This is a genomic window from Gynuella sp. (genome assembly GCF_050297175.1).
In the GTDB taxonomy this organism is placed as follows: Bacteria; Pseudomonadota; Gammaproteobacteria; order Pseudomonadales; family Natronospirillaceae; genus Gynuella.
Genome location: NZ_JBNKSF010000062.1, coordinates 57,672 through 115,342, shown reverse-complemented (window position 1 = coordinate 115,342; position 57,671 = coordinate 57,672). Strand labels below are relative to the sequence as shown.

At 46.9% G+C, this 57,671-nt stretch carries 47 protein-coding genes and 2 tRNA genes (2 of these 49 cut by a window edge); 36 read left to right on the top strand and 13 right to left on the bottom strand.

Annotated features, from left to right (window positions below):
* Nucleotides 1–864: the 3' portion of a class I SAM-dependent methyltransferase gene (locus tag ACQY6I_RS24665; RefSeq protein ID WP_428244343.1), read on the top strand. It extends 78 nt beyond the left edge of the window; only the last 864 of its 942 coding nucleotides appear in the window; its start codon lies off the left edge, out of view; it ends in the stop codon at nucleotides 862–864.
* 447 nt (nucleotides 865–1,311) lie between these two features.
* On the opposite strand, the gene ACQY6I_RS24660 is transcribed toward ACQY6I_RS24665, so the two are convergent.
* Together ACQY6I_RS24660 and ACQY6I_RS24655 are read right to left on the bottom strand one after the other, a co-directional pair.
* Complete coding sequence (locus ACQY6I_RS24660) at nucleotides 1,312–1,719, bottom strand: hypothetical protein (RefSeq protein ID WP_428244342.1); 408 nt, start codon at nucleotides 1,717–1,719, stop codon at nucleotides 1,312–1,314.
* Nucleotides 1,720–1,729: 10 nt separating this feature from the next.
* Nucleotides 1,730–2,944: a pyridoxal phosphate-dependent aminotransferase gene (locus tag ACQY6I_RS24655; RefSeq protein ID WP_428244340.1), complete on the bottom strand. Its 1,215-nt coding sequence runs from the start codon at nucleotides 2,942–2,944 to the stop codon at nucleotides 1,730–1,732.
* Between the two features lie 214 nt (nucleotides 2,945–3,158).
* Between ACQY6I_RS24655 and msrB the strand changes: the two genes are divergently transcribed.
* Nucleotides 3,159–3,554 (top strand): peptide-methionine (R)-S-oxide reductase MsrB, encoded by a 396-nt coding sequence (msrB, locus tag ACQY6I_RS24650; RefSeq protein ID WP_428244339.1) that lies wholly within the window; start codon nucleotides 3,159–3,161, stop codon nucleotides 3,552–3,554.
* Nucleotides 3,555–3,657: 103 nt separating this feature from the next.
* Here msrB and ACQY6I_RS24645 read toward each other — a convergent pair whose 3' ends face one another.
* On the bottom strand, nucleotides 3,658–4,371 hold the full coding sequence (locus tag ACQY6I_RS24645) for a hypothetical protein (protein ID WP_428244337.1): 714 nt from the start codon (nucleotides 4,369–4,371) through the stop codon (nucleotides 3,658–3,660).
* 326 nt (nucleotides 4,372–4,697) lie between these two features.
* On the opposite strand from ACQY6I_RS24645, the gene ACQY6I_RS24640 reads away from it, so the two are divergent.
* From ACQY6I_RS24640 to ACQY6I_RS24615, 6 genes are all read left to right on the top strand, one after another.
* On the top strand, nucleotides 4,698–5,540 hold the full coding sequence (locus ACQY6I_RS24640; RefSeq protein WP_428244336.1) for an HAD-IIB family hydrolase: 843 nt from the start codon (nucleotides 4,698–4,700) through the stop codon (nucleotides 5,538–5,540).
* A gap of 10 nt (nucleotides 5,541–5,550) precedes the next feature.
* Entirely contained in the window at nucleotides 5,551–6,774 is a 1,224-nt protein-coding gene (locus ACQY6I_RS24635) for a glycosyl transferase (RefSeq protein ID WP_428244335.1), read from the top strand.
* 63 nt (nucleotides 6,775–6,837) lie between these two features.
* Nucleotides 6,838–7,680 (top strand): UTP--glucose-1-phosphate uridylyltransferase GalU, encoded by an 843-nt coding sequence (galU, locus tag ACQY6I_RS24630; protein ID WP_428244333.1) that lies wholly within the window; start codon nucleotides 6,838–6,840, stop codon nucleotides 7,678–7,680.
* Nucleotides 7,681–7,807: 127 nt separating this feature from the next.
* A tRNA-Glu gene (locus tag ACQY6I_RS24625) sits at nucleotides 7,808–7,883 on the top strand.
* A 39-nt stretch (nucleotides 7,884–7,922) separates the two neighbouring features.
* Nucleotides 7,923–7,998: transfer RNA gene (locus ACQY6I_RS24620), tRNA-Gly, on the top strand.
* A 312-nt stretch (nucleotides 7,999–8,310) separates the two neighbouring features.
* The gene (locus tag ACQY6I_RS24615; protein WP_428244332.1) at nucleotides 8,311–8,775 is read left to right on the top strand and encodes a YbaN family protein; all 465 of its coding nucleotides are present in this window, start codon (nucleotides 8,311–8,313) and stop codon (nucleotides 8,773–8,775) included.
* 151 nt (nucleotides 8,776–8,926) lie between these two features.
* On the opposite strand, the gene aceF is transcribed toward ACQY6I_RS24615, so the two are convergent.
* The 5 genes from aceF to hexR form a co-directional block, all read right to left on the bottom strand.
* A complete protein-coding gene (gene aceF, locus ACQY6I_RS24610) occupies nucleotides 8,927–10,789 on the bottom strand; it encodes a pyruvate dehydrogenase complex dihydrolipoyllysine-residue acetyltransferase (RefSeq protein WP_428244331.1) in 1,863 nt (620 codons plus the stop codon).
* Nucleotides 10,790–10,799: 10 nt separating this feature from the next.
* Nucleotides 10,800–13,457 carry a pyruvate dehydrogenase (acetyl-transferring), homodimeric type gene (aceE, locus tag ACQY6I_RS24605; RefSeq protein WP_428244330.1) on the bottom strand — a complete coding sequence of 886 codons (2,658 nt, stop codon included), beginning with the start codon at nucleotides 13,455–13,457 and terminating at the stop codon, nucleotides 10,800–10,802.
* Between the two features lie 121 nt (nucleotides 13,458–13,578).
* Nucleotides 13,579–15,024 (bottom strand): pyruvate kinase, encoded by a 1,446-nt coding sequence (pyk, locus tag ACQY6I_RS24600; protein WP_428244328.1) that lies wholly within the window; start codon nucleotides 15,022–15,024, stop codon nucleotides 13,579–13,581.
* 291 nt (nucleotides 15,025–15,315) lie between these two features.
* Nucleotides 15,316–16,332 carry a type I glyceraldehyde-3-phosphate dehydrogenase gene (gap, locus tag ACQY6I_RS24595; protein WP_428244327.1) on the bottom strand — a complete coding sequence of 339 codons (1,017 nt, stop codon included), beginning with the start codon at nucleotides 16,330–16,332 and terminating at the stop codon, nucleotides 15,316–15,318.
* Nucleotides 16,333–16,564: 232 nt separating this feature from the next.
* Entirely contained in the window at nucleotides 16,565–17,437 is an 873-nt protein-coding gene (gene hexR, locus ACQY6I_RS24590; RefSeq protein WP_428244326.1) for a transcriptional regulator HexR, read from the bottom strand.
* A 262-nt stretch (nucleotides 17,438–17,699) separates the two neighbouring features.
* Here hexR and zwf point away from each other — a divergent pair, with 262 nt between their 5' ends.
* From zwf to ACQY6I_RS24545, 9 genes are all read left to right on the top strand, one after another.
* Entirely contained in the window at nucleotides 17,700–19,175 is a 1,476-nt protein-coding gene (zwf, locus tag ACQY6I_RS24585; protein WP_428244325.1) for a glucose-6-phosphate dehydrogenase, read from the top strand.
* Between the two features lie 112 nt (nucleotides 19,176–19,287).
* The gene (gene pgl, locus ACQY6I_RS24580) at nucleotides 19,288–19,983 is read left to right on the top strand and encodes a 6-phosphogluconolactonase (RefSeq protein WP_428244324.1); all 696 of its coding nucleotides are present in this window, start codon (nucleotides 19,288–19,290) and stop codon (nucleotides 19,981–19,983) included.
* Between the two features lie 20 nt (nucleotides 19,984–20,003).
* A complete protein-coding gene (gene edd / locus ACQY6I_RS24575) occupies nucleotides 20,004–21,824 on the top strand; it encodes a phosphogluconate dehydratase (RefSeq protein WP_428244323.1) in 1,821 nt (606 codons plus the stop codon).
* Nucleotides 21,825–21,839: 15 nt separating this feature from the next.
* Complete coding sequence (glk, locus tag ACQY6I_RS24570) at nucleotides 21,840–22,850, top strand: glucokinase (protein WP_428244321.1); 1,011 nt, start codon at nucleotides 21,840–21,842, stop codon at nucleotides 22,848–22,850.
* 21 nt (nucleotides 22,851–22,871) lie between these two features.
* Nucleotides 22,872–23,510, top strand: a complete 639-nt coding sequence (locus ACQY6I_RS24565) for a bifunctional 4-hydroxy-2-oxoglutarate aldolase/2-dehydro-3-deoxy-phosphogluconate aldolase (RefSeq protein ID WP_428244320.1) — start codon at nucleotides 22,872–22,874, stop codon at nucleotides 23,508–23,510.
* A 321-nt stretch (nucleotides 23,511–23,831) separates the two neighbouring features.
* Complete coding sequence (locus tag ACQY6I_RS24560; protein WP_428244319.1) at nucleotides 23,832–27,068, top strand: glycoside hydrolase family 15 protein; 3,237 nt, start codon at nucleotides 23,832–23,834, stop codon at nucleotides 27,066–27,068.
* A 113-nt stretch (nucleotides 27,069–27,181) separates the two neighbouring features.
* Nucleotides 27,182–29,386 (top strand): 4-alpha-glucanotransferase, encoded by a 2,205-nt coding sequence (malQ, locus tag ACQY6I_RS24555; protein ID WP_428244318.1) that lies wholly within the window; start codon nucleotides 27,182–27,184, stop codon nucleotides 29,384–29,386.
* Nucleotides 29,387–29,560: 174 nt separating this feature from the next.
* The gene (locus ACQY6I_RS24550; protein WP_428244316.1) at nucleotides 29,561–30,655 is read left to right on the top strand and encodes an ABC transporter ATP-binding protein; all 1,095 of its coding nucleotides are present in this window, start codon (nucleotides 29,561–29,563) and stop codon (nucleotides 30,653–30,655) included.
* Between the two features lie 262 nt (nucleotides 30,656–30,917).
* Entirely contained in the window at nucleotides 30,918–32,156 is a 1,239-nt protein-coding gene (locus tag ACQY6I_RS24545; protein ID WP_428244315.1) for a DUF4032 domain-containing protein, read from the top strand.
* Here ACQY6I_RS24545 and ACQY6I_RS24540 read toward each other — a convergent pair.
* Entirely contained in the window at nucleotides 32,139–33,023 is an 885-nt protein-coding gene (locus ACQY6I_RS24540; RefSeq protein ID WP_428244314.1) for a TIGR01777 family oxidoreductase, read from the bottom strand. The genes ACQY6I_RS24545 and ACQY6I_RS24540 overlap by 18 nt on opposite strands.
* Before the next feature lie 71 nt (nucleotides 33,024–33,094).
* Here ACQY6I_RS24540 and ACQY6I_RS24535 point away from each other — a divergent pair, with 71 nt between their 5' ends.
* Genes ACQY6I_RS24535 through queF form a run of 3 tightly spaced genes read left to right on the top strand, consistent with a single transcriptional unit; the run spans nucleotide 33,095 to nucleotide 35,635 of the window.
* On the top strand, nucleotides 33,095–34,027 hold the full coding sequence (locus tag ACQY6I_RS24535) for an ABC transporter ATP-binding protein (RefSeq protein WP_428244313.1): 933 nt from the start codon (nucleotides 33,095–33,097) through the stop codon (nucleotides 34,025–34,027).
* Nucleotides 34,024–34,791: an ABC transporter permease gene (locus ACQY6I_RS24530; protein ID WP_428244311.1), complete on the top strand. Its 768-nt coding sequence runs from the start codon at nucleotides 34,024–34,026 to the stop codon at nucleotides 34,789–34,791. The genes ACQY6I_RS24535 and ACQY6I_RS24530 overlap by 4 nt, the downstream gene beginning before the upstream one ends.
* A gap of 10 nt (nucleotides 34,792–34,801) precedes the next feature.
* A complete protein-coding gene (gene queF / locus ACQY6I_RS24525; protein ID WP_428244310.1) occupies nucleotides 34,802–35,635 on the top strand; it encodes an NADPH-dependent 7-cyano-7-deazaguanine reductase QueF in 834 nt (277 codons plus the stop codon).
* Between the two features lie 41 nt (nucleotides 35,636–35,676).
* Here the strand turns inward: queF and ACQY6I_RS24520 are convergent, their stop codons facing one another.
* Nucleotides 35,677–37,095: an adenylate/guanylate cyclase domain-containing protein gene (locus ACQY6I_RS24520; protein WP_428244308.1), complete on the bottom strand. Its 1,419-nt coding sequence runs from the start codon at nucleotides 37,093–37,095 to the stop codon at nucleotides 35,677–35,679.
* A gap of 235 nt (nucleotides 37,096–37,330) precedes the next feature.
* Nucleotides 37,331–38,608, bottom strand: a complete 1,278-nt coding sequence (locus ACQY6I_RS24515) for an Hsp70 family protein (RefSeq protein ID WP_428244307.1) — start codon at nucleotides 38,606–38,608, stop codon at nucleotides 37,331–37,333.
* A 313-nt stretch (nucleotides 38,609–38,921) separates the two neighbouring features.
* On the opposite strand from ACQY6I_RS24515, the gene ACQY6I_RS24510 reads away from it, so the two are divergent.
* The gene (locus ACQY6I_RS24510) at nucleotides 38,922–39,383 is read left to right on the top strand and encodes an Lrp/AsnC family transcriptional regulator (protein WP_428244305.1); all 462 of its coding nucleotides are present in this window, start codon (nucleotides 38,922–38,924) and stop codon (nucleotides 39,381–39,383) included.
* On the opposite strand, the gene ACQY6I_RS24505 is transcribed toward ACQY6I_RS24510, so the two are convergent.
* Entirely contained in the window at nucleotides 39,380–39,856 is a 477-nt protein-coding gene (locus ACQY6I_RS24505; RefSeq protein WP_428244304.1) for a hypothetical protein, read from the bottom strand. The two genes, ACQY6I_RS24510 and ACQY6I_RS24505, sit on opposite strands and share 4 nt — an antisense overlap.
* Nucleotides 39,857–40,148: 292 nt before the next feature.
* On the opposite strand from ACQY6I_RS24505, the gene ACQY6I_RS24500 reads away from it, so the two are divergent.
* On the top strand, nucleotides 40,149–41,528 hold the full coding sequence (locus tag ACQY6I_RS24500) for a M6 family metalloprotease domain-containing protein (protein WP_428244303.1): 1,380 nt from the start codon (nucleotides 40,149–40,151) through the stop codon (nucleotides 41,526–41,528).
* Between the two features lie 90 nt (nucleotides 41,529–41,618).
* Nucleotides 41,619–42,227 carry a rhombosortase gene (gene rrtA, locus ACQY6I_RS24495; RefSeq protein ID WP_428244302.1) on the top strand — a complete coding sequence of 203 codons (609 nt, stop codon included), beginning with the start codon at nucleotides 41,619–41,621 and terminating at the stop codon, nucleotides 42,225–42,227.
* On the opposite strand, the gene ACQY6I_RS24490 is transcribed toward rrtA, so the two are convergent.
* Nucleotides 42,182–43,060, bottom strand: coding sequence for a LysR family transcriptional regulator (locus ACQY6I_RS24490; RefSeq protein ID WP_428244300.1), 879 nt, complete (start codon nucleotides 43,058–43,060; stop codon nucleotides 42,182–42,184). The two genes, rrtA and ACQY6I_RS24490, sit on opposite strands and share 46 nt — an antisense overlap.
* A gap of 123 nt (nucleotides 43,061–43,183) precedes the next feature.
* On the opposite strand from ACQY6I_RS24490, the gene leuC reads away from it, so the two are divergent.
* The 13 genes from leuC to ACQY6I_RS24425 all read left to right on the top strand — a co-directional run.
* Nucleotides 43,184–44,614, top strand: coding sequence for a 3-isopropylmalate dehydratase large subunit (gene leuC, locus ACQY6I_RS24485; protein ID WP_428244299.1), 1,431 nt, complete (start codon nucleotides 43,184–43,186; stop codon nucleotides 44,612–44,614).
* A complete protein-coding gene (gene leuD, locus ACQY6I_RS24480) occupies nucleotides 44,607–45,257 on the top strand; it encodes a 3-isopropylmalate dehydratase small subunit (protein WP_428244298.1) in 651 nt (216 codons plus the stop codon). The genes leuC and leuD overlap by 8 nt, the downstream gene beginning before the upstream one ends.
* Nucleotides 45,258–45,264: 7 nt before the next feature.
* Nucleotides 45,265–46,341 (top strand): 3-isopropylmalate dehydrogenase, encoded by a 1,077-nt coding sequence (gene leuB / locus ACQY6I_RS24475; RefSeq protein ID WP_428244296.1) that lies wholly within the window; start codon nucleotides 45,265–45,267, stop codon nucleotides 46,339–46,341.
* A 27-nt stretch (nucleotides 46,342–46,368) separates the two neighbouring features.
* Entirely contained in the window at nucleotides 46,369–47,481 is a 1,113-nt protein-coding gene (gene asd, locus ACQY6I_RS24470) for an aspartate-semialdehyde dehydrogenase (protein ID WP_428244295.1), read from the top strand.
* Nucleotides 47,482–47,872: 391 nt separating this feature from the next.
* Nucleotides 47,873–50,728 carry a FimV/HubP family polar landmark protein gene (locus ACQY6I_RS24465; protein ID WP_428244294.1) on the top strand — a complete coding sequence of 952 codons (2,856 nt, stop codon included), beginning with the start codon at nucleotides 47,873–47,875 and terminating at the stop codon, nucleotides 50,726–50,728.
* A gap of 79 nt (nucleotides 50,729–50,807) precedes the next feature.
* On the top strand, nucleotides 50,808–51,650 hold the full coding sequence (gene truA, locus ACQY6I_RS24460) for a tRNA pseudouridine(38-40) synthase TruA (protein WP_428244293.1): 843 nt from the start codon (nucleotides 50,808–50,810) through the stop codon (nucleotides 51,648–51,650).
* Nucleotides 51,651–51,654: 4 nt separating this feature from the next.
* Entirely contained in the window at nucleotides 51,655–52,269 is a 615-nt protein-coding gene (locus ACQY6I_RS24455) for a phosphoribosylanthranilate isomerase (RefSeq protein WP_428244292.1), read from the top strand.
* Between the two features lie 36 nt (nucleotides 52,270–52,305).
* Entirely contained in the window at nucleotides 52,306–53,523 is a 1,218-nt protein-coding gene (trpB, locus tag ACQY6I_RS24450; protein ID WP_428244291.1) for a tryptophan synthase subunit beta, read from the top strand.
* An 11-nt stretch (nucleotides 53,524–53,534) separates the two neighbouring features.
* Nucleotides 53,535–54,344, top strand: a complete 810-nt coding sequence (gene trpA / locus ACQY6I_RS24445) for a tryptophan synthase subunit alpha (RefSeq protein WP_428244290.1) — start codon at nucleotides 53,535–53,537, stop codon at nucleotides 54,342–54,344.
* A 45-nt stretch (nucleotides 54,345–54,389) separates the two neighbouring features.
* Nucleotides 54,390–55,250 (top strand): acetyl-CoA carboxylase, carboxyltransferase subunit beta, encoded by an 861-nt coding sequence (accD, locus tag ACQY6I_RS24440; RefSeq protein ID WP_428244289.1) that lies wholly within the window; start codon nucleotides 54,390–54,392, stop codon nucleotides 55,248–55,250.
* Nucleotides 55,250–56,506, top strand: a complete 1,257-nt coding sequence (gene folC, locus ACQY6I_RS24435) for a bifunctional tetrahydrofolate synthase/dihydrofolate synthase (protein WP_428244288.1) — start codon at nucleotides 55,250–55,252, stop codon at nucleotides 56,504–56,506. The genes accD and folC overlap by 1 nt, the downstream gene beginning before the upstream one ends.
* A 38-nt stretch (nucleotides 56,507–56,544) precedes the next feature.
* The gene (locus ACQY6I_RS24430) at nucleotides 56,545–57,123 is read left to right on the top strand and encodes an SPOR domain-containing protein (RefSeq protein WP_428244287.1); all 579 of its coding nucleotides are present in this window, start codon (nucleotides 56,545–56,547) and stop codon (nucleotides 57,121–57,123) included.
* A 126-nt stretch (nucleotides 57,124–57,249) separates the two neighbouring features.
* On the top strand, nucleotides 57,250–57,671 hold the 5' portion of the coding sequence (locus ACQY6I_RS24425) for a CvpA family protein (protein WP_044617402.1). Its footprint extends 67 nt past the window's final position; 422 of the gene's 489 nt are visible here — the first part of the coding sequence; it begins with the start codon at nucleotides 57,250–57,252; its stop codon lies beyond the right edge, outside the window.

Below are 57,671 nucleotides of genomic sequence, written 5' to 3'. Positions count from 1 at the left end.
GTCCGTATATTCCATGGTCGCGGCGGTTGTTATGACGGGCTGGAAACGGTCACTGTGGACAAGTTTGGCCCTGTGCTGGTGGTGGTTTTGTACCGGAAGCTTGACGATATGGCCTTGCTTGAGCAGGAAATGACAGCACTGCTGTCGCTATCTGATCGTTTGACGAACGTGGCCTTTCAGTTTCGTTTTGTACGCCCCGCTCAATGGTATTGGCCAGGTACACCCTTGGATGGTTGCGTTGGTTATGAAGATGGAGTCGCTTATCGTCTGCGTTTTGATCATCAAAACCCGGGGTTGTTTCTGGATATGCAGGAAGGGCGTCGTTGGGTTCGTTCTTATGCTGCCGGTAAACGAATTGCAAATCTGTTTTCCTATACATGTGCTTTCTCTGTGGTTGCAGAAACGGCCGGTTGTCACGAAACAGTTAATTTTGATATGAGTCGTTCCGCTTTGAATACCGGTCGTGAAAATATTCGCCTCAATCAAGGTGATGTTTCTCGTCATCGTATGTTCGATCACGATATTTTGAAGTCTCTCGGTAAGATTACCCGGCTTAGTCCATTTGATCTGGTGATCATTGATCCTCCGGTCAGACAGGACAGTTTTGATCCTGTCAAAGGCTATCAGCGTATTCTTTTGAGGGTTAGGGATTGGATTGTGGAGCGTGGTTATTTGCTGGTGACTATGAATGAGCCGACTATCAGTGTTGGCGAATTTCGAACTATGCTGGAGTCACGGCTTGGCGATGATTTTGGTTTCGTTTGCCGGTTATCTTCTGCTCGTTTTGTCGAAGAGCTCAGGCCTGACTATGGTCTGAAAGTGTTGATCTATCAAAAAAATCCCGCCAGTTCTGCTGACGGGTAACACCTTAAAGGGACCATGGTGAGGGAAACTGTGTGATGACCATGTGGTCATATATCCTCCATAAAGAGCGAAATTGTCCGGGTTCTCGTAAGTGAGAATCCTATCCGCTCTTGATTTGGACTACAGTGCCAATCACTCTACCTTCAGAAAAGCAGGCCAACAATTGGCGTTATGTCAATACTGCACATGGGTCACATATCTAATCATAAATGTTTTTTGAAAAAATAAATCATTCCAATTGATGAGCTTAAAATATTTACCTGCTATGGTTAATTTGCTAGGCAATAAATAATGTCTCTCATGTTTGGTGTTAGTTATGCCTTTTGGGGTTTTTATCCGGTGGGGCTGAACAATAGGATTCAGGATAGTGGTTAAAAGGTAGGGGCATTAGGCAGGCACTCAAATTAAGTGCCTGGGTCTATTCGTAGAGGTTAGCGCCAAGTTGAATTAGGTCGTTTTACGGTGTGATGTCAGGATATATGCGACGACCACTTCCATTTGATTGGAAGACTGGGATTTCAATGCCAGGCGGATCAGGTCAATTGGACGTTCATTTTCCTGCGCCAACTCAGCAATACCACTCAGCAATCTAAAACCCTCCAGTGTTAGACAACAGTGATTAAAAGCATCATGTTTGTCTATATCATCAAACCGGATTAAGCCCTCCTGCTGTAACCACAAAATAGTCGCATAAGTCGCCATATAGCGATCACTGTGCATGCCATATTCGTCTGGTTGATCCGGTCCACTGATTTCGTCTACCCAGAGGGTAATCTGGCGAGGGAATTGGCTGTACAGTCGGTTAAAAATACGTCCCGTATCGTTGTAGAACTCAGTGATATGAATATCCAGCATGTTTTGCCTTTTATTGACGGTAATGATTGAAGAACCGTGCCATGCGATCAATGGCTTCGACCAGAATCTCTTTCTGCGGTAGACAGACAATACGGAAATGGTCGGGCTCTGGCCAGTGAAATGCCCTGCCATGTACCAGCAGTATTTTTTCCTGCCTTAACAGATCCAGAACCATCCGCTCGTCATCGTGAATGGAAAATTTGCTCTGGTCCATTCTGGCAAACAAGTACAGCGCTCCCTTGGGGCGAACCGCACTTAATCCGGGAATGTCATTGATTTTTTGATGGGCGATATCCATTTGATCGTAAAAACGGCCACCCGGACATACCAGGTCATTAATGCTCTGATATCCACCCAATGCTGTCTGAATAGCATGTTGGGCCGGAACATTGGCACATAGGCGCATTGAGGACAGCATATTGAGCCCTTCGATTAAGTCTTTGGCTTGCTGTTTTGGCCCTGACAGAATCATCCATCCTGCCCGAAAACCGGCCAGCCGGTAGTTTTTCGACAAGCCGTTGAACGTCAGGCACAAAACGTCTTCAGTCAGAGAGGCCAGTGCTGTGTGGGTTGCTCCATCGTAGAGAATTTTGTCATAAATCTCGTCACACAGAACGATGAGACCATGCTCCCGGGCAATTTGCAGAATGCCTTTGAGGACCTCTTCAGGATATACGGCCCCGGTAGGGTTGTTTGGGTTAATCACCACGATTGCTTTGGTTCGTTCAGTAATTAACGAACGCATGTGCTGAAGGTCAGGGGTCCAGTCAGATTGTTCATCGCAGATGTAATGCCGCGCAATTCCACCTGATAATGTAACCGCACCAGTCCAGAGCGGATAGTCTGGTGCTGGAATCAATACTTCATCGCCATCATTTAAAATGGCCTGAGTGGCCAGAACGATCAGTTCACTGACACCGTTTCCAAGGTAGATATCCTCAAGTTCGACACCTCGGATACGCTTTTGCTGGGAATAGTGCATGATGGCTTTGCGGGCGGAAAAGATCCCTTTCGAGTCACTGTATCCTTCAGCTTCTGGAAGATTATAGATGACATCCTGAATGATTTCGTCTGGTGCTTTAAAGTTGAAGGGAGCTGGATTTCCAATATTCAACTTTAGGATGCGGTGACCTTCTTCCTCGAGTCGTTTGGCTTCTGTCAGTACAGGTCCGCGAATGTCATAGAAGACGTTTTTAAGCTTGTCTGATTTTTGATATGAATTCATTCAGGTCCCCGGGCGCGGAAAAAACTGGAATCATACCGAAGCCGGAAAACTAGGAGTAGGGTGTATGGATCGAATATCTCACAAACAGATTAGAAAAAAGCAATACCCGCCTATATATATGCCCTTGGTAATGGTCTTGTAACAACCGGAAAGCGTTTGGTGTGCTATCGACTTATATGTGATGAGCACAATAGTGATTGAATAAGGTGGAACAATGTCAAAAATAGTTAAATCAGATCAGGAATGGCAGCAACAACTCTCGCCGGAATCGTATCGGGTCACACGCCAGCAGGGAACAGAGCGACCGTTTACTGGAGAATACTGGGACCTGAATAAGGATGGCACTTACCACTGTATTTGTTGTGACCAGGAGTTATTCAGCTCTTCGACCAAGTTTGATGCCGGATGCGGGTGGCCCAGTTTTAATGATGTCATGAATGAAGAGCGGGTGATAAAACGGGAAGACTTCAGCCATGGCATGCATCGCATCGAAGTAATCTGCAGCCATTGTGAGGCTCACCTGGGCCATGTATTTCCCGATGGTCCTGAACCTACCGGTCTGCGCTATTGCATCAATTCCGTATCGTTAACATTCAAACCGAAACCCTGACTTAAAAAGTGGCAGTGCCTGTTTACTTGATGCGGTTTAGAAATATGGTTGCAGAGCTCGTTAGTCAGCAGGTTCCTTTAGGGACTGAATAGCAATTTGATGGTCATTCATATAGGTTGGTCTTTTGCCAACCCTCGTTAAAATCGGCAAATTGATCGGTTGCGTCCTGCGGTTCTTTTGTCCGGGCCTGTTTTTGTTCCGTACTGTGCTTGATCCATTCGTCATGAATGTTTTTACGAAGCTGACGGGTTTCAATGATTTCCTGCTGATATTCCGCCCTACGCTTGTTTTTGGTCAGAAAGTCGAGCAGCTTCTGACAATACGCGAGGGCTTCTTTATAGCTTTTGACGGATCGGGCGCCGTTAATTCGATTGTGATGAAACGTAATGGTCAAACTGATCATGCTTTGATCAATCTGTCCGGCAAGCTTTTCCGCTTCCTGTGCAGTGATGTGCTTTTCTTCCAGTGAGTCTTTGACACAGCCGTACAAAGATCTCAGTTGATTCATAACCAGTTTGATTTGGTCAGGGTCTTTAATCGCAGCATTGCCGGGGCGGGCATTTGGGGATGCTTTACTGTCCCGGACTAAGACTTCCAGATCACTTTTAACATAGGCGGGGTTATCAGGCTTTAGTGTCAGAATCTTTTTGGTGTTACGGATAAGTGCCGAATAGATAAAGTGACTCATATCTGAAGTCAGTAAGCGTAAGGCGTCCAGTCTCAAGGCATTTTTCAGTCGTTTGTTCTGCGTGCTCAAAGCCTGTATGGCTTTTAGTCTTTCCATATTGCGCTTATGCTGGTTTTGAATAACAAGCATAGTGAGTAGTAGTCCTGCCAATAAGACACATATTACGACAGTGATTAGAGCATTCATAAAAATCGGTTAATCCGTTCGTAAGAAAATATCTATAGTGTAGACCCTGATTGATATCTTAGGTTATCAATCACTTCAAAGTCGGGTCGTTTTGGGATCATCATCCAATTAATTGGATAACATTTGTTATTTTGCACAAAAAGTGAGGAAATATCATATAGGACTTTTATTTGTGCACCAAAAATGTGCAAATATTGGTCGAATTTCCATTAAACATAGGTGGCAGGGACTTTGCACCTGAGCTAATGACTATAGCGAATAAGATGATTATGGAATTCAGCAAATCAATTATCGTATTTACCGACCTGGATGGGACGTTACTGGATCACGATACATACAGTTGTGAGGCCGCTGCCCCTGCAATTCAGGATCTTCTACAACGCCAGATTCCTATAATTCCCTGTACTTCCAAAACGTTTGACGAAGGTCGCCTGTTTATGCAGGAACGAGACTGGTCGAATCCTTTTATTTTCGAAAATGGAGGGGGGGTTGCTGTACCGGAAAATCTGATAATGGAATTATGGCCAGGATTTAACGGTGATCTATTATCGGGTTATGGTGTCCGTCTGCTCGGCGTTCCCCGAACCAGGTTGATTGAGGAGGCCCAGCGGCTTAAAAAAATGCTGGCGCTGAATATTGAACTTGCCAGCGATATGGGGGCGGATCACTTTTCGCAATTGACTGGGTTATCGGTCGATGCAGCGGCTCTCGCGCTTAAACGTAAAGTCAGTGAACCCGTCAATTGGTTGGACAGTGATGAAAGTCTCCAGGAATTTAACCGACAATTGCAGAGTGTCAGCCTTCAGGCTGTTAAAGGAGGGCGGCTGGTGTCGGTGCAGGGAAACAACAATAAAGCCAACGCCGCTAGATTTGTAACTGATTTATACCGTACTACTGTCGCAGTCAATTGTCGCACGGTGGCTCTTGGTGATGCAGCTAATGACAGGGAAATGCTCGAATGGGCTGATTTTGCGATTGTGATTCCAAAACCTTCAGGAGAGCACCTGTCTATAAGCAAACCCGACACGGATCTGATATTGGCTTCTGCAGCCGGACCGGCGGGATGGAATGCTGCAATAAAACAATTATTAAAGTTATGGGCGCTACACTAGCGGAGGAACCATGGGAGATTTCTTTCAAAATGGCATTATTGCCAATTTTCATAATTTGGTTGACCGACCTGTTGAAGACCTTGAGGAAGAGCTCAGGCGATTTCGGAAAACCAATCCAATTGGCCTGATTCTGCCTTCATTGTTTTCAGAACTGGAGATGCCTGCATTGGAAGGCATTATTCAGGAGTTGTCACAAGTTGATTATGTCGACGAAATTGTTGTCGGTCTGGACAGGGCTGATGAAGACGAATTTCGATATGCATTGAAATATTTTGGCCGCTTGCCGCAGCGGCTGAGAATATTGTGGAACGACGGTCCGCGTTTGATGGAGATTGATCAGAAGCTGAAGGAGATAGGATTGGCGCCAGCGGAGTTGGGTAAAGGACGCAATGTCTGGTATTGCATTGGTTATGCTCAGGCTTCCAATCGCACCAAAGCAATTGCCTTACACGATTGTGATGTGGTGACTTATTCCCGCTCAATGCTTGCAAGACTCATTTATCCGGTTGCCAATCCGGCGTTCGGTTATCAGTTTTGTAAGGGTTACTATGCGCGTGTCGCTGATCAAAAACTCAATGGCAGAGTGTGTCGTTTGTTGGTTGGTCCGTTGTTGCACAGCCTAAAAAAGGTTTTTGGTGCAGATGATTTTCTGGATTACCTCAGCTCGTTTCGTTATGTCTTGTCTGGTGAGTTTTCACTGCGTTCCGATATTTTAAGAAATATTCGTATCCCAAGTGATTGGGGACTGGAAATCGGGGTGTTGGCAGAGTTGCATCGTAATTACAGTGTTAAAAGTATCTGTCAGGTGGATATCGCAGATGTGTATGATCATAAGCATCAGGATTTGTCCCCGGATGATGCCACTGCCGGCTTATCTAAAATGAGTCGCGATATCACCAAAGCTATCTACCGTAAACTGGCCATTAATGGGCAGCTGATCACGGAAGAGCATTTTCGAACTATTAAGGCAGCTTACTATAGAACAGCGTTGGATTATGTCGAAGTATATTACAACGATGGCGCTATCAATGGTTTGAAGGTGGATCGGCATAAAGAAGAAGAGGCTGTGGAGTTATTTGCGAAAAACATCATGGATGCTGGAGAAGATTATCTGGCTAACCCGATGGCAACACCTTTCATGCCAAGTTGGAGTCGGGTAATCTCTGCGGTACCGCACATTTTTGAACAACTGGAGATTGCGGTTGAGGAAGATGCCAAGCAATATTCCAGTTAGTTAAGTTTGTTACTGAATAAATTAAATGAAACTAAACAAAGAAACCTATGAGAAGGAGTGATCATGATAACTAAGTGTTTGTTTCCAGTGGGAGGATATGGGACAAGATTCTTGCCAGCCACGAAGGTGATGGCAAAAGAGATTTTACCCATCGTTAATAAACCCCTGGTGCAATACGGTGTTGAGGAAGCGCTAGAAGCGGATTTGAATGAAATAGGTTTTGTGACCGGTCGGGGAAAACGGGTCATTGCCGATCATTTCGATATTTCCTATGAGCTCGAACACCAGATTGCCGGTACCAGTAAGGAAAAATACCTTCGGTCTATCCGGGATGTGATGGCAAAAGGGATTTTCTCTTTTACCCGGCAGCCAGAAATGAAAGGTCTTGGGCATGCTATCCTGACCGGTAAGACCCTGATCGGTAACGAGCCTTTTGGCGTGGTTCTGGCAGATGACCTCTGTGTCCCGGATGAAGGTTACGATAACGTTCTGGCACAGATGGTTCAGATATATAAACAGTTTCGTTGCAGTATTGTGGCGGTTATGGAAGTACCCATGGATGAAATCGAAAAATATGGCGTGATTGCCGGTGAAGAAATGAAAAGTGGTTTGTACCGGATCACAGATATGGTGGAGAAGCCAGCTCCAGATGATGCACCTTCCAATCTGGCCATTATTGGTCGTTATATTCTGACCCCTGATATTTTTGATATTATTGCCGACACGCCACCGGGGAAAAATGGTGAAGTCCAGCTGACTGATGCGCTGTTGACCCAGGCTCAGCAGGGTTGTGTTCTGGCCTATAAGTTCAAAGGCACGCGGTTTGATTGCGGAAGTGTCGATGGGTACGTACAGGCAACCAACTATGTATATGAGAATCTCTACAAGAAAGGATTGCTTGAGTAAGGCCTGATTTTCTGAGAATTTGGGTATGCGGTTGATTTTTATGGATTTTTTTAAAAAAAAGTATTGCATTCCCAAAATCCGTTGGTAATATACGCGCCACTTCCAACGGCAACGTGGAAAACGAAGTGTCCCCTTCGTCTAGTGGCCTAGGACACCGCCCTTTCACGGCGGTAACAGGGGTTCGAGTCCCCTAGGGGACGCCACCTTTTTTTAGTAGAAGGTCGCGTTTAGTTTGGAAATATGCGGGAATAGCTCAGTTGGTAGAGCACAACCTTGCCAAGGTTGGGGTCGCGAGTTCGAGTCTCGTTTCCCGCTCCAAATTTTTAAAAAAACCAGTCCTCTGTGACTGGTTTTTTTATGTCTTAAGGTTTTTCTGTAGAGTTGTGCAGCATTGCCTGTCGCTTGAGCCTCATTTCCTGCTCCAGTGTTCTTAAATTCAGTTCGTTAAAGCTGTATCTCTGTTTTTCATCACAGGTCTTGTGATGATCGTTAAAATGCATTTGGGGAGATAATGTGCATAAAACGTTCTGGAAAAGCAGGCAAGGGTAATCGCTTTTATGGATCGAAATGGTCAGTTATTTCATATTTACCTACTTACTCATGCGGTCCATGCTTGTTTCAAGTTTCAAAATGAATTTATGCTGTGGAGTTGGTAGGTATTGCCCGAAAAAAGGCTATGTTTATGGTGGTCTCGAAAAACAGAGTGATGGTGTTGGTATGGCTTTGCGATGGTTTCTGATTGTTATTGGCTGGTTGGCGGTATTGCTGGGTTTTATCGGTATATTTTTACCTGTGCTGCCAACAACCCCTTTTCTGTTATTGGCTGCTTCGTGTTTTGCTAAGAGTTCTCCTCGGTTTCATCGGTGGGTGATTTCGAGTCCTTTATTTGGGCCGATTATCAAAGATTGGCAGGAACATCGATTTATTGAGAAGAAGGTCAAAATATGGGCAATAGGGGTCACCATAATGACATTTGCAGTGTCTATTTATGTGGTGCCGGTGATAGCCGTAAAGTATTTTCTGGTAGGCATGCTGCTGATATGTCTGTTTTTTATGGTGCGTTTACCAACACAGCCATTGTTAAAGCGCGAATGAATATTAGCAGGTCGGTATGATGAGATAAGGTTTGGTCGGCTTGTGAACGCCGTGCTGTCGGTCTGGCTTGCCGGAAAACAACACTGAGTTACAAATGAAATGAGCCTCATAATGAGGCTCATTTTGTGACTGGATGTGGAAAATCAGGTGTTCAGAGAACCAGTCTTCTGATATCGCCTAACACCGCTCCCAGGTAGTTGGTAAATTTAGCGGCATCCGCACCATTCACTGCTTTGTGGTCATATGACAAGGAAAGCGGAGTGAAGGTTCTCGGTACAAACTGTTTACCGTCCCAATGTGGTTTCACCATGTTTTTGGAGACGCCTAGAATGGCAACTTCGGGTGCATTCACAATAGGCGTAAATGCGGTACCACCAATGCCTCCGAGGCTGGAGATAGTAAAGCAGCCGCCCTGCATTTCATTGGGCTTAACCTGTCCTTTACGTCCACGCTGGGCAAAATCAATGATTTCCTCGGCCAGTTGCCAGATTGATTTTTTGTCAGCATCTTTGATAACGGGAACAATCAAGCCATTAGGAGTATCGACAGCGATACCAATATTGACGTAATGCTTCTGTACGTAGCGTTTGCCGTCAGACATCAGTGACACGTTGAACTTGGGAAACTCCTGCAGCGCTGATGCACATGCCTTAACCAGGAACGCCAATGGTGAAATCTTCACACCACGTTTTTCCATTTCCCCTTTCAGGGATTGACGGAAGGTTTCCAGATCGGTCACGTCGGCTTCATCAAACTGAGTGACCATAGGAATGTTCAGCCAGTTGCGATGCATGTTTTGAGCTGTCAGTTGTTGTATCCGGTTGAGCTCCAGAATTTCCACCTGACCAAACTTAGAGAAATCCTGATCGGGTATTGCAGGAATACCTGCGCCAGAAGTGGCTTTTTCAGGTTCTTTCAGTTTGTTTTTAACCCAGTTGGCTACATCTTCTTTAACAATCCGGGCTTTCGGTCCAGTGCCTCGAACCAGAGCAAGATCAACTCCAAACTCTCTCGCCAGTCGACGTACTGCCGGGCCGGCATGAACCGTTTTTGACGGTTTTACAATGTCATCGTTTTGAGTGCTTGGTGTGGTAGTGCTGGCTGGTACGGGTGCTTGCGGTGCTGCAGTTGCTGCCGTCTGAGCAGGTGCTGGTGCTGGTGCCTGGGCAGAAGTGCTTTTCAGTTCGATCAGCGCTGTACCCTGAGACACTTTGTCTCCGGTTTTGACCAGGACATTAACAACTTCGCCGTCTTGTGGGCAGGGGACTTCCATGGAGGCTTTGTCAGATTCCAGGACCACGATAGGATCATCGGCCTTAAGTGTCTGCCCGACCTGGACATTCACTTCGATGATCTCAACGTCTTCAGCCCCGCCGATATCGGGCACATTGATTGTTTCAATTGCAGATGTTCCAGCTGAAGGGGCTGGAGTGCTGCCGGTCTCTGCTGTTACACCGCTGGATGATTTTACTTCAATCAGCAGGTCACCTTCAGACACCTTATCGCCCGTATTGACTTTCAGGCCGACCACTTCACCTTCGATGGGTGAGGGGACTTCCATGGAAGCTTTATCGGATTCCAAAACGACAATGGGATCATCGATTGCAATGGTGTCACCAACTTTAATGTTGATTTCAATAATCTCAACGCCTTCTGCGCCGCCGATATCTGGTACGTGCACTGGCGTGATGGCTGAGCTCGCTGCTGAAGCGGAAGTCTCTGCCGGTTTTTCGGTAGGTGTTGATGGACTTTCGGTGGAGGCACTGGAGGAATCTCCAGCGATTTCCAGGTAAACGATCTCATCGCCTTCGCCGATTTTGTCACCGACATTGACTTTGATGTGCGACACTTTTCCGGCTTTTGGAGATGGAACTTCCATTGATGCTTTGTCTGACTCCAGAACCAATAAGGTATCGTCTTCAGAAACACTGTCACCCACTTTTACGGTGATTTCGATGACTTCAGCTGCCTCGATATCACCAATGTCCGGGACCTTAATTATTTCGGTTGCCATTAGTGACTCCTTAAACCGTCATTGGATTTGGTTTGTTTGGATCCAAACCAAATTTCTGCATAGCATCATTCACGTCTTTTGCCTCTACCAACCCTTCTTCGCTTAGAGCAAATAGAGAGGCGATGACAATCCAGTGACGATCCACTTCAAAGAAATGTCTGAGTTGCTTGCGAGAGTCGCTGCGTCCAAAGCCGTCGGCGCCCAGGACATGATAAGCAGCCGGTACCCACTTGCGGATCTGGTTGGCGTAGTTCTTGGCATAATCAGCAGCAGAGATAACCGGACCTTTGCGATCTTTCAGTAAGTCGGTGACATAAGCTGTCTGTCTCTCTTCGCCTGGATGCAGCATGTTGTGACGATCAACTGCCAAACCATCGCGGGTCAGTTCGTTATAGCTGGTGACTGCCCAGATATCTGACTGAACTCCAAAATCCTGGGCCAGAATTTCTGCGGCAGCGCGAACTTCGTTGAGGATGGAGCCACTGCCCAGTAACTGTACCGCTTTTTTGCCTTTTTTGACGCCAGACTCAAACAGGTACATGCCCTTTTTGATGCCTTCTGCTGCGCCTTCCGGCATTGCTGGATGAGCGTAGTTTTCGTTCAGAGTCGTAATGTAATAGAACACATTTTCCTGATTGCCAACCATGCGCTGCAAGCCGTTCTGGATAATAACAGCGAGCTCATAAGAGTAGGTGCAGTCATACGTGACACAGTTTGGAATTGTGCCAGCCAGTATATGGCTGTGTCCGTCCTGGTGTTGCAGGCCTTCGCCATTAAGGGTTGTGCGGCCAGATGTTCCGCCAATCAAGAAGCCTCTAGCCTGGAGGTCGCCAGCTGCCCAGCTCAGATCTCCGACTCGCTGGAATCCAAACATGGAGTAGAAAATGTAGAAGGGGATCATCTGCTTGTTATAAGTACTATAAGCCGTTCCTGCAGATAGCCATGATGACATGGAGCCTGCTTCGTTGATCCCTTCTTGTAGTATCTGACCCTGCTGATCTTCTTTGTACCACATGACCTGATTACGGTCATTTGGGGTATAAAGCTGGCCTTCAGGGGCATAGATACCAACCTGACGGAACATACCTTCCATACCAAATGTACGCGCTTCGTCAGCGACGATGGGCACGATCCGATCTCCGAGGGACTTGTCTTTGGCCAGTTGTGAAATCATTCTGACAAAAGCCATTGTGGTTGAGATCTCACGATCACCTGTATCCTTCAGCAATGATTCAAATGAATCCAGGCTGGGGACTTCAAGGTTTTCCAGGGCTTTTGGTCTGCGCTGAGGCAGGTATCCGCCCAGATGGTTGCGGTGATTTCGGATGTATTGCATTTCTGCGCTGTTTTCATCCGGACGATAGAACGGTATTTCACCTTTTTCCAGCTGTTCATCGGTCACCGGAATCCGGCAGCGATCACGGAATTTCTTCAGATCATCCAGGCTGAGTTTTTTCAGTGAGTGGGTGGCATTCTGAGCTTCGCCAGCGCCGATACCAAAGCCTTTTACCGTGTGCGCCAGAATAACGGTTGGTTGTCCGTTATTATTTTCGATGGCCTGTTTATAGGCTGCGAAAACCTTATACGGATCATGACCTCCGCGTTGCAGTTTGTAGATTTCATCGTCGGTCATATCTTTGACCAGCTCTGCACTCTCAGGGTACTTGCCAAAGAAGTGTTCACGGGTATAGGCGCCGCCATTGGATTTATAGGCTTGCAGTTCACCGTCGACCACTTCGTCCATGCGTTTGGCGAGCATGCCTTTGTGATCTTTGGCGAGCAGTTTATCCCAGCCGCTGCCCCAGACAACTTTAAGGACGTTCCAGCCTGCGCCACGGAATACGCCTTCGAGTTCCTGCAGAATTTTACCGTTACCACGTACAGGACCATCCAGGCGCTGCAGGTTGCAGTTGATCACAAATACCAGGTTGTCCAGGCGTTCACGTCCGGCCAGGCTGATAGATCCGAGTGATTCTGGTTCATCGGTTTCGCCATCGCCAAGGAAAGCCCAAACCCGGCCACCTTTCTCGATCTGACCACGATTCTCCATATAGCGCATGACATGGGCTTGATAAATGGCCTGTAAAGGACCAAGCCCCATGGATACGGTTGGGAACTGCCAGTATTCTGGCATTAACCAGGGGTGGGGGTAAGAAGACAGGCCTTTGCCATCAACTTCCCTGCGGAAATTTTCCAGATGCTCTTCTTTTAAGCGGCCTTCCACAAATGAACGGGCATAGATTCCCGGGGCGATATGTCCCTGAAAATATACCAGGTCGCCAGGGTTTGATTCAGTCGGGGCACGCCAGAAATGATTAAATCCAACATCATACAATGCTGCTGAAGATTGAAAGCTGGAAATATGGCCACCAAGGTCATCACCGGTTTTGTTTGCCCTGACCACCATTGCAACGGCATTCCAGTTTATCCAGTCACGAATTTTCTGTTCTATTTCGGGATCACCAGGAAATTTAGGCTCTTCATTAACCGAAATGGTATTTCTGAATGGTGTATTCAGTGCGAATGGTACATCTGGGCCCGTAGAGGTGATTTGATCGGATAATCGCTTCAATAAATATTGAGCTCGATCCGCACCCTCTTCACGAATGACCGATGCCAGCGCATCTTGCCATTCCAGGGTTTCAATTGGATCTATATCGTGTTCCATATTTCAGGTTCCTCTCTCCTACTCGTAATGATGGAGCAATATTGTTTTCAGGTTAGGTTAGTTCATATGTAAAAAAGCCAGCCGAAAAGACAGACTGGCTTGTTTGGTAATGCAGTTCGAATCAGGTGATATTACCGACGCTCAATATTTGCATGGTGTTGGTTCCGCCATGAACACCATGGTGGTCGCCTTTGGAGATAATCACAAGGTCGCCATCGGATACCAGATTTTGTTTTTTGAGTGTTTCAACTGCATTGCGATTTACCCACACAGGATCCTGTGTGGTCACGTCAAAACTGGTTGCGGTGACACCGCGATAGAGGGCAACGCGGCACAGTGTGGCCATGTGGCGTGAAAGTGCGTAAATGGGAATACCTGAGCTGATCCGTGACATCCACAACGGAGTCGATCCGGATTCTGTGAGGCAGATAATCGCTTTAACCCCTTTGAGGTGGTTGGCTGTGTACATAACAGACATTGCAATGGCTTCGTCTGTACGCTTGAACTGTTCGTCCAGACGATGTTTGGAGCGTTGGGCTCTTCTGACTTTTTCTGCACCCAGGCAGACATCGTGCATCACCCGGACAGTTTCCACAGGGTATTTACCAGCAGCGGTTTCAGCAGAACACATGACTGCGTCCGTGCCATCCAAAACTGCATTTGCGACATCAAATACTTCGGCGCGGGTTGGAAAGGGGTTGTTGATCATGGATTCCATCATCTGCGTGGCAGTGATGACAGTACGATCCAGTATTCTGGAGCGTTCGATAATATGTTTTTGAACGCCAATCAATTGTGGATCACCGATCTCTACGCCCAGATCTCCACGGGCAACCATTACTCCGTCTGAAGCGAGGATAATTTCATCCAGAAGGTCGTGATCGAGTACTGTTTCAGCACGTTCAATCTTAGCAATGATTTCTGCACTGGATCCTGCGGTAGCCAGTAATTCTCTGGCCTGGTTAATATCCGCAGCATTTCTTGGGAAAGATACCGCAACATAATCGACGCCGATTTCAGATGCCGTCACAATATCGGCTTTGTCTTTTTCGGTCAGTGCCGGGGCCGAAAGACCACCGCCCAGCTTGTTGATGCCTTTGTTATTTGACAATGGACCGGCCAGGACAACTTTGGTCAGAATCTTGTTACCTTCCACGGATTTCACTTCCAGCCGAACACGCCCATCATCCAGCAGCAGGATGTCTCCCGGAGCACAGTCTTTTGCCAGAGCTTGGTAATCAACACCTACTTTTTCGTTGTCACCACTATCTTTGTCCAGATCGATATCCAGTAAAAAATCCTGTCCTTCAAGTAGCTCGACATTTTTATCCTTGAAGCGGGATATACGGATTTTGGGTCCCTGTAAGTCGCCCAGTATGGCAACATACTTGCTGTGTTTTTCAGAAATTTCTCTGACCCAGTCGGCTCGACGTTTGTGATCTTCGGGAGAGCCGTGAGAAAAGTTCAGTCGAACAACGTTAGCTCCTGCCAGAATCAGTTGTTCGAGTGTTTCGTAATTATCAGTTGCTGGACCCAGAGTAGTGACGATTTTTGTGCGTCTAGTCATTTCCTAATTCTCACTTGAAGATCATTTGTTGATGAGAGCCCGCTGTTTTAAGGCTCTCATTACGTAATTTAACGTGTACTGTCATAAAGTCCCCATAGCCACTATCAAAATATATTCCCAAAGGAAAAGCCTGCTGAAGGGTTATTTATTCTTTTATGCGATAAGCGGAAATTCGCTTAGTGCAACAGTTCGCATTATTACAAAGTTAGCGGCTATCGAAATTTTGCTAGCCCCTTAAACGAAAAAAGTCCAATGGCATTACCATTAGACTTTTTTTCCACCTGAACCTAATCAGGCATTCATTAACGCAATTGTGTTATCGAGCATTCTATTCGAGAAGCCCCATTCATTGTCATACCATGACATGACTTTTACAAGCTTGCCTTGTACTTTTGTTTGGGTCGCATCGAAATTGGAAGTGAAAGTGCTGTGATTGAAGTCAGTAGAAACCAATGGTTCTTTGTTGACACACAGTACTTTTGCCAATACTGGGTCCGCAGCAATAGCGTCCTCAATAATTTGGTTGACTTCTTCAGCAGTGGTTTCGCGAGGTGCCAGGAATGACAGGTCAACCAATGAAACGTTGATGGTTGGAACGCGTACCGCCATACCATCGAACTTGCCAGCCAACTCAGGCACAACCAAGCCAACGGCTGCTGCTGCACCAGTTTTGGTAGGAATCATGTTCATAGCTGCAGCGCGGGCACGGTAGAGGTCTGAGTGATATACGTCAGAAAGGCGCTGATCGTTGGTATAGGCGTGAATCGTGGTCATCAGGCCGCTTTCGATACCCAGCTTGTCGTTAAGAGGTTTAGCGATAGGAGCCAGACAGTTGGTGGTACAGGAAGCATTTGAAATAACGGTCATGTCAGAAGTCAGAACTGACTGGTTCACACCGTATACAACAGTAGCGTCAACGCCACCAGCAGGTGCAGAGATGATTACTTTTTTGGCACCAGCATCAAGGTGAGCACTGGCTTTTTCTTTACTGGCGAAGAAACCGGTACATTCGTAAACCACATCTACACTGAGTTCTTTCCAGGGCAACTCAGAAGGGTTGCGCTCAGACAGAATTGCTATTTTGTCGCCATTTACAACCAGAGCATCGTTGTCTTGCTCAACAGTCCCGACGAATTTGCCATGCACTGTGTCGTATTTGGTCAAATGGGCATTGATTTTGGCATCGCCCAAATCGTTGATGGCAACAATTTGAATTTTTTCCAGATGTTCAGGAGATTCATATAATGCACGTAGAACGTTACGGCCAATACGGCCATAGCCATTAATCGCGACACGGATTTTAGACATGTTGTGCTCCTTTATAGAAGTTTTGAGGGCCATCAGTCAGAAGTTCATTGACTGGTTTGGCCGCCACGTAAAAGATGGCTTAAATATGTAGGTTTATTACGTATTTAACCATGATATAGCGCAACAATTCTACAGTAAGTGATCTTGCCCGCTAAAAAATTGTAATAAAACTACATTTCAAACTTTCGATAAAACAATGTTCAATTGTAGCAGAGGAAAAATGACGACCCTGTTACTTGTCTTTGTTGGAAATGCGGGTTTCCGCCAGGCTTTCTTTGATAATTCTCAAATGATCCTGAAAATCAGGGCCCCTCAATAATGATACCCCAGTAGCCAGTACATCAATGATAGCCAGATGAATGAGTCTGGAGCTCATCGGTGTATAGATTTCGGTATTTTCGGAGTTTTCTGCACCCAGGTAAAGATCGCATACTTCCGTCAATGGTGAACTGGGGGTGGTTAGTCCGATAACTGTTGCGCCTGCCTGACGGGCAATGGTGGCTGCCTCGATGAGAGGTATGGTGCGACCAGTGTTGGAAATTATCATGATGACATCGCCAGGACTGGCCCCGGCAGCAGCCATACGCTGCATGAGTGAGTCGGTATGTGCGGCAACAGGAGTGCCCAGACGAAAAAACTTATGTTGTGCGTCCAGCGCAACCGGACCAGAGCCGCCGGAACCGAAAAAGTCGATTTTTTTGGCATCTGCCAGTGTCTGAACCACTTTGGCAACGGCATTGTAATCCAATGACCGCTGAGCATCACTAATGGCGCTCAGGTTCGCTTCGAAAATTTTCCGGGTGTACTGTTCAACCGTATCGTCAGATTCCACATCTCTGTTGATATAAGGTGTACCTGTGGCCAGACATTGAGCCAGTCTCAACTTGAAATCCGGAAATCCGCTGCATCCCAATGAGCGACAGAAACGATTTACCGTTGGTTCACTGACATTGGCGGCTTTTGCAAGAGAGGCAATACTGGAACGAATGGCTGAGTCAGGGTTGCTCAGAATAACCTGAGCCACTTTTTTTTCAGATTTACTCAGGCAGTCCGGGTTGGACTTCAAGCGTTCAAGAAGATTGCTGCTATGGTCTGTCTCAGTCACTATATTTATACCACTATTATTGTTGTGCGCTATCGTACATGAATAATGTCATGTAATTCTGTAATTATATTCAGAATCAATTTTAGTGCATCCTGCAGATCTGGATGTCAACTCAAGCGAATGTCTGGTTGCTGTTTCAGGTTGTTATTAGATACTGAATTCGGGCAAAATGTAAGAAAATTACAAAAATTACCTTTTCGCCGATGTGATTCGGGGTCGTACAACATTAATGTGACATTATTTTTGGAGAGCATTTAAAGGCATGAAACTACATAATGACGCTTGTAATTTCGTGATATTTGGCGGTAATGGGGACCTTTCGATTCGTAAATTGATGCCAGCGCTTTATTTTCTGGATAAAGACGATCAGCTTGCGCCTGCAGCCAAAATTATCGGAGCATCGAGGACTGCACTGGAGAGAGTTGAGTTCCAGAGCATGGTTCGTAAGGGGCTGGAAGAGTTCGTGGCCGAAAAGTACATGGATGAAACTGTATGGGATCGTTTTTCTGAGCGCCTTTCGTATGTTTCCGTCGATGCCAGTAAAAATGAAACTTTCCAACATTTATCCGAAGTTCTCGGTAACGATGCATGTCTTGGAAATACCATATTCTACCTGTCCACCGCGCCGGGGCTGTTCGGCCCGATTTGCAGAGGACTTAAGGCAAATAATCTGGTTTCGGAACACAGCAGAGTGGTCCTTGAGAAGCCATTAGGGAAGGATCTTGCTTCTTCTATTGTCATCAATGACGCAGTGGCGGAAGTGTTTGATGAAGACAATATCTACCGTATCGACCACTATTTGGGAAAAGAGACAGTACAGAATCTGCTTGCGGTCCGTTTTGCCAATGCGTTGTTTGAGCCTGTATGGACCAATAGCCATATCGATAATGTACAGATTACTGTGGCTGAGACGGTCGGTGTTGAGGGGCGCTGGGGGTATTATGATGACTCAGGTGCTCTTCGTGATATGGTTCAAAACCACATGCTGCAATTGTTATGTCTGGTGGCAATGGGGGTTCCGGTCAGTCTTGATCAGGATGCTGTACGCGCCGAAAAAATCAAGGTACTGAAGTCTCTTAAAATCATGAGTGCTTCTGAGGTCAGGGAGCATGCCGTCCGGGCACAGTATGGTTCAGGCGTTGCAAATGGGGCATCTGTTCCAGGATATACCCAGGAAGAAGGTGGAAAGCCTGACAGCACGACAGAAACCTTCGTTGCAATCCGGGCTGATATTCATAACTGGCGTTGGCGTGGGGTTCCTTTTTATCTTCGTACCGGTAAACGTCTGCCGGCGAGATTCAGCGAAATTGTCATCGAGTTCAAAGACGTTCCACACAGCATTTTCCCAGAATCTTCCAACATTATGGCTAACAAGCTGGTGATTAGGTTGCAGCCGGAAGAAAGTCTGCAGCTATATATGATGAACAAGGTTCCAGGTCTTGGAAAAGGAATGGAGGTTCATCCCGTTACCCTGAATCTGACTCAGCCTGACAAGTATGCTGATAAACGAATTCCCGAGGCTTATGAGCGTTTGTTGTTTGATGTCATGAGGGGTAACTCAACGTTATTTGTTCACCGGGCGGAAGTTGAGGCAGCCTGGAAGTGGTGTGATGCCATTCTGACTGGCTGGGCTGAGCATGCCGGGTTGCCCAGTACTTATATGTCCGGGACCTGGGGGCCGCAGACAGCCTTTGAACTGGTGGCCAAAGATGGTCGTAGCTGGCATGAAAGCAAGTAGCCGGGCCACTGGAATGGTCGGAAATTCTGCGAGTGATGTGTCAGCAGCAGTTCTATGTTTGTGCTGGTAAATGTCGCGTACTGATTAAAGCTTACTGACTCTAAGGAAGCATATGAATTTACATGAATACTCTTCGACTGACGCATTGGATCAGGCATTGGCGATCGCTGTTGCAGAGCAATTACAGCGGGATATCGATAATAACGCTGTTGCCTCACTGGCTGTTTCTGGAGGCAGTACTCCAAAGGGGCTGTTCGCCCATTTGAGCAACATGGAGCTGGCCTGGGAAAAAGTAATCGTCACCCTGGTGGATGAGCGTTGGGTTGGTCCTGAACATGCTGACAGCAATGAGAAGCTGGTGCGTGATTGTTTGTTGCAGAACTTTGCAGCTGCGGCGCAATTTATCGGGCTTAAGAATGAGCATTCAAGTGCTGAGCAAGGGGTTGCTGCACTCCATTCGGTGTTACAACAGTTACCAGCAAAATTTTCAGTGGTTGTGCTGGGTATGGGAGGGGATGGTCATACCGCATCCTTTTTCCCGCAATCGCCTCAATTGGCAGCAGCTGTTGATATGAATACAGAGTATAGCTGTTGTGCTGCAGATCCAGTGACGGCTCCCCATGAGCGAATGACTTTGACGCTGGCGAGGATTCTGGCAACTGAGTCGTTGTTTCTGCACATAACCGGTGCTCAGAAAAAACAGATTTTTGAAGCGGCCTGTCAGGCAGGTCCGTTGACTGAATATCCGGTTAGGTCTGTTATCGATCAGTCTATTGTCGATTTAGATGTCTATTGGACACATGCTTAAACCTTATCAGAGACCCTACTATGAACCCTACCGTCCAGGCTGTCACCGACAGAATTATTGAACGCAGTCAAAACAGCCGTACTCGTTATTTGGCTTTGATCGATAAAGCCGGTGAAAATTTTCCTGTACGCCAATCGCTTGGTTGTACCAATCTGGCTCACGGTTTTGCGGCCTGTGGCGTTCAGGAGAAAGAAACCATTAAGCTTATGAATGCTGCTAATGTGGGTATCGTAACCGCTTACAATGATATGTTGAGCGCGCATCAACCTTATGAGCATTTTCCGCAGCAGATCAAAAAAGCGGTCATGGAAATGGGCTGTACTGCACAGGTGGCAGGTGGGGTGCCGGCAATGTGTGATGGTGTCACTCAGGGGCAGACCGGGATGGAGCTCAGTCTGTTCAGTCGTGATCAGATTGCCATGTCGGCGGCTATTGCGCTTTCTCATAACATGTTTGATGCAGCGCTGTATTTGGGAGTCTGTGACAAAATTGTGCCTGGTTTGCTGATCGGAGCATTGAGGTTCGGGCATCTGCCAACCATCTTTGTGCCCGCGGGGCCTATGCCGACCGGGATTTCCAACTCGGAGAAGTCCAGAGTCAGACAATTGTTTGCTGAAGGTAAGGTGTCCCGGCAGGAGTTGCTTGAAACAGAAAGTCGTTCTTATCACTCGGCGGGTACCTGTACTTTTTATGGAACTGCCAACAGCAACCAGATGTTGATGGAAATTATGGGCTTGCATTTGCCTGGATCATCATTCGTCAATCCTAACGATCCTTTGCGCGAGAAGTTAACCATAAGCGCAGCGCAACAGGTGCTAAGGCTGACATCGACCAACGGTTCTTATATGCCGGTTGGCAGGATGATTGATGAAAAATCGTTTGTGAATGGGATGGTAGGGTTGTTGACTACAGGTGGTTCTACCAACCTGACCATGCATATTGTGGCTGCGGCTGCAGCGGCGGGAATCAAAATTACCTGGGATGACTTCTCTGAATTATCATCCGTTGTACCAATGTTGGCGCGTGTCTACCCAAATGGTAAGGCGGATGTAAACCATTTTCATGCCGCAGGCGGATTGCCATTCGTGATACGTGAGCTGCTGGCGGGTTCTATGCTGCATGAAGACGTTAATACTGTGGCGGGTTATGGGTTGGAGCGTTATACCCGGGAACCGTTTTTAGGTCATAACGGCAGTATTGAATGGAAGGGGTGCAGTGCCGATAGTCTGGATGAAGAAGTAGTACGCCCTGTTACCCGGCCGTTCAGCCCCGAAGGTGGACTTCAGGTTGTGCGTGGCAATATTGGGGTTGGGGTGATCAAAGTGTCTGCAGTTGCTCCGGAAAACCGGATCATTGAGGCTCCTGCAGTTGTGTTTGAAAGCCAGCAGCAATTGCAGGAAGCATTTGCGGCAGGGGAATTGAACAAAGATTTTGTCGCAGTGGTTCGGTTTCAGGGGCCTCGTGCGAATGGCATGCCGGAGCTACATAAGTTAACTCCACCGTTGGGTGTTTTGCAGGATCGCGGATATCGCGTGGCACTGGTGACAGATGGCAGGATGTCCGGAGCATCCGGTAAGGTACCTGCGGCGATTCATGTGTCCCCAGAGGCCAGTCAGGGGGGCATTCTGGCAAAAATCAGAGAGGGCGATTTAATTCGGCTGGATGCGGAAGCTGGTTCTTTGCAGGTAATCGTTGACCCGGTTGAATTTAACGAGCGCAAGGTGGTTGCTTTTGAGCCGGGACCCGATGAGTTCGGTTTTGGGCGGGAATTATTCGCCAATATGCGTGCATCAGTGAATAACCCGGAGCAGGGTGCCACTGTTTTCAGATTTGAAGACTAATTGAGGACAAAAACTGTGACCCAGGAATTTGGAATTATTGCTGATATTGGTGGAACTAATGCGAGGTTTGCGCTGGCCCCACTGAAACAGCTCGCCGCGGATGAAAAACTGCAGCTGAATGAGCAGGAGCTGTGTTACGCCAAAACCTTGAATGGTGCAGAATACGAAGGGATTGTAGATGCTGTACGGGCATACCTCGAGCATCTTCCTGAGCAGATAAAGCCTATAAAACAAGGGGTCATGGCTATCGCCTGTCCAACTGATTCCGACTATATCAAAATGACTAATCATACCTGGGCATTTTATGTTTCTGAGTTGAAACAGCAATTGGGGTTTGATTCATTGAAGTTCATCAATGACTACAATGCCCTTGCCAACTCGGTTCCCCATCTCGATGCCAGTGGTGCGATCAAGATTGGTCGTGGTACAGCAATCGAAAATATGCCTATGGTTGTCACTGGGCCTGGAACCGGGCTTGGGTTGGGGACTCTGGTATTTGATAAGCATGGTGTGCCTATTACGGTAGAAACGGAAGGAGGGCATGCTCAATTTGCGCCAACAGATGAAGTCGAGATAGAAATACTGCGCTATCTGTTGACCAAATATGAACGGGTTTCAGCCGAGCGGCTGCTATCTGGCATGGGACTGGAAAATATCTACCAGGCATTGCACCTCTATCGTAGAGGCGAAGTGGCTGTTTTGAAAGCAGCTGAAATCAGTGCAGCTGCCATTAATAAGACTGATGCTGTTTGTGAAGAAGCGCTGGCCCGATTGTGTTCCGTTCTGGGTCACTTTGCTGGAGATGCCGCATTGACATGTGGTGCCAAAGGTGGGGTCTATATTGCTGGTGGTATTCTGCCGCGATTTGTTGAGTTTTTTAAAAACAGTGCGTTCAGACAGTGTTTTGAAGCGAAAGGACGCTTGAGTGGTTTTGTCGTTGATATTCCTACTTATCTGATTGTATCGACTCAGCCGGGCTTGCTCGGCTCAGCAGCAGTGTTGAATCACATCTACAATGGTCATTAAATTTTGTCAGGAGAATAGTTTATGAGTCGCTATGATGTCGAACAGATTTTGAACTTAGCAAATCCTGTTATGCCGGTTTTGGCCATTTCAGAACTGGACCACGCAGTACCGTTAGCCAAAGCACTGGCTGAGGGGGGAGTGAACGTTCTGGAAATTACCTTAAGAACCGCCGTGGCTATGGATGTCATTGCATTATTGAAACAGCAATTGCCTGAGATGATTGTCGGGGCCGGTACCGTAACGAGTGTTGCACAGCTTGAAGCGCTTGACCGTATTGGCTGTGATTTTGCCATCAGCCCAGGTATGACAGAAGCATTGTTGTGTGCTGGTAAAGAGGTTTCCATGCCTTATTTGCCTGCTATCGCCACACCATCAGAACTAATGTTGGGGCTTCAGCATGGTTACCGTCATTTCAAGTTTTTTCCGGCAGAAAGCTATGGTGGGGTGAAAGCTCTCAACGCAATGGCGGGTCCTTTTGCGGATATCCGATTTTGTTCAACCGGAGGTATCAGCGAAAGTAATTTTGAAGACTATTTGAAGTTGCCTAATGTTATGTGTGTTGGTGGCTCATGGGTTGCCCCGGCGGCAATGGTTGAGGCTCACAAGTGGTCCGAGATTACCCAGCTGGCTCAACAGGCTGTTGCGAAAAAGAAAAGCTGACCAGTTGCTGGCCAACGTGCAGTTATTGGCAGGCCCATTGCAAACCTGTTCAGTTTGTGAGATTTCCTGGCAAATGTAATGTATGGGCGGTGTTGTGAATGGCATCAATAACGGGTCTCGTTCTGACGCATTCTGACTGACGGGCTATATGCTGCATAGTAGATGATGGCTCGGGCATTAGTCTGATGTGATTGATGTTCGGCCCAGTTGGGTTATATTTTTTATATGTGTCAGCGGCCAGATGTTTGCAGGGATTGGGATGTTATAAACTTCCGGTAATAAGGTGTCCGGGTGACAGTGAAACGGTTCAGTGGTAACAACATGTATGATCATATTCTGCAAAGGCTGGATTATTATTTTGACATGGTCGACCGCACTATTCTGTGTCGTCAGAACCCGAATACCGGTTTGTTTCCAGCGAGTACGGACATCAATGATCACGGTGACTATACCGATGCATGGGTTCGGGATAACGTATATTCCATTCAGGCCGTGTGGGGAATGTTGCTGGCCTACCAAAAAACTTCTGGCTATCAGGAACGTGTCGATCAACTGGAAAATGCCACTGTACGGTTAATGCGGGGGCTGCTGTCTTCAATGATGCGGCAGGCAGCCAAGGTTGAACGATTCAAATATACCCAAAATCCCATGGATGCACTGCATGCCAAGTATTCCACGCATTCGGGTGATGTTGTGGTGGATGACGACAAGTGGGGACATCTACAACTGGATGCCACTTCTATATATGTTTTGATGCTGGCACAGATGACGTTGTCAGGTGTCAGAATTGTCCAGACAGAACAGGAAGTACACTTTGTTCAAAACCTGGTCTGGTATATTGGCCGGGCCTATCGTACTCCTGATTTTGGAATATGGGAGCGCGGCAACAAAATCAATAATGGCCGGGTGGAAATCAACGCCAGCTCAGTGGGGATGGCCAAGGCTGCGCTGCAGGCGATTCGTGGTGTTAATCTGTTGGGAGAAGCATGTGGCCAGAAGGGGGTCATTCATGTCCTGGCTGATGAAATTGCCCGTTGTCGGACAGTTTTAGAGCATTTGTTGCCGCGTGAATCATGGTCTAAGGAGGTCGATGCTGCCTGCCTTTCCATCATCGGTTATCCTGCCTTTGCGGTAGAGAAAAAATCTCTGGTTAAAAAAACACGGTCTGAGATTCTCGCTAAACTGGCAGGTTTTTATGGTTGTAAACGCTTCCTGCGCGATGGTCATCAAACGGCTATTGAAGATCATAACCGATTGCATTATGAACTTCATGAACTGAAAAGTTTCGAGCATATCGAATCCGAATGGCCATTGTTTTTCACCTATTTGTATCTCGATGCTCTGTTTCGTGAAGATGCCGAGCAGATCCGTTTTTACCGTGACCGGCTTGATCGCCTACGAGTGGAAAAAGACGGTCAATTGCTGTTACCTGAACTATATATCGTGCCTCATGATCGAATTGAGGAGGAAAAAGAAGATCCAGGTTCTCAAGCCAGAATTGCCAATCAGAACGTTCCTTTGGTCTGGACTCAGAGTCTGTACGTGCTGGGCTGCCTGATTCATGAACATTTGTTAGACAAACACGATATCGACCCGCTCAGGACTCATAAGCGCATTGGCCGACGTATGCAAAACCCCATACAGGTAGCGTTTATTGCAGAAGATGAACACGTCAAAGAAACTCTGGCAGGTCACGGAATTTATTCCGAAACGCAGTCCGATGTCGAACCTGTGAGGATTCTGAGCGCGATGGAGTTTCCGCGTCTGTTTGCCATTCTTGGGCAGGACAGGGAAATGGGGTTGACTGGTAGGCCTCCCAGACGTGCTCGTTCTCTTGCTTCGGCACAGTTTTACCAATTACAGGGTGAGACCTGTTTGTTTTTATCTCATATCCAAAATCAGTCTCGCTTTTATCTGAGCGCCGACAACCGTTTTACCTTTGCCAAAATTAAAAGCGAGCTCAGTTATATATCCCGGCATTGGTGCCAGCCACAGAAGCCAATCCAGGTGATTCTGGTGACGCGGGATATGCTGGAAGCACCAGATGCAGATGCCATTTATGAGTTTGCCCGGCAGTGCAGTGGCAATAAGGTTGAGTCTGTAGAGATCATTACTGGACCGTTGTTGGAACTGATTGATAGTGGTTCGATAGAGCGTATTGATGAGTTGCATGACTATCAGTTGCCGGACAATTACTCTCTGTCGCCGAGAAGGGCCAAAAAGTGGTTAAAGTTTACGCTGGAAAAGTGCAAGCCGATTGCCCATGACATGTTGTCGTTGTTACAACCGGATCGCTCAGATGAGCAGTTGATCGACAGCTTGATCCAATCGGTCAATTTATATGAACAGCAGGATATTCTTCTGGAGTTGGTGGCCAGAAAAGGATTACAAGCGGAGATTGGTATTGCACCTAAAGTGACGCTTAAAGTCTTGCTGGACGAAGTGTACGACACTGCGTGTCACCAGCAGGTGTGGAACGTGGTTCGAAAAGCAGCAGGTGCACTTGGTCGCTATTGGCATGGGTTGGAAGACGCCGTTGCCGAGATTGTCGCACGGCAGAAATCGTTGGTGGTTGGACGTACTTATTCTGATAAAGGAATGTTGCGCAGAGTGCCGGATAATCGCGAGTTATTGAGGTTGATTCAGGAAAATACCGGTTACGATGATCGTGAGGTCATACTGAATCAGGAGCTCATTGTGTTTATGGCCGCACTGTTGAAAGATCAGCCTGCGCTGTTTCAAGGAATGAAGACCTTTATTCCGGGTCAGTTTATGCATCTCATAATGTCGCAATTGCAATCGGAACAAGCGTTGGCGCCGTCTGATGCATTTGAGTTGCTGTGCTCCTTAAGCCCCTATGATTTATACGACAGGGTACGCAAGGTGCTGGAAAACTATGAAATGTCGGTTCAGCGTTTGATCGCCCAGGAATCCTTACCGGCGATGCATCATGGCCCTATTTGTGAAGTCCATTTTGACAGTAAAGATGACCCTCTGTTGGGCGAGGAAAAGGACTGGAAAAAGTGGCGTGAAGTCCAGGGGCTGATTCCACGTTTTCAGGATAACTTTTTTTCAGACCTCTGGAGTCTGCTGAATCACTGTCATGGGATTGTGCTGGGGGATCGGTTTGATTCCCGTACCCGTATGGATTCTGATATTGCGCTCAATTCCATGACGGGTGGAGAGGCTCAGTTTGCCAACCTGATCGAAAAAATGCTGATACGCATCAGTACCAATTCCTACCGGCAAATGACCATCGAAGTGATTCAGGCATTGTGCAGTCTGTTCAAAATGAATCCTGACCTCAGAGTTCCGCATTTATTAGTGGTCGAGGTGATTCTGGGCCATGCGGTCCGGTTGAATTGGGTTAATCAGGAAGATCATGACGCTGACCAGTACAATGCCGAACGCGGTAAAGCCTGGCAGGAGTTTTATCAGCTTCCTCCGTATCGGGTTGCGCTGGCGGTACAGACATCTTTTGAATATTTGATTCGTCAGAATGATCACGCCCAACTGCTTGATGGAGGAGAGGGTGAGACTGTATATGATCATCACTGAAGACGTGTATATCTCAAATGTGTTGATTCGGGAGCGCTAGTGAGCGGTTTGTCAGATGTTGTTACGGAAAATGACAAGCTGTTAAATAATTCATCTGCTAAAAGAGTTTTCATGTGAACAACTCGGAAGAATTGACTTGGCAACTGGCATCGCTGCTTGGGTTTAAGAGGACATACACCGACTATAAGGGTCAGACTGCGGAGATCAGTCCACAGCGGATGCTTCATTTGATAGCGGCAACCGGCATAGATTGTTCCTCCGACGAGGCGGTTCAGCGTGCGATTACAAAGCTACAGCGTCAATACTGGTTACACCCCTGCGACCCGGTGGTGGTATTGAGACCACATTTGAGTGCTGATATGAAAGTCCGGCTGCCAGCTGGCAGCGAAGAGGCTCTTGGTATATCTCTGGTACTAGAATCTGGTGAAGTGGCGAACTTGCCGGAGTGTCAGTTTCAGCAATTACCGTTGCTACAGTCACATGAAATGAATGGAACCCTGATTGAGGAGCGAAGGATTCAGCTACCACAGGATATTGTGCCGGGCTATCACTCTCTTGAACTCACTTATTCGACCGGCACTGTTTCGGTGATGTTGGTGGTAACTCCCTCCGTAGGTTATGTGAACGATCGTTTGCAGAGTAATGAAAAAATTTGGGGTACAGCCATTCAGTTGTATTCGTTGCGCAGTGAGAACAATTGGGGTGTTGGTGATTTTTCTGATCTGATAGAGCTGATTCAGGCACTGGCATCCGTGGGAGCCGGTTTTGTCGGTCTGAACCCTATCCACGCGCTATATCCTGTCAACGCCGAACATGTCAGTCCTTATAGCCCTTCCAACCGGAATTTTCTTAACCCTTTGTATGTTGATGTTCTGAAGGTGTCTGAATTTTCGGATAATGCTGAGCTACAGAACTGGTATCACAGTCCCGATATTCAGTCGGAGCTGGCACAGTTGAGAGCTGAAAAAATGATCCCCTATTCCCGGGTGGCTCAGTTGAAACAGCATGCTTTCAGGTTGTTGTTTCAAACGTTTCAGGATCATCACGTCAATCGCAACACGGAGCGCTTTCTGTCATTCGAGAAATTCCTGGATGAGGGAGGGTTGCCGTTGTTTCAACATTGTCTGTTTGAAGCGCTCTCTGAATATTTTAATCAGCAGGATCCAGCTGCGATCGGATGGGCATCGTGGCCCGAAATGTTTCACGATATTCATTCAGCTGAAGTGAAAGAATTTTCAGAGTCTCATGCAGAGGAGGTTCTCTTTTATCAGTATCTGCAGTTTATCAGTGATGAGCAATTACAACGGGCTGATGAGGTCGCGAAAGCAGCATCAATGGGGCTGGGGTTGTATCGGGATCTTGCTGTTGGTGCTGACCGGGGCGGTGCGGAAGTCTGGTCCAATCCGGAAGCATTCCGTCAACAGATCAGTATTGGTGCTCCACCCGATGCACTTGGGCCTTTAGGCCAGAATTGGGGGTTGCCTCCTATGGATCCTGTTGCGCTCCGGAATGAAAGGTATCAGCCGTTTATTACGTTGGTACGCAATAATATGCGTGCCTGTAGCGCACTAAGAATTGATCATGCGATGGCGCTCTTTCGTCTGTGGTGGTGCCCTCCCGGAGAGACTGCGGCTGAAGGGGCCTATATTCACTATCCGTTTGAAGACATGCTCGGCATCCTGTTGCTGGAGAGCCAGCGCAATCAATGCATGATCATTGCTGAAGATCTTGGCACTGTTCCCGTCGAAGTGCAGCAGGCTTTTCCGGCAGCCGGACTTTATTCGAATAAAGTGTTTATTTTTGAAATTTCCGGGCATGGCTGTAAACGACCCGAAGAGTATGCACGGAATGCCCTGGCCATTGTTGTGAATCATGATATGCCGACATTGGCTGCTTATTGGAACTATGAAGATTTGAGGCTTAGGGAGCGTCTGCAGTTATTCGAAAATGACGAGGTTGTCCGGCACGAATATGCCACCCGTGCCTGGGCCCGACAGCAGATCTTTAATGCATTGCATGAGCGCGGTTTTTTACCGGCCGAATATCCAGGGCAGGCTGACGAAATTGTCGAGATGAATATGGATTTAAACCTCGCAATTCACCGTTATCTTAGTTCCGGATATTCACAACTGGTTGCACTGCAATTGGAAGATCTGATGCTGATGACGGAACCGGTTAATGTGCCGGGAACCAGTACCGAATACCCGAACTGGCGTCGCAAACTGTCTGTCAGTGTTCAACAATTGTTTGCAGATGAACAAATCAAAAATTTCTGTTGGCAGATATCTGACACTCGAAAACAGGTATCGGATCAATAGATCTAACGGTCTCATGGTTTCAAGCTTGCCGAGCTGTAGCTAAAAGCCGTAGACTTGAAGTTCTGAGGTTCCTAACCCTTTAAACAGAGGGTTTTTTGTAGCCTGACATCATATGCGCAGGAGCTTTTTCCGCGTTTTATTCCATTTTGAAATAACAACAAAGAGTGAAATATCATGGCGAGTATTAAATTTGATAATGTCGTTAAAAGTTATGGCGATGTTAATATCATTAAGAATCTAAACCTCGAAATTCAGGACAAAGAATTCATGGTGCTGGTGGGTCCCTCCGGGTGTGGTAAGTCGACCACTCTGCGGATGATTGCTGGTCTTGAAGAAGTGTCCGATGGTGAGTTGTATATTGGTGACCGTGTTGTCAACAATGTTCACCCGAAAGATCGAGATGTTGCCATGGTATTTCAGAGCTACGCTTTGTATCCGCATATGTCTGTTCGCGAAAATATCGCCTTTGGTTTGCGTCTGCGTAAAATGCCTTCCGAAGAAATTGATCGCCTTGTTAACGAAGCGGCTGAAACTCTAGGATTGTCTCACTTGCTTGACCGTAAGCCTAAAGCACTGTCTGGTGGTCAACGTCAACGGGTTGCACTGGGACGAGCTATTGTCCGTAAACCATCTGTTTTCCTGTTTGACGAACCATTGTCAAACCTTGATGCAGAACTTCGTGTGCAAATGCGTGCAGAGATCGGTAAGCTGCAGAAGCGTCTCGGTATTACGTCTGTATATGTTACGCACGATCAGGTCGAAGCGATGACCATGGGTGATCGTATTGCGGTATTACACGATGGGGAGTTGAGACAGGTTGGTAGCCCGCTGGAGTTATACGATACCCCGGCCAATGTTTTTGTGGCACAGTTCATCGGTACTCCAAACATGAATATTCTGACCATGACGGTTTCTGATGATGGCCAGACGATTACCCACCCCTCATTGACTATTACCGTACCGGACGACTGGAAAGCATCCGTCAGTAACTACAAGGGCAAAAAAGTGGTTGTTGGGTTTCGTCCTGAGCATGTTCGCCCTGAGGACGAGCATGACTGGGTTACCACTGCCAAGTTAAACGGTACTGTGGAAATTATTGAGACTCTTGGTCATGAAGTGGTAGCGCATTTGCGAGTTGATGGCGTAGAACATCAGATCATTTCTAAAATGGATGCTCATAAAATTCCTACCCCAGGGGATGCTGTCGAAATGGATGTGAACACTTCTAAAATTCATATCTTTGATGCTGAAACTGAAAACAGACTCTAATATCAAGCATTTCAACTGAGAAACCGGGGGAGCCCCCGGTTTTTTTGTGTCTGTATATTTGCTTCTATCCCCACCCGGTTTTTATAAGCTTTAGTTCAGTACCCATACTCCTGATGTTTTCCGTATTCAAAAATTTTCATAGATAATTTGAGGTGTGGACATGGGTTTAATTATGAAGTGTGAACTAAAATAGGGATTAGTTTATTTTTTTGCTTTAATTAACGGTTTTCGGTGTGTCAGCCGTGTTTGATCAGGACTGTATATGAAGTTTCAATTATCCTCCCCCGGCCATTATCTTACGGATCTCAGCTTGCCGTGGTCCTTACATTTGACTCAGTGGCCGGCACAGCATTTTGTGAAAGTGGCACACGGTATCCACCGGAATGTCGTTAAGTTTATCAGCCATAAGAATCGTGTTTATGCTTTGAAGGAATTGTCCCGTAAGGTGGCAGAACATGAATACAGCATGTTGAAAGAGCTGGAAGAGCGTGGTTTACCGGTAGTGGAAGCTGTTGGTCTGATTAGCGACCGGGATAAGGAGGTTCCAAAGGTTTCGTGGCTTGAAGAGTATTTCGATATGAGTGATCGGGCATTGCTGATCACTGAATATTTGCGTGGGACTCTTCCATATCGGGTCATCATCGAAAATGGAATTGATCGTTATCAACTGAACCTGATGCTGGATGCGCTGGCCGACTTGCTGGTAAAACTGCATTTGAGTGGTTTTTACTGGGGCGACTGTTCTTTATCAAATGCGCTGTTTAAACGTGATGCCGGGTTGATGGCAGCTTATCTTGTGGATGCTGAAACAGCTTCATTTGTACCGGATATGACACGACATCGACGTGAGTACGATCTCGAACTCGCTCATACCAATATTGCGGGTGATTTGATGGATCTTCAGGCTGCTGGATTGTTACCCCTGAATATGGATCCTATAGATCTGACTGATTTTCTGGTGGAGCGGTATAACACGTTATGGGATGAGCTGACGCGTGATGAAGTATTTGATACTGCTGCGCAGCATGAAGTGGAAAAACGAATTCGACGCCTGAATGACCTGGGCTACAACGTCGAGGAAATGGAAATCAATACTTTGGAGTCCGGGAAAAAAGTGAAGATGACCGTAAACGTTGTGGAGCCTTGGCATCATCGCCGTAAACTGCAGAGTCTAACGGGGTTGGATGTTCAGGAGAATCAGGCTAAGCGGTTGTTGAACGATTTGCATCAGTACCGGGCCCGGATCAATCGTGAGTACGATTACCACATTCCCAGAGAAGTGGCTGCATTCAAATGGTTGACTGAAATCTATCAACCGGCCATTGATGCCATACCAGAGGATCTTCGTGGTGGATTGGATCCGGCAGAACTTTACCACGAATTATTGGAACATCGCTGGTATATGTCCGAGCGTTTTCATCACGACATTGGCCTGAAAGAAGCAATACGGTCTTATATTGAAAACGTCCTGAAACTGCGGGCTTTAACGACAGTAGCGTAATAGACTGTCAGTCAGGTCTTCATATTGGAACTTGAATCCGGCTCCCAATAGTTGACTGGGGGCTACCCGCTGACTGTCGATCAGTAATTGGCCGGCTCCGAGGGTCATGGTTTTCAGAATCCAGGCGGGTACGGCCGGCAGGCGGACTTTGCGGTTCATCGCACCGGCCAGGATGTTGGTAAATTCGCTATTGGTGACCGGGTTGGGGGAGCACAGGTTAAACGCTCCTGACAGCTGTGGATGTTGGGTGAGAAAATCAATCGCGTTGACCTCGTCGTCAATATCAATCCAGGGCCAGTATTGTTGGCCTGATCCGATAGGGCTGATGACTCCACACCGTGCGGCTGTCTGCATCCGTTGCAGTGCACCGCCGTGGCCCAAGACAATGCCGGTTCTAATCAGGCAGACTCGGGTACCCTGGTGTTCGGCCTGTAGTGCTTCCTGTTCCCATTGCTCGCATAGCAATGCGCCAAAATGTTGTCCATGGTGGGAATCTTCCGGGAGCCAGTGGTTATGCTGGTCACCATAAATACCAACAGCGGAACCACTGATCAGTATGCCAAAAGGGTGTTGTAATCGTTGATTCAACGCGACTAATGCTTTGGTGGTGACAATACGGGAGTTGGTTATTTTTTGTTTTACCGATTTAGTCCAGGGACGTTGAAACAATGAATAGCCCGCCAGATTTACCACGACATCGAACACTTCTTCGTTATTGATGTCATCCAAGGCAGACACATATCTGATTGTTTCACGACTGGTTAATTGCTGACGCGTCAAAATTGTCACATGGTGCCCTTCCTTGATCCATTTTTGAGTCAGGGCTGAGCCAATAAATCCGGTTCCACCGGTAATGAGTACTTTCATGCAAACCTCGGTTGAAATTGTATGCTTCCTACCCAATCTATAGGCGCTTGTTTTAGCGCGCGAGTTTATCAATGACAGCAGCTCTTAGTATTCAGAATCTCCGTAAGGTTTACGATAACGGATTTCAAGCTCTGAAAGGTATCGATCTTACGGTCCAATCAGGAGATTTTTTTGCTTTGCTGGGCCCGAATGGGGCTGGTAAGTCGACCACTCTTGGTATTGTCTCATCTCTTGTTAACAAAACCTCTGGTGAGGTCTCTGTTTATGGTTATGATCTGGACAATCAGCGTAATGAGGTGAAAAGAAACCTTGGGGTTGTACCTCAGGAATTCAACTTTAATCATTTTGAAAAAGTCTACGACATTGTCATGCAGCAGGCAGGCTACTATGGCCTGACCCGTAAAGAGGCCAGTCCAAAAGTGGAGAAATGGCTTCGACAGCTGGATTTATGGGATAAGCGTTCCGAGCCGGCCAGAGCTTTGTCCGGTGGAATGAAACGCCGGTTAATGATTGCCCGGGCATTGGTTCATGATCCCAGGTTGCTGATTTTAGACGAACCGACCGCTGGCGTGGATATTGAGATTCGGCGGACCATGTGGGATTTTCTGCGGGAACTCAATCAACAGGGTACAACGATTATCCTGACTACCCATTATCTTGAAGAAGCTGAAAGTCTTTGTCGGAATATTGCGATCATTAACAAGGGGGAAATAGCCATCAACACCTCAGCCAAAGAGTTGTTGCTGCTCTTAAATAAAACCACCTTTGTAATGGACTTTAAACAACCCAAGCAATTGCCTCCGGCCGTCATTGACCAGTTTTCAATACGCCAGTCCGAACCATCACTGATTGAATTTGATCTTGAGAAAGAGCAGTCATTGAATGCGGTTCTTGCCGGAGTCACTGCAGCTGGTGTTGAAATTGCCAGCGTGCGTCCGAAAAACAATCGATTGGAAGAAGTATTCGTGGATTTAATCAATAAAAACGGAGGCAGCCAGGCATGAAGGAGAATTGGGTCGCATTTCAAACCATCGTCACCAAAGAAGTTCGTCGTTTCATGAGAATCTGGCAGCAAACCCTGTTGCCTCCTGCGATCACGATGGTGCTGTACTTCATTATTTTTGGCAATCTCGTCGGTTCCCGGATCGGTGATATGGGGGGATTCGATTACATGAAGTATATCGTTCCCGGACTGATCATGATGTCTGTCATTACCAATTCTTATGGCAATGTGTCGTCATCATTTTTTAGCAATAAATTCCAGAAAAGTATCGAGGAGTTGTTGGTATCACCCGTTTCCAATAATACGATTCTGCTGGGCTTTATCATCGGAGGCATGTGCCGTGGGTTACTGGTAGGGCTGATCGTAACTGTGCTGTCGCTTTATTTCACCAGTTTGCATGTCCATAACATGTTTGTAATTGTTTCTACGGTAACTTTGACGTCGATACTTTTCTCCATTGGTGGGTTTATCAATGCCATATTTGCCCGGACCTTTGATGATATCTCTATTATACCGACATTTATTTTGACTCCTTTAACGTATCTGGGAGGTGTATTTTATTCGATTTCCCTGTTGCCGGACTTCTGGCAGATGGCGTCTAAATTGAATCCGATACTGTACATGGTCAATGCATTTCGTTTTGGCATTCTGGGGGTGAGCGATATCAATATTTATGTTGCTTATCTGATGATCCTGTTGTTCACGGTTGTGCTATATGCATGGGCGTGGGTGTTGTTGAATCGCGGTTATGGATTACGGAACTAGGATATCGAAAATGGCTGATTTGACAGATGCACCGTTAGGTAAAACATCGTTATATACTGACCAGTATGACCCTTCTTTATTATTTCCAATTGCCCGAGCGAATAATCGTTCAACTCTGAATGTCGAAGCGTCGGAGTTAACATTCCATGGTTATGATGTTTGGAATGCCTGGGAGTTGTCCTGGCTCAATAACAAAGGCAAGCCGGTGGTTGCGGTTGGGCAATTCACTATTCCTGCGCAATCGCCCTGCTTGATTGAATCCAAATCGTTGAAGTTGTATCTGAACTCATTCAATCAAACACGCTTTGATGATATTGGTTCGGTCACTGCTACCATTGAAAAAGATTTGAGCCAAGCTGCAGGTGCTGAGGTCAAGGTTAATGTTTTAACACTGGAAAATGCATTACAGCCGTTTGGGAAAATACATACGGTTGAGGGCAGTTGTGTGGATGAGCTGGATGTGGATATTGATGTCTACTCCACAGCTGATCCTCAGTTACTGAAAATTTCACCGGATGATGTGGTCAGTGAAACCCTGGTCAGCCATCTGATGAAATCCAATTGCCCGGTGACCGGTCAGCCTGATTGGGGAAGTGTGGTTGTCAGTTACGCTGGCCCGCGGATCTGCCCCGAGAGTTTCCTGAGATATGTGGTCTCGTTTCGACAACATACTGAGTTTCATGAACATTGCGTGGAGCGGATGTTCTTGGATATATTGAAACTTAGCCAGCCGACCAAGTTGAAAGTGAGTGCCCGATATGTTCGCAGGGGAGGGCTTGATATCAATCCAGTTCGGTCAATGCATCCTGTAACATCCGACAATCTCAGGTTGCTGAGACAATAGAACAGTGGTTTTGTTTGAGAAAGCCGGTGTAATGCCGGCTTCTACAACAGTTTTTCTTTCAACAGTTTTCCTGCTTTTTCCAGCGCCGAGACAATTCTGTCTTTCTCGTAGTTTTTAACCTTCTCCAGATCCAGATGCATTGAAAAACCGTCAAACTCGTACTCAGTGAACGATTGTTGGGAGCCAAGGTCACGGCGAAAATCGACGACTTGGTAAATGGGCACTGGACGGCTGAAACCTTTGGCGTGAATCTGACCTTTTTCCCGACACAATATGATGTCTTTGACCAGGCTGTAGGTTTCGTAGGAAATCAGGATTTCCCCTGCATCAGCAGCACTTTCCAGTCGGGCGGCGAGATTCACTTCTTTGCCAATGATGGTGTAATCCATACGGGATTCAGCACCGAAATTACCGACAGTGGCGTAGCCTGTGTTGATGCCCATGCGAATTTCCAATGGTGTTTTCAGGCCTTGAGCCCGCCATCTCTGGCGGAGGACCTTCATGTGCCGACGCATTTCGATGGCCATGGATACGCAGGCCTCGGTGTCCTTTTTCATGCCCTTCGATTCCGGGTCACCAAAAAAGACCATGATGGCATCACCAATGAATTTGTCGATGGTACCGCCATGTTTCAGAGCAATCTTGGACATATCGGTGAGATAACGGTTCAGAATATCCGTCAAGGTTTCCGGCTCGATTTCTTCTGATAATGCAGTGAAACCTTGTATATCGGAAAAGAAGATTACCAGTTTCTTCCGATGAGTCTCCAGCTTGACATCTTTCTTGCCGGAAAAGATGGTTTGCCAGACCTGAGGGCTGAGATATTTGGAGAGTTTTTGAGATAACCGGCGATATTGTTCATTTCGCTGCTGCATCTGGTTTTTCGCAGCAAGCAGCATACGTGACTGTTTATGGTTGTAGTAGGCTGTAACGCCAACATAAATACCCACCCCGATGGCGAACACATAAGCCATGGCATCGGGCGAGCTGCCCATGATCTGAAGCTGGTTGGGTATCAGATAAAATGTAGCCAGTGCTCCCGCTGCCATAAAGAATAAGCAGAAAATGTAGGAGAAAGCTCTGCCTGTGGTAATAAACGATGCATTGGCCATGATTGCCAGAAGCATCGTCGGTATAGGAGAGGCACCAAGTAGCACAGTCACAGCGCCATACATAACGGCATCAAAGAGAATCAGCGTGTAAACCACTTGAGTGGTATATTTCTCCCGTATCGGGGCTGTTAGAAATTTGGCCAGATGGGGGTAAACCAGTGCCAGTACAACCATCAAAATATAGAGGTTGGATAGATAACCAGTATACACTCCAGTGACGGCACTGGCTGAAATCGTCAGGTAGGCTATCGTACGGCTGTTGTATTCCGGTGTAATGGGAAAGCGGTCGGTTTCCTGATTATCGCTGACAACTTTTTTTGTTTTCTTTAGTTTTTGTTTAAGTTTCATGCTTTAAAACAATTAGCCCTAATCTACATGCGAGCCTGGAAACATTTTCGGGACCTTACCTGAAATAGCCCCCGCAGCCATTTAAAGATGACTGGCTTTCTCGGGAAATGACAATAATGCTACTATTATCGGCGGTAAAGAGTTTCCCCGTTAACAGAGTTAAAAACCGGATCTATAGTATAGCGTTCAGCTCAAAGGGCAAGGAAATTACCCGAAATTGCAGAAGCGCTATTTGTCAGCAATAACGTCGCTGTGCCTCCAGTACCAGTCCCTTGCCTACACTGTTAAAAAGATCCCCTTGAACACATGTTGCCTTTGGAAAGTGTGAGCGAATGTAATGATCTACCGCGTGTAAAGCGGTAGATCCACCAGTTGTAAAAATGGTGGTGATGTCTCCCGGTTTGAGCCTAGCCTGACTTAAGGTCTCGTTTATTGCCTGAAACACACGTTGCAGGTCATGATCGATTGCATCTGACAGCTGGTGTCCGGTGACCTGGCATGATAATGAAGGGGATTCTTCCAGAAAGGCCAGAGGAATTTCTGTCTGAGGTAAAGCAGACAGATCGATTTTGGCCTGTTCCACCAAAGCGGCCAAACGGTGGCCATCTTTTTGTTTAATCAGTTGTAGCAGTCGATCAATAGGACGGGTTTCCGCCATTCGCAGCCTAAGATCCTGGAGGCCCCATAAGGTTTCCCGGCTATACAGCAGGTGAATACGATGCCATGTGGCCAAGTCGACATAGAAATGCTTCGGCATTTCCACGCCAGGCTTATCCTTATATTGAACATGCATGCCAAACTGGTCCATAACGGTTGCCAGGCTTAGGTGGCGGTCAAAATCGGTGCCGCCTATATGGATACCATGATTGGCCAGAATGTCATCCTGACGGTCTGGTTTGTTTTTCAGGGATGGTGATAACCTGAAAATAGTGAAGTCAGATGTACCACCGCCCATATCGATGATCAGGGCGATTTCCTCCCGCTCGATTTGTTGCTCGTAATCGTGGGCTGCTGCAATCGGCTCATGCTGAAAGGAGATGTTTTTAAAGCCAATGGATGCGGCGATAGAACGTAGTTTCTCTTCCGCCAAACGATCCAGTTCGGCATTGTGGTCGTTAAAATGGACTGGGCGTCCAAGCACAACGGAATCGATATCCTGTTGGCAGAAGTTTTCCGCACGTTCTTTCATATTGGTTAGAAAGAAAGCGATGATTTCGCTAAACAGATATTTACGAGTCTTGATCTGAGTGCCTTCTTCCATCTGGCTGGATCCCAGAATACTTTTCATAGAGCGCAACAAACGACCAAAGTGACCGCTGGTGTAAGACTCTATCGCTTTGCGACCAAAAGATATTTCATCGCTGTGAAAGTCGAAAAACAAGGCACTTGGTAAGGCGGTTTCAGGGTTCGAAGTGATCGGATGTTGCTCGAGCGGTACCATTACCGCTTGATCATGTTGGATCACACCGATGGTTGAATTTGAGGTACCGAAATCCAGTCCGCACAGTGACATGTTGGTCTCCAGCCTGCATAAAAAGGGCGCGGAATAATACAGGTGGAAAACAAAAATGCAATGGCAGGGGGATATTTATAGCGAAAGCGGCCGGAGAGTCCCAGTCAGTCTTTGTGAGGCTGATGATGCTCACTTGCCAGTTGGGTAAACCAGAAAGTGTGGGACTGTCACCGGATGAAAGAAATTATAATGTGATTGCTTTGGCAGGTGCTTGCGAAAATTTGTTTGTTTAATATCTATGTTGGTATTTTATGTCTTAAATAAGATAATCTTTAGCATATTATGTCGGGTTGTTATTTTGGGGTGAAATGCTATGCCTTTGGATCGTTATGATCGCCATATCCTGGAACTGTTGCAGAATAATGGCCGACTCAGTAATCAGGAGTTGGCGGAGTCAATAGGTTTGTCACCATCACCTTGTTTACGCCGGGTCCGGGCATTGGAGGAAGATGGGTTAATCACCGGTTATCGGGCTATGTTGGATGCCAAAAAACTGGGGTTGACGCTGATGGCATTGGTCCATATTTCTATGGATCGTCATACTCCCGAACGGTTTGTGAATTTTGAGGCAAAGATTACGACACTTCCCGAAGTGCTCGAATGTCTACTGATTACAGGGCATGAAGCGGACTATCAGCTGAAGGTTGTAGTCAGGGATATGGATGCTTATCAGGAGTTGCTGCTGGAAAAAATCACCCGGATAGAGGGGGTTAGCGGCGTTCATTCCAGTTTTATACTCCGTAAAGTAATGGATAGTACTGGGTTGCCGGTTTAATTTACTGTTACCTTGAATTCCAGCTGTTGCAGATCATTTGCTTCCAGGTGTTCGATCGTCCAGCGTAAAAAACGGATATCCTGAGGCTGTAATTCGGTATTAAACAGAGTGTATTCCGGAAAATAATCTTCGCCATTATTCGAAACCAGATAAACAGATGCATTTTTTGATTGGCTGAAGCCAACATAAGTGGTTCCGTTAGGAACTGGATTATCGACGTTAATATTAACTGCATCGTCGCTACCTCGATTTTCCACAGTAATAACAAGTATCAGTTCATCTCCCTGGTGAACTGATGCTGCCTCTGTTCTTTGTGCAGAGAGGTTGCCCTGCTCATCGGTCACAGTGTATTCCTGGTAAATGGTGCTGGAAATAATAACCTCAGCATCCGCTAAGGCATTGGGCGCATAAATCGGGATCGTTGATATCAGCAAGCCCAGTAATCCTCGTTTCATTCGCTTAATCAGTTTCATGGTATCCAGCTCAGTTATTAGCAATCTTTAGTTGTTGTTTCTATCTAGTATCACAACAATTGAAACTCAATTTGTCGACTTTTTCTTAAATACATGTGAGTTTTCTGTCGAAACTTTGGCTAGTTCTCATTTCTACAAAGTGTGACAAATAAATGTCATTTTGAAATTCTGTTTTATGACGGTTTTTCGACGAAAATAACATTGTCGTTTTGAATAGTTACTTCCCGCGACGACATGCTTATGAATGCACTTAGATAGTGACCATTGCAGTAGTGAATTTAAGTGCGGATGTATGAGCAGTGTGGTTCGGTTTTCTATTATTTTGATGGTTTTAGTGGCCTCGTTGCCTTCACTGGCTGTTGTTCCAGCCGTAAATGATGCGCTTAGTGAACGCAGTACGCCTGTCTGGACCAGTAATCAGGTGGAATTGCTTGGCCGATCTAGCCTGGTTCGGTCAACGAGCAACAGTATTCCTTCACAGGTTCCTCTGATGATGGTGATGGTTGATTTCAGTAATCAAGCTTTCTCAACGGCCCAGTCTGACTGGCAGCAAACCATGTTTGGGGAAGAGGGAAGTGTAAGCTCTTATTATCAATGGACTTCAAACAATCGGTTCTCCTTTATTGATGCGGGCTCCAGGCATGTTAGCCTGGGCATGAATCATCCGGACAGTGGATCGGACTTTGCGGCGGCCAAAACATTGATTAAAACGGCTTTGGCCGCCTTGTCTTCATCTGTAGATTTCAGTCTTTATGATAGCAATAGTGATGGCCGGGTGAGCGCTCAGGAGCTGGCTTTGGTGTTTGTTGTGGCTGGTTACGAAAATGCCTACGGCGGTGCGTCTGCTCCTCGTCCAAATATTTGGGCGCACCAGAGTTATGCTGGAGTGACCAGTGACGGTGTGACACTGGGGTCTTATGTCGTTGTTGGTGAGCTCCATGGAAATCACTCTGCCACGATAGGCATTATTGCTCATGAGCTCGGGCACTTGGTTTTCAATCTGCCTGATTTATATGATCGCGATGGCTCTTCACAAGGTATCGGCTCCTGGGGATTAATGGGAGCGGGGGTTTGGAACACCGCTCACGGTAAGCTGGGAGACAGTCCGGCCAGAATGCTAGCCTGGAGTCGTGAGCAAACCGGATTTGGTGACGAAGTCAGTGCAGATGATGCTGATAAGAACATCCTTTTACAGCCAGGCCAGTATGTCAAAATCAGGCTTTCCAGCTATGAGGCTTTGTATCTTGAGCAGCGTGATGATAGCTCTTTTGATGCGGGGTTGCCTGGTAGTGGTATGCTGATTTCTCATGTCGACAATCGTAAGAACAATAATGATGATGAAGCTCATAAGCTGATTGATATTGAGTCTGCAGATGGCATGTTTGATCTGGACAACAATCGTAATTCTGGTGATGCCGGCGATCCGTTTCCAGGCGAAGAGCTTGTTTATGAGTTCGGGCCTGACTCAACACCTTCCAGCCTGACGTATGACGGGGAAGACTTAGGGGTGAGGGTGTATTTTGGTCCGAATGCTGATTTTAGTTTCAGTCAGAATGTTCGCAGTTCAACCGATGATCAAAGTGCCAGTGGTTCCTTCAGTGTATTCCCAGGTGTGCTCGTGGTAGTGTTGGTGATAGGTTACAGGACTGGAGGTAGATCTCGTCACGTTTGATTGTGCAATGGTCATTTCCATGCAACCTGTGATCTGAGGGGTTCCTGTTCCAGGGGATCACTATTTCATATCCGGTTGAGGACCGTTGGCTTGGTTAACAGTATTTTTGAATTTTTGTGGCAACGTTGGTTTCTGGTTGTTCTATTCGTTCTCATCACGGCAATCGCTGCTGCACCGGAATCAGTGCAGATGATGTTGAGTTTTCAGCGTGACGCCATAGATAATGGGCAGCTCTGGCGTTTGTTGACCTGTCATCTTGTTCACCTCAACTGGCAGCACTGGATGCTGAATTTGTTTGGTTTCAGTATTGTTTTTTATGTTTGTCCGCCTTGGTTGGGGCAGTGGCAGGGAGTCTTGGTTTTCTGTTTTCTGGCACTGTTGGTTGGATTAGGGATTTATTGGTTTGACCCGCAGCTGTGGGGTTATACCGGGCTTTCCGGAGTGCTTTATGGGCTGCTGTGTCTGGCGTTGATCTTTAGTCCATTCTATTCGTTAATAATCCGCTATATTGCTGTTCTGGCAATTACCAGCAAGATTATCTGGGAGCAGACACCGTTTTATTCTGACTCCATGATTGCCAGTTTCATTCATGCCCGCGTGGCACAGGATGCTCATTTGTACGGGCTTTTGGGCTTTGCTGCGATATATGGATCTTATGTTTTCGCCAGATTTCTATCCAGTTCAGTCAAAAATGCCTGAGCAGCATTGCTGAGTGTCCGATTTCTGTGGCGGATGTATCCTAGTTTTCGGGACAATGCCACGTTTTCAACCTCTAAGATCACCAAGCTGTCATCCACCATTGTGCGTGGTAGAACACTCCAGCCGAATCCCACCGAGACCATCACTTTGATGGTCTCAAGGAAATTGATGGGCAGAGAGGTGCGTAGTGGCAGTTTGTGCTGATCGAATAGCGCTTTGACAATCTGGTAGGTAAAGGTTTCCAGCTCTGGCAGTAAAGCATTGGCGTAACACAGCTCATTCAGGCGTACCGACTTTTTGCGTGCCAGCATATGATCCTTTCCAACCACAAACACCAAAGAGTCATGCCAGATTAATTCTCCGACCAGCACTTTGTCCAAATGATTGGGCAGCGTTACGAATGCCAGCTCGATGTCACGATTGATGACTGATTGATAAGCACGCTCTGATTCAAGGAAGTGCAGATCCAGCTCGACATCAGCGTGGCTGCTGATGAAGCTCTTGAGGGTAGCTGGCAGTCGGTATAAGCCAATATGGTGACTGATGGCCATTGACAAACGGCCGCCGACATTGTGAGCCAGGTTGCCGACAATCTGGCGGGCTTCACGTATTTCCTGGGCAATGCGTTCCGCAGAAGGGATCAATGCACGGCCGGCCTCTGTTAGCAGAACCTCCCGTCCTACCCGGTCAAATAGTCGTGCATTGACCTGATTCTCCAGTGATCGAATCCGTTTGGAGATTGCAGGTTGCGTTAAGTGCAGGCGATGAGCTGCTTCCGAAAATGATCCGGTTTCCACGACCGCCAAAAATGCCATGAGCGCTTGAGTATCCATTGTTTGTCTTATTGATTACCAAAAGTAATGAAATTTATAAATTTTATGAATTTGTTTTATCTGTTGATTAATCCTAGAATGTGTTGGTGATTCAGACAACAATTTTTTGATAGGAAATGACTTGTGACTGGCAAAACCCTATACGACAAATTATGGGACTCTCATGTTGTCAAAGAGAGAGAAGATGGTACTGCGTTAATCTATATTGACCGGCATCTGCTGCATGAGGTGACTTCACCGCAAGCATTTGAAGGTCTTAGGTTGGCAGGGCGTGCTCCCTGGCGCCTGCAGGCTAACCTGGCAACGCCAGATCACAATGTCCCTACCACAGTGGAAGAGCGTAAAGCGGGTATCGATGGTATTGCTGACCCGACTTCCAAAATTCAGGTCCAAACCCTGGATGAAAATTGCAGTCTTTTTAATATCACTGAATTTAAAATGGGTGATGAGCGTCAAGGTATCGTTCATGTGGTCGGACCAGAGCAAGGCGCAACACTTCCAGGTATGACTGTTGTTTGTGGGGATTCTCATACATCCACTCATGGTGCATTCGCTGCACTGGCACATGGAATTGGTACCTCTGAAGTGGAGCATGTGTTGGCGACGCAGTGTCTGATTCAAAAGAAAATGAAGAATATGCTGGTGCGTGTCGATGGTCAGTTATCGCCATGGGTAACGGCCAAAGATGTGGTCCTTCATATTATAGGTGTGATTGGTACCGCAGGTGGTACTGGTTATGCCATTGAGTTTGGCGGTAGCGCTATTCACAGTCTTTCCATGGAAGGCCGTATGACCATTTGTAACATGGCGATTGAGGCAGGTGCGCGAGCCGGCATGGTCTCTGTTGATGATATTACCCTTGAATATGTCAAAAATCGTCCTTATGCACCCAAAGGCGAGCAATGGATGTTGGCTGAAGCGTCCTGGCGTGAATTGGTATCTGATAACGACGCAGTGTTTGATCGGGTGGTGGAGATCAGTGCCGAAGATATTTTGCCTCAGGTGACCTGGGGAACCTCTCCCGAGATGGTACTCCCGGTCAGTGCAAATGTGCCTGATCCTGCTGATGAAGTCGATGACGCGCGTAAGCAGGCTATTACCCGGGCTTTAGAATATATGGGGTTGCAGCCGAACCAGGCGATTACATCCATCAGGCCTGATCGCGTGTTTATTGGTAGTTGTACGAACTCCAGAATTGAGGACCTGCGTGAAGCTGCCAGAGTGATCAAGGGGAAAAAAGTGGCTGATTCTGTCAAGCAGGCTTTGGTTGTGCCGGGTTCAGGGGTGGTGAAGGCCCAAGCAGAAGCTGAAGGGCTGGATAAAGTCTTTATCGAGGCAGGAATGGAGTGGCGTGAACCTGGATGTTCCATGTGTCTGGCCATGAATGCTGATAAGTTGGGGGCTGGAGAACACTGTGCCTCAACTTCCAACCGCAATTTTGAAGGACGTCAGGGATGGGGAGGCAGGACCCACCTGGTCAGCCCGGCCATGGCTGCCGCCGCTGCAGTTGCGGGACATTTTGTTGATGTAAGAGAGGTCATGACTGATGCGTAAATTTGAAATATTCAGTGGGATTGCGGTGCCGATGGAGCGGGCCAATATTGATACTGACATGATCATTCCAAAGCAATTCTTAAAATCGATCAAGCGTTCCGGTTTTGGTCCCAATCTGTTCGATGAGCAGCGTTATCTCGACGAAGGACAGCCTGGGATGGACTGTAGTCAACGACCGCTAAATCCGGATTTCGTGCTAAATCAGCAGCGTTATCAGGGGGCTCAGGTTCTGGTGGCGGGTGAAAATTTTGGTTGTGGTTCGTCCCGTGAGCATGCTCCGTGGGCGCTCGATGACTATGGGTTTAAGGTCATCATTGCCCCGAGTTTTGCTGATATCTTCTTCAACAACTGTTTTAAAAATGGATTGTTGCCAATTGTCCAGCCTGTTGAGGTTGTCCGGCAACTCATCAGCGACATTAAAAGTAACGAAGGTTACGAACTGAAGGTTGATTTGCAGCGGCAGCTGATTATCAGGCCTGATGATTCTGAATTGGCCTTTGATGTTGATGAATTTCGGAAATATTGCCTGTTGAATGGATTGGATGATATCGGCCTGACGCTTCAGGACGCTGAGTCCATAAAACAATATGAAAGTAAGATGAAATCGATAACCCCTTGGTTATTTGCAGATGCTGGACAGTGAGAGAGATATGGCTAAAAAAATTCTGATTTTACCTGGAGATGGTATTGGTCCTGAAATCATTGCAGAGGCCACCAAAGTCGTTTCTGTCACTCAAAAGCGTTTTGCGCTTCAGTTGGAAATGGAAACTGCGCTAGTGGGGGGGGCTGCGCTGGATGCCCATGGTTCTCCATTGCCGGAGCAGACTCTTGATCTTGCCAAAGCCAGTGATGCCATTTTATTGGGTGCAGTTGGTGGTCCCAAATGGGATAAAAATGAAATGGCTCTACGTCCGGAAAAGGGATTACTTGGGTTGCGCTCTAACCTGACTCTATTTGGTAATCTTCGTCCTGCTATTCTTTTTCCGCAACTGGCATCAGCGTCGACCCTGAAGCCTGAGGTGGTTGCCGGGTTGGATATCTTAATCGTCCGAGAGCTGACAGGGGGTATCTATTTTGGCCAGCCTCGGGGGGTCAGAGAAGTTGACGGTGAGCGTCAGGGGTTCAATACGTATGTTTATAGTGAATCGGAAATTCGCCGTATTGCCCGTGTTGCTTTTGAAGCTGCTCGCAAACGCAATAACAGAGTGTGTTCGGTTGATAAAGCTAATGTGCTTGAAGTAACCGTGCTGTGGCGTGAAGTGATGGAGGAGGTCGCCAAAGACTATCCGGATGTCGAGCTGAGCCATATGTATGTGGATAACGCTGCGATGCAGCTGGTACGTAATCCTAAACAGTTTGATGTCATGGTTACCGGCAATATGTTCGGCGATATTTTGTCTGACTGCGCTTCCATGCTGACAGGTTCAATTGGGATGTTGCCGTCAGCCTCTCTTGATGCGCAAGGTAAAGGGATGTACGAGCCCATTCACGGCAGTGCACCCGATATTGCGGGGCAGGGTATTGCCAACCCGTTGGCTACTATTTTATCTGTGGCCATGATGTATCGATATAGTCTTGGGTTTTCTAGCGCTGCCGATGCAATCGAAGAGGCAGTGTCTGATGTGCTGGATCAAGGGTTGCGAACCCCGGATATATGGTCTGAAGGAACCACAAAGGTTACCACTTCGGAAATGGGTGATGCGGTTGTGGCGGCACTGTCAAAATGAATTTATAAACTTTAGGAAGTGTACAGAATGAAAAAACTCGGTCTTGTGGGCTGGCGTGGAATGGTCGGCTCGGTATTGATGGGCAGGATGCGTGAAGAGCGTGATCTCGATGGCTTGGATGTTACGTTTTTCAGTACCTCTCAGACAGGTGAGGCGGCTCCCGAGGAAGCCGGTGCCGGAGCGACTTTGCAGGATGCAAACAGTGTGGAAGCACTGGCACAGATGGATATCATTATTTCCTGTCAGGGTGGGGATTATACCAAGTCTATCCATCCTGCTTTGCGTCAGTCCGGTTGGCAGGGATATTGGATTGATGCTGCATCTGCATTGAGGATGGCAGAAGGTACAGTCATTGTGCTCGATCCGGTCAATCGTAAAGTGATTGATGATGCTCTTGCGTCGGGGGTTAAAGATTATATCGGTGGTAATTGCACGGTCAGTCTGATGATGATGGCCTTAGGTGGACTATTTGATCAGGACTTGATCGAGTGGATTTCGCCGATGACATATCAGGCTGCTTCTGGTGGCGGTGCACGCCATATGCGCGAATTGATTAATCAGATGGGGTTGATAAATTCAGAAGTGGCCGACCTGCTGGCAGATCCTGCTTCTGCTATTCTTGAAATCGACCGTAAAGTGTCAGCCAAGGCCCGTTCTGCTGATTTTCCGGCTGACCAGTTTGGAGTGCCATTGGCAGGTAGTCTGATTCCCTGGATTGATGCCCAGCTTGATAATGGTCAGAGCAAAGAAGAATGGAAAGGTCAGGCGGAGACTAACAAAATCCTGGGACGTAGTGCTGATCCGATTCCTGTTGATGGTTTGTGTGTTCGGATTGGTGCCATGCGCTGCCACTCCCAGGCGTTGACCATCAAACTCAAAAAGGATCTGCCTGTTGCGGACATCGAAGCTATTCTGGCAGGTGCTAATGATTGGGTTAAGGTTATTCCCAATGAAAAAGAGGCTACTATGCATGGACTTACGCCGACTGCTGTTAATGGTACTCTGTCCGTACCTGTCGGGCGTATTCGCAAACTCTCCATGGGTCCGCAGTACATTAGTGCCTTTACTGTAGGTGACCAGTTATTGTGGGGAGCTGCAGAGCCGTTGCGTAGGGTTCTGAATATTGTACTGGGAAGGTAAGATAGTTTTTAATAGTGTAAAAAAAAGCCGGTAACCCGGCTTTTTTTTTTACAAATTGCAGTTTGATAGATCTATTATTCTTATTTGTCATTACTGAATATTTGAAATTATGTGTTTTTTTGACGAATAGACTTAATGGTCCAAGCTGTGATATCGGTCAAAATAACGAATGAGAAATCAAAAAAGGTTAGTTAGTTGGGTGCTTTTAAGCAGGGCAAAAGTTGCTAAAAGTCTATTATTAATTAATACTTAGGCGACGTTTTGAAAGATTTTTCTCAAAAGTTTAACAACAAATTTGCAAATGAGAACTGTGTCTCACAAAAAAACAATTGTGATTTCAGCTGAATCATCATTAGCTCATTTGAATGATCAAAAAAAAAGGAAAACTGATATGGTGCGCAAGTTAGCTACGCTATTGCCATTGGTGGTTTTACTGGGAGCCAGTGGTGCTGAGGCCTTAGGTCTTGGTGAGCTCACCCTTAAGTCATCTTTGAACGAGCCTCTTTCGGCAGAAATAGACTTGTTACAGGAAGAGGACTTGAGTTCGGGTGAAATATTGCCAACCTTGGCAAGTAATCAGGATTTCCAACGGGCTGGTGTGCAGCGTTTCTTTTTCTTATCCAACATTCAGTTCTCTGTACTTGATAAAGGCAATGGCCAGAAAGCGATTCAGTTGTCTACCAAACAACCTGTTCAGGAACCATTTTTAAATTTCTTGGTTGAGGTTAACTGGCCGGCAGGGCGGTTGCTCAGAGAATATACCGTTCTGTTGGATCCGCCGGTATATGATGAATCACCTGTGATCGAGTCAGAAGTGATTAGCCCAGCGACTGCGGCTAAGCCATCTCAGTCCAGTGTTACGACTATTCAGAATCAGCCATCGGTCAAGTTCGATCAAAACACAACGACCACTTCCCAGGCTGTTCCAACACGCAAGGAAAACCTGAAACCAAATCAGTACCGGGTTCAGCGGGATGATACTCTATGGGACATCTCGGTTAAGTTTCGTCCTGATCGGTCACTCTCTCCACAGCAGGTAATGGTTGCTATTCAGCGCTCCAACCCATCTGCGTTTATGGGCAATAATATTAATCGCCTTAAAGCCGGTAGTCTGCTTGATATCCCAACTGCTGATCAAATCAAGTCCATTTCCCAGAGTGACGCATTAGCAGAAGTTTCTCGACAAAATAAACTGCTTAAGAACCCTCAACGTGAAGATGAGCCAACATCTGTACCCATCAGTGCATCGGGTTCAGCCACGTCAGCATTAAAAGATGGAAATGAGAAAAATCCAGATGGATATCTGGAGCTGGTAACGCCGAAAGATAAAACTGACTCAGCCTCTGCGGCTGGAGAAACAGTCGCCAAAATTGATGAGTTGGAAAATAAACTGGCGATGGCGCTTGAACTGAATGATCAGTACGAGCGTGAAAAACAAGATCTCAACAGTAGGGTCAGCGAGCTTGAAGAACAAATCAAGCTTATGGAATCAATGATCAACCTTCAGAGTGAAACCGGGACTATTCTGGAGAATCAGGATTCCATACAGGCAAATGCTGATACTAATACAGGGCCAGTTGATCAGGCAGCTGTCCCTGATGCTGGAATGGGAACTGATGACCAATCGTCTGAGTCCACTTCTACAGATACGACACCTGTTGATCAAGGTCAGTCAGAGCCAGCGACTACTGATAATACTGCACAAGAGATTCCTACACCTCAGCCGGTTGCTCCAACTCCGCCGCCAGAACCAAAACCGGTTACACCACCTCCGGCTCCTCAGCCGGAACCTGGCATCATTGATATGATCCTGGGCAGTACTACAAATATGATTGCTGTAGTGCTTGTGGCTTTGATGGTTGTTTTGTTGCCTTTCTACTTCATTTCAAAACGTAAAAACAATCAGAATCTGGTGGATGAGGATGAAACAGATTTCAATCTTGACGATGATGAAGATCCATTCGATTTGGGCGATTCTGATCATGAAATGGCAGCGGAAGATGTTGATGAGCTAGCCGAGGAATTTAATGCGGCTACCAGCAAAGATGACAGCGAAGAGGCTGACGTTGTTGCTGAAGCTGATATTTATATTGCTTATGGTCGTTATGACCAAGCTGAAGAACTACTGAAAAAAGCTATTGCTCAAGATGATTATCGTGATGACGTCAAACTGAAACTCGCTGAGGTTTATACCGAGACCGGTAATGCCAGTGGCTTCAATTCAATGTCAAAGGCGCTTGATTATGCAGATCCTGATATCAAGCAAAAACTGGCGGAATTGAAGGCCAGAATGCCACAGGATGATATGGCTATGTCATCAGGGCTTGAGGATGACAGTCTGGATTTGAACGTTAGTCTGGAAGATGCCATTGACGAACCTGAGGTTCCAACTCTGGCAAGTGAAACAACAGAAGCCCCTGTTTCAGAAATGGAAGATTTTGATCTCGACTTGCCAGATGATTTCGATACAGATCTTTCGTCTGAGGATGCCGATCACGGTACCCCTAAAGAAGAGTCGGATGCATCTCTTGATTTTGATCTGGGTGACAATGATTTCTCTTTGCCGACTGTTGATGAAGAAGCTTCTGTTGGTGAAAAAGCCGAAGAAAATGATGAGTTCAGTCTGGATTTTAATCTGGATGACTTCGGTGGTGATACTGACGATGACTTCGGTGGTGATACTGACAGTGAATCTCCTGCTTCCAATAAGGATGAGAAAACTGAAAGTGAAGACTTTTCCATGGATTTTTCTCTGGATACGGACGAAGGTTTGGACGATCTCGGGTTGGATCTTGACAGCCCGGCTTCTGAGACTGAGAGTCCTCGAGAAGAAGAAAATCCGTTTGAAGCTTTAGATGCTCAGATTGAAGCACTGGACGGGCTCGATGACTTCGAGACGACTGCTGAGAATGACTTGGAAAGCAGCAGTTTTGAAAGCATGGACATTGGCTCAGACGATGAGTTCTCTATGCCAACCCAGAACGAGGTTCCGGAGTTGGACGAAGTAACTGACCTCGAGCAAGATGATTTGTCATCAGATCTAGGTACTGGCCTTGATGGTGATCTCGACGATGATTTCGGGTTCCTGGCTGGAGCAGACGAAGCATCTACCAAACTTGATCTGGCTCGTGCATACATAGACATGGATGACAGTGAAGGAGCTCGTGAAATTCTTGAAGAAGTGTTGGCAGAAGGGAATGATCAGCAGAAACAGAAAGCTCAGGAACTGATTGCTCAATTGAGTTAATATAATCACTTCTTGTTTTTTTGATTGATTCATCACACCGGCTTACTAGTTAAGCCGGTGTTTTTGTTTTATAAGGCTTATGGAAGAAATTTTTTCCCCCTCCAATCCTGATTATCCGATCAGGGTTGCCATGATCGTTGAGTATGACGGTTCAGGTTATTTCGGTTGGCAGGTGCAGAAAACTGGCGTGATTACAATTCAGTCAGTACTTGAGGAAGCTATTTCCAAGGTTGCAAATCACCCAGTCGATACTATTTGTTCAGGTAGAACAGATTCTGGCGTGCATGCATGCCGGCAGGTCATCCACTTTGATACCAATGCAATACGCAAAGATTACGGTTGGACCGTCGGAACAAATACAAAGCTGCCAGATGATATTTCCATCCAATGGGCCAAAGAAATGAATCATCATTTTCATGCCCGTTTCAGCACCCGTGAACGCCGCTATAGATATGTCATTTATAACTATCCTATTCCACATAGCATTCTGCGTAATGGGATGACCTGGATAAAATATCCGTTGGATCATGAAGTGATGAATCAGGCAGCTCAAAGCCTGGTGGGTACTCACGATTTTTCAACTTTCCGAGCTGCAAATTGTCAGGCGGCTTCACCTGTTCGCACGATAAAAGGTATCTCTGTTGAACGCTACGGAAACATGCTGGTGTTGGATGTACGTGCCGACGGGTTTTTATATCATATGGTAAGGAATATTGCGGGAGTATTGATTGATATCGGATCTGGCCGACAGCCGGTTGACTGGTGCGGTTATTTGTTGAGTTTATGCGACAGAAACCGTGGCGGAGTCACTGCAAAGGCGGCCGGGCTTTACTTTGTGGATGCCATATACGACTCCATGTTTGAGTTGCCCGAAACACCTGTTGGTCCGAACTTCTTAACCTGGATGCAAGATAAAGGCTAATGCTATGAAAGTGAAAATTTGTGGGATAACCAATCTGGAAGACGCATTGGTGGCCTGTGATGCGGGAGCAGATGCGCTCGGATTTGTGTTTTATCCTCCAAGTGCGAGATATGTAGAACCAGCGCAGGTGGCTGAAATTACTAAGCAATTACCGCCTTTTATTACTAAAGTTGCATTATTTGTTGACCCGAAACCAGAATGGGTTACTCTTGTGCTTTCGCAGGTTTCAATAGACTGCATTCAGTTTCATGGCAATGAATCAGATGAATTCTGTCAACAATTTTGTAAGCCCTTCATTAAAGCACTACGTGTTGAGTCCAAAGAATTTTTGGACCATCAGATGGCGTGTTTTCCAAATGCCTCAGCTCTGCTGTTGGATGCCTTTGTAGAAGGTGTTCCCGGCGGTACCGGCCAGTGTTTTGACTGGCAATTAATCGATCCTGAACTGAAAAAGCGCCACCGCTTAATTGTCGCGGGTGGTCTGACCCCGGATAACGTTCGGCAGGCGGTGGATATCACATCTCCCTATGCTGTGGATGTCAGTGGTGGTGTGGAGCAATCCAAAGGTAAAAAGGATCAACATCTTCTCAAACGATTTATCGCACAGGCGAAAGCCTGAATAATTTTTCAGGCGTGGCTGAATTTGGAGAATATTATGTCTGATAAGAAATCTAACGATCTTAAAAGCATGCCGGACGAGCATGGTCACTTTGGTATTTATGGTGGCCGTTATGCTTCTGAAACATTGATGTTTGCTCTTGAGCAATTGGAAAAAACTTACAACACTCTTAAAGAGACACCTGAATTCCGTGAAGAGTTTGACCAGGATCTGGCTCATTATGTTGGACGACCATCACCTCTTTATTTTGCCCGTCGGTTGAGTGAAACCTGGGGTGGCGCAGACATTTATCTTAAGCGGGAAGATTTAAATCATACTGGCGCCCACAAAGTAAATAACACCATCGGTCAGGCGTTACTGGCCAAGTATACTGGTAAACCCCGGGTAATTGCTGAGACCGGTGCCGGTCAGCATGGTGTTGCCAGTGCGACTGTGGCTGCACGATTGGGTTTGAAATGTGTCGTGTACATGGGCGCCGAAGATATTGAGCGTCAGAAGCTGAATGTGTACCGGATGAAGCTGCTAGGTGCTGAAGTAGTGTCGGTGAAGTCTGGGACGCGCACGCTTAAAGATGCCATGAATGAGGCAATGCGTGACTGGGTTACCAACGTTGACGATACCTTCTACATCATCGGAACAGTCGCAGGACCGCATCCTTATCCTCAGTTGGTTCGTGACTTTCAGGCTGTCATTGGTCGGGAGGCAAAGCGCCAGATTCTGGAACAAACCGGAGCTTTACCTGATGCTCTGGTTGCATGTGTGGGTGGTGGTTCTAATGCGATTGGCCTGTTTCATGAATTTCTGAATGATGAAGAAGTTGATATTTATGGTGTCGAAGCTGGTGGATTGGGAATAGAAAGCGGGCAGCATGCTGCTCCTTTAAGTGTTGGACGCCCCGGGGTTTTGCATGGTAACAAGACTTATTTGATGGCTGATGAAAATGGCCAGATCACAGGTACTCATTCCGTTTCTGCCGGACTTGATTATCCAGGTGTTGGACCTGAACATTCCTGGTTGAAGGATATTGGTCGGGTGACTTATGTCGATGCTACAGATCAGGAAGCCTTGGCGGCGTTTCGCGAGTTGACTCTGGTGGAAGGTATTATGCCTGCTCTGGAATCATCCCATGCTGTGGCATATGCCAAAAAACTGGCCCGTAAAATGGGGAAAGGTAAGCGTATTATCGTAAATCTGTCTGGCCGTGGAGATAAAGATGTGCACACCGTTGCGGCTATAGACGGTCTGGAAATTTGAGAGGAATCAACATGAAGCGCATACAAAGTACTTTTGTCCGTTTGCAGGAGCAAGGCAGGCAGGCATTGATTCCTTTCATCACCTGTGGGGATCCTCGTCCTGAGGTAACCTTGCCTCTGATGCATGGGCTGGTAGAGCAGGGTGCTGATATTCTGGAGTTGGGCATTCCTTTTTCAGATCCAATGGCCGATGGTCCGGCAATCCAATTGGCTAATGAACGTTCTTTAAGCCATCATACTGGCCTTAAAGACGTATTGAACATTGTTCGTGAGTTCAGAGAAACCAACATCACGACTCCAGTTGTATTGATGGGGTATATGAATCCCATAGAGTTTATGGGGTACGAACAATTTGCCATTCAGGCGCAGCAAGTGGGTGTTGATGGTCTGATTACTGTGGATCTCCCCCCTGAAGAATGCGATGTACTGTTGCCCATATTGTCTGATCACCAGATTGACCCGGTATTCCTGTTAACGCCCACTACCTCAAAAGAGCGTGCTGCCAGAATACTCAGTTATTGCAGTGGTTACGTTTACTATGTGTCTTTAAAAGGAGTGACTGGGTCCAACAGGCTCGATGTCGCTGACGTGGTAGAAAAAGTAGCCGCGATTAAAACCCTTACAGACTTGCCAGTAGCCGTGGGCTTTGGCATTAAAGATCCAGAGTCCGCACAGGCCGTTGCCAGAGTGGCGGACGGTGCCGTTGTCGGATCAGTGCTTGTGAATAAGGTGGGTGAACTGCAAAACAGCGAAACCCGCGAAATCGTAACGCAGGTCTCCGGGATTATTGGTCAGATGCGTATCGCAATGGACCAACGTTGATCTCGGACATTTTATCAGAATCAATAACGATTATAAGGAAGGATTATGAGTAGCTGGTTGGACAAACTTGTGCCTTCAATCATGCGGTCAGAAAGCAAAACCAGTCAGATTCCTGAGGGGCTGTGGCGAAAGTGTCCTAAGTGTGGGTCACCTCTTTATCGTCCAGAGCTGGAAAAAAACCTCGATGTCTGTCCAAAATGTGATCACCATCACCGTATTTCGGCGCGTCGTCGTCTGGACTTGTTTTTAGATGAAGACAATCGTGAAGAGATCGGTAGTGAAGTGGAACCTGTAGACCGTCTTAAATTCAGGGATACCAAAAAATACAAGGATCGGCTGTCTTCGGCTCAGAAATCGACCGGAGAAAAAGACGCATTAGTTGCGATGAAAGGGCAGCTTGAGGGTAAACCAATAGTGGTTGTGGCATTTGAGTTTGCATTTATGGGGGGTTCCATGGGTGCCGTGGTTGGAGAACGATTCGTCCGCGCTGCACACATATGCCTGGAGCAAAAAATCCCATTGATCTGTTTTGCGACGTCAGGTGGTGCCCGGATGCAGGAAGCGTTGATGTCGTTGATGCAGATGGCAAAAACCAGTGCCGTATTGCAACGTATGAGAGAGGCTGGCGTTCCTTATATCTCAGCCATGATTGATCCTTGTTTTGGGGGTGTTTCTGCGAGCCTGGCGTTGTTGGGGGATATCAATATTGCCGAACCTAATGCTTTGATCGGTTTTGCTGGACCTCGTGTCATCGAGCAGACCGTTCGTCAGAAGTTACCTGAGGGGTTCCAGCGCAGTGAGTTTCTATTGGAACACGGTGCAATCGATATGATTCTGGAACGCAAGGACATGCGCCCGCGAATCTCCGCTATTCTTAAAAAGCTTGATCATCAGAACGTTGCCTAGTGTCGCTGAAAACTCTCTCAGACTGGCTTTCTTATCTGGAAAGCCTTCACCATCAGGAAATTGATCTCGGTCTTGAACGAATCAGTCGTGTAGCTGAGCAACTGAATATTAACAAAGGTAAGGCTACCGTATTTACGGTAGCTGGCACTAATGGCAAAGGGTCGAGCTGTGCATTTCTCGACACCATTCTAGCCATACAGGGCTATCGTACTGGACGGTATAGCTCTCCCCATATTCTGCGCTTTAATGAGCGTGTCCTGGTTAATGGTCAGGAAGTAGATGATTTACGACTGGTCAGAGCGTTTGAGCACATAGAGCAGAGTCGTGGTGATATTTCCTTGAGTTATTTCGAATACACCACGTTGGCAGCAATGCTGATATTTCAAGAGGCTGACCTGGATGTCTGGATTCTGGAGGTCGGGCTTGGAGGACGACTGGATGCCGTTAATATCATTGACCCTGATGTAGCGCTGGTAACTTCTGTTGCTTTGGATCATCAGGATTGGCTGGGCAGCGATCTGGTTCAGATTGGTCGTGAGAAGGCAGGAATTTTCAGAACAAAAGGGTTTGCTGTCTGTGGTCAGGAATACGATGTTGAAGGTGTTGTCGAGCGTGCTGCCGCATTAGATTGCCGTTTTTATTTGAAAGCCAAAGATTTCACATTCGAATATTCTTATGAATCGGGTGAGTGGTGTTGGCAGGGAAAAAACGCAGCTGGAGATGAGTTTGTTCTGGAGCATCTACCGTTACCTGAATTACCGCTGGAAAATGCCGTCACGGTTATTCAGGCATTATATCTGAGTGGCTTGAACATCTCGGTAGACAGTATCGTTCAGGGCTTACAACAGGCCAGATTGTCTGGGCGCTTTCAGACGTTGCAATATCAGCAACATCGGTTGATTCTTGATGTGGCACATAATCCTCAGGCCGCTGCGATGTTAGTGCAGCGCTTGCAGGCCGAGAGGATTGCTCATCCGGTAATTATTGTCGGCATGCTCACTGACAAGGATTGTCGTCGGACGCTGGAGATTCTTGCAGCTGCTGAGCCCATTAGTCTGGTGTGTATTGATCTTAATGTTCCCCGTGGTCAAAGTGCCCTCAAACTGGCAGAATCTGTTCCCGACAATATACGGGCTGTGGTGAAAATGGCTCCTGACGTTGTATCTGCATTAAATGGTATGGTAATGCCGGGCCCGGGGGATATAGTCGTTTGTGGCTCTTTTTACACAGTATCACAAGCAATGCAGAACGTCTGATCCAGATAACATCAGCCCAACACGGTTAAGGTAGTGAAGTGGAAGATACGGTAAAGCGAAGAGTAGTGGGTGCTGTCGTCCTGGCATTTTTTGCAGTTTTGATTGTGCCTACTCTGTTGGATGGTGAAGGCCGGATTCCTGAGGTGGATAATATAGAAGTGCCGCCGATGGTGAAAAAACCGGATACATCTGAGCTGATGGTGGAGCTTCCGGTTGAAGCCCGAAAAAGTGACTCCCCAACCGTTGCTCAATCTCCTGACTCCAAGCCGGCAGCCCCGAAAACCTCTTCATCCAAGGATAAGCCTGCGGCAACACGTGCTGCTACTGAAACCCAGGATTTTGACGCCCAGGGTCAGTTGAAAGCCTGGTCGTTACAGATCGCCAGTTTCAGAAGTACTCGTAATGCTGCAGCTTTGAGAGATAAGCTGCGTCAACAGGGTTATCGCGCCTATAACAAGGAAAGCATCTTATCTGATGGGAGTACTTTGACGCAGGTTTTTATCGGGCCTGAGTCCAGTCAGCAAAAAATATCCATACTTAAAGAGCAGTTGACCAAATCTGCCTCTGAACTAGGGCTGGGTGGCCCCCCGCTGATCGTCCGCTATAGGCCTAATTAAACTTTTCCACTGTATGTTGCTGGCAGGTCAGCTCAACAGGGTATGACTGATATGTCATAAACGAGTTTAAAAATATTATCCGTCTGATAGAATTCGCTCGCTTTTTATCAGGCCATGGGACCCTGCATGACCGCTATAGACTGGATCATTGTTGTTGTAATTATCGTTTCCGCGCTCATCAGCCTTAAGCGTGGATTTGTCAAAGAAGCCTTGTCTCTAACCACCTGGATCCTGGCGTTGGTCGTCGCAAGGATATTTTCCGGCAAATTGGCTTATCTCATGTCTGACCTCATCAGCTCCCCCAACTGGCGCATTGCGGCAGCGTTTGCCATATTGTTTGCAGCGACATTGGTGGTCGGTGCCATGATCAACCATTTGTTGTCAGAAGTGATTCGCATGACAGGGTTGACTGGCACGGATCGTTTATTAGGCATGGTATTTGGTGTTTTGAGAGGGGTTATCATCGTTGTGGCCATTCTGGCTGTCATGAAACTGTTTGCGCTTGAGCAATTGTGGCCTGATTCTGTATTGGTAGGTTATTTTGAACC

Bases quoted from the DNA above. Each gene is read 5' to 3' on its own strand.
- ACQY6I_RS24655 (WP_428244340.1), bottom strand. From the start codon at position 2,944: ATGAATTCATATCAAAAATCAGACAAGCTTAAAAACGTCTTCTATGAC.
- trpB (WP_428244291.1), top strand. From the start codon at position 52,306: ATGTCTGATAAGAAATCTAACGATCTTAAAAGCATGCCGGACGAGCAT.
- pyk (WP_428244328.1), bottom strand. From the start codon at position 15,024: ATGACTAGACGCACAAAAATCGTCACTACTCTGGGTCCAGCAACTGAT.
- ACQY6I_RS24545 (WP_428244315.1), top strand. From the start codon at position 30,918: ATGAAGTTTCAATTATCCTCCCCCGGCCATTATCTTACGGATCTCAGC.
- ACQY6I_RS24500 (WP_428244303.1), top strand. From the start codon at position 40,149: ATGAGCAGTGTGGTTCGGTTTTCTATTATTTTGATGGTTTTAGTGGCC.
- msrB (WP_428244339.1), top strand. From the start codon at position 3,159: ATGTCAAAAATAGTTAAATCAGATCAGGAATGGCAGCAACAACTCTCG.
- ACQY6I_RS24565 (WP_428244320.1), top strand. From the start codon at position 22,872: ATGAGTCGCTATGATGTCGAACAGATTTTGAACTTAGCAAATCCTGTT.
- pgl (WP_428244324.1), top strand. From the start codon at position 19,288: ATGAATTTACATGAATACTCTTCGACTGACGCATTGGATCAGGCATTG.
- gap (WP_428244327.1), bottom strand. From the start codon at position 16,332: ATGTCTAAAATCCGTGTCGCGATTAATGGCTATGGCCGTATTGGCCGT.
- zwf (WP_428244325.1), top strand. From the start codon at position 17,700: ATGAAACTACATAATGACGCTTGTAATTTCGTGATATTTGGCGGTAAT.
- ACQY6I_RS24465 (WP_428244294.1), top strand. From the start codon at position 47,873: ATGGTGCGCAAGTTAGCTACGCTATTGCCATTGGTGGTTTTACTGGGA.
- ACQY6I_RS24550 (WP_428244316.1), top strand. From the start codon at position 29,561: ATGGCGAGTATTAAATTTGATAATGTCGTTAAAAGTTATGGCGATGTT.
- aceF (WP_428244331.1), bottom strand. From the start codon at position 10,789: ATGGCAACCGAAATAATTAAGGTCCCGGACATTGGTGATATCGAGGCA.
- ACQY6I_RS24510 (WP_428244305.1), top strand. From the start codon at position 38,922: ATGCCTTTGGATCGTTATGATCGCCATATCCTGGAACTGTTGCAGAAT.
- ACQY6I_RS24635 (WP_428244335.1), top strand. From the start codon at position 5,551: ATGGGAGATTTCTTTCAAAATGGCATTATTGCCAATTTTCATAATTTG.
- edd (WP_428244323.1), top strand. From the start codon at position 20,004: ATGAACCCTACCGTCCAGGCTGTCACCGACAGAATTATTGAACGCAGT.
- queF (WP_428244310.1), top strand. From the start codon at position 34,802: ATGGCTGATTTGACAGATGCACCGTTAGGTAAAACATCGTTATATACT.
- ACQY6I_RS24520 (WP_428244308.1), bottom strand. From the start codon at position 37,095: ATGAAACTTAAACAAAAACTAAAGAAAACAAAAAAAGTTGTCAGCGAT.
- ACQY6I_RS24490 (WP_428244300.1), bottom strand. From the start codon at position 43,060: ATGGATACTCAAGCGCTCATGGCATTTTTGGCGGTCGTGGAAACCGGA.
- ACQY6I_RS24515 (WP_428244307.1), bottom strand. From the start codon at position 38,608: ATGTCACTGTGCGGACTGGATTTCGGTACCTCAAATTCAACCATCGGT.
- leuD (WP_428244298.1), top strand. From the start codon at position 44,607: ATGCGTAAATTTGAAATATTCAGTGGGATTGCGGTGCCGATGGAGCGG.
- ACQY6I_RS24540 (WP_428244314.1), bottom strand. From the start codon at position 33,023: ATGAAAGTACTCATTACCGGTGGAACCGGATTTATTGGCTCAGCCCTG.
- leuB (WP_428244296.1), top strand. From the start codon at position 45,265: ATGGCTAAAAAAATTCTGATTTTACCTGGAGATGGTATTGGTCCTGAA.
- ACQY6I_RS24660 (WP_428244342.1), bottom strand. From the start codon at position 1,719: ATGCTGGATATTCATATCACTGAGTTCTACAACGATACGGGACGTATT.
- aceE (WP_428244330.1), bottom strand. From the start codon at position 13,457: ATGGAACACGATATAGATCCAATTGAAACCCTGGAATGGCAAGATGCG.
- trpA (WP_428244290.1), top strand. From the start codon at position 53,535: ATGAAGCGCATACAAAGTACTTTTGTCCGTTTGCAGGAGCAAGGCAGG.
- truA (WP_428244293.1), top strand. From the start codon at position 50,808: ATGGAAGAAATTTTTTCCCCCTCCAATCCTGATTATCCGATCAGGGTT.
- ACQY6I_RS24530 (WP_428244311.1), top strand. From the start codon at position 34,024: ATGAAGGAGAATTGGGTCGCATTTCAAACCATCGTCACCAAAGAAGTT.
- ACQY6I_RS24455 (WP_428244292.1), top strand. From the start codon at position 51,655: ATGAAAGTGAAAATTTGTGGGATAACCAATCTGGAAGACGCATTGGTG.
- ACQY6I_RS24535 (WP_428244313.1), top strand. From the start codon at position 33,095: ATGACAGCAGCTCTTAGTATTCAGAATCTCCGTAAGGTTTACGATAAC.
- galU (WP_428244333.1), top strand. From the start codon at position 6,838: ATGATAACTAAGTGTTTGTTTCCAGTGGGAGGATATGGGACAAGATTC.
- ACQY6I_RS24560 (WP_428244319.1), top strand. From the start codon at position 23,832: ATGTATGATCATATTCTGCAAAGGCTGGATTATTATTTTGACATGGTC.
- asd (WP_428244295.1), top strand. From the start codon at position 46,369: ATGAAAAAACTCGGTCTTGTGGGCTGGCGTGGAATGGTCGGCTCGGTA.
- ACQY6I_RS24615 (WP_428244332.1), top strand. From the start codon at position 8,311: ATGAATTTATGCTGTGGAGTTGGTAGGTATTGCCCGAAAAAAGGCTAT.
- accD (WP_428244289.1), top strand. From the start codon at position 54,390: ATGAGTAGCTGGTTGGACAAACTTGTGCCTTCAATCATGCGGTCAGAA.
- ACQY6I_RS24645 (WP_428244337.1), bottom strand. From the start codon at position 4,371: ATGCTTGTTATTCAAAACCAGCATAAGCGCAATATGGAAAGACTAAAA.
- ACQY6I_RS24505 (WP_428244304.1), bottom strand. From the start codon at position 39,856: ATGAAACTGATTAAGCGAATGAAACGAGGATTACTGGGCTTGCTGATA.
- ACQY6I_RS24640 (WP_428244336.1), top strand. From the start codon at position 4,698: ATGGAATTCAGCAAATCAATTATCGTATTTACCGACCTGGATGGGACG.